Annotated in this window: 47 protein-coding genes, 6 tRNA genes and 2 pseudogenes; 36 read left to right on the top strand and 19 right to left on the bottom strand. The window is 41.1% G+C overall.

What is annotated here, in order from left to right:
* Positions 1-226 precede the first annotated feature (226 nt).
* Positions 227-658: a flagellar assembly lipoprotein FlgP gene (gene flgP, locus L4C37_RS20615; RefSeq protein ID WP_137374817.1), complete on the bottom strand. Its 432-nt coding sequence runs from the start codon at positions 656-658 to the stop codon at positions 227-229.
* A gap of 9 nt (positions 659-667) precedes the next feature.
* Positions 668-1303: a FlgO family outer membrane protein gene (locus tag L4C37_RS20610; RefSeq protein WP_137374818.1), complete on the bottom strand. Its 636-nt coding sequence runs from the start codon at positions 1301-1303 to the stop codon at positions 668-670.
* A 193-nt stretch (positions 1304-1496) separates the two neighbouring features.
* On the opposite strand from L4C37_RS20610, the gene L4C37_RS20605 reads away from it, so the two are divergent.
* Positions 1497-2630, top strand: coding sequence for a flagellar assembly protein FlgT (locus L4C37_RS20605; RefSeq protein WP_429769779.1), 1134 nt, complete (start codon positions 1497-1499; stop codon positions 2628-2630).
* A gap of 162 nt (positions 2631-2792) precedes the next feature.
* Positions 2793-3299, top strand: a complete 507-nt coding sequence (locus tag L4C37_RS20600) for a Fe3+-citrate ABC transporter substrate-binding protein (protein ID WP_137374820.1) — start codon at positions 2793-2795, stop codon at positions 3297-3299.
* A gap of 180 nt (positions 3300-3479) precedes the next feature.
* Here L4C37_RS20600 and L4C37_RS20595 read toward each other — a convergent pair whose 3' ends face one another.
* From L4C37_RS20595 to L4C37_RS20585, 3 genes are all read right to left on the bottom strand, one after another.
* Positions 3480-4730 (bottom strand): NAD(P)/FAD-dependent oxidoreductase, encoded by a 1251-nt coding sequence (locus L4C37_RS20595; protein WP_273297110.1) that lies wholly within the window; start codon positions 4728-4730, stop codon positions 3480-3482.
* Positions 4731-4791: 61 nt separating this feature from the next.
* On the bottom strand, positions 4792-5856 hold the full coding sequence (locus L4C37_RS20590; protein ID WP_218941093.1) for a methyltransferase: 1065 nt from the start codon (positions 5854-5856) through the stop codon (positions 4792-4794).
* Between the two features lie 35 nt (positions 5857-5891).
* Positions 5892-6281, bottom strand: coding sequence for a hypothetical protein (locus L4C37_RS20585; protein ID WP_137374823.1), 390 nt, complete (start codon positions 6279-6281; stop codon positions 5892-5894).
* 70 nt (positions 6282-6351) lie between these two features.
* Here L4C37_RS20585 and L4C37_RS20580 point away from each other — a divergent pair, with 70 nt between their 5' ends.
* From L4C37_RS20580 to L4C37_RS20495, 18 genes and pseudogenes are all read left to right on the top strand, one after another.
* Positions 6352-7182 (top strand): beta-ketoacyl synthase chain length factor, encoded by an 831-nt coding sequence (locus L4C37_RS20580; protein WP_429769776.1) that lies wholly within the window; start codon positions 6352-6354, stop codon positions 7180-7182.
* Positions 7182-8000, top strand: coding sequence for a lysophospholipid acyltransferase family protein (locus tag L4C37_RS20575; RefSeq protein WP_429769774.1), 819 nt, complete (start codon positions 7182-7184; stop codon positions 7998-8000). The genes L4C37_RS20580 and L4C37_RS20575 overlap by 1 nt, the downstream gene beginning before the upstream one ends.
* A gap of 65 nt (positions 8001-8065) precedes the next feature.
* On the top strand, positions 8066-8326 hold the full coding sequence (locus L4C37_RS20570; RefSeq protein WP_137374826.1) for a phosphopantetheine-binding protein: 261 nt from the start codon (positions 8066-8068) through the stop codon (positions 8324-8326).
* A gap of 12 nt (positions 8327-8338) precedes the next feature.
* Positions 8339-8596, top strand: a complete 258-nt coding sequence (locus tag L4C37_RS20565; RefSeq protein ID WP_137374827.1) for an acyl carrier protein — start codon at positions 8339-8341, stop codon at positions 8594-8596.
* The gene (locus L4C37_RS20560; protein WP_429769771.1) at positions 8597-9154 is read left to right on the top strand and encodes a COG4648 family protein; all 558 of its coding nucleotides are present in this window, start codon (positions 8597-8599) and stop codon (positions 9152-9154) included. It begins immediately after the preceding gene.
* Between the two features lie 6 nt (positions 9155-9160).
* Positions 9161-10558, top strand: a complete 1398-nt coding sequence (locus tag L4C37_RS20555; protein ID WP_429769769.1) for an AMP-binding protein — start codon at positions 9161-9163, stop codon at positions 10556-10558.
* 65 nt (positions 10559-10623) lie between these two features.
* A complete protein-coding gene (locus L4C37_RS20550) occupies positions 10624-10986 on the top strand; it encodes an ApeI family dehydratase (protein ID WP_273297529.1) in 363 nt (120 codons plus the stop codon).
* Positions 10987-11032: 46 nt separating this feature from the next.
* Positions 11033-11789: pseudogene (locus tag L4C37_RS20545) on the top strand (glycosyltransferase family 2 protein); the annotation flags it as partial.
* A 77-nt stretch (positions 11790-11866) separates the two neighbouring features.
* Positions 11867-12829, top strand: a pseudogene (locus L4C37_RS20540) (lysophospholipid acyltransferase family protein); the annotation flags it as partial.
* Positions 12807-14351, top strand: a complete 1545-nt coding sequence (locus L4C37_RS20535) for an HAL/PAL/TAL family ammonia-lyase (protein WP_429769766.1) — start codon at positions 12807-12809, stop codon at positions 14349-14351. The pseudogene L4C37_RS20540 and the gene L4C37_RS20535, both read left to right, overlap by 23 nt.
* An 89-nt stretch (positions 14352-14440) precedes the next feature.
* Complete coding sequence (locus L4C37_RS20530; protein WP_429769764.1) at positions 14441-14890, top strand: acyl-CoA thioesterase; 450 nt, start codon at positions 14441-14443, stop codon at positions 14888-14890.
* 16 nt (positions 14891-14906) lie between these two features.
* On the top strand, positions 14907-15569 hold the full coding sequence (locus L4C37_RS20525; RefSeq protein WP_429769762.1) for a LolA family protein: 663 nt from the start codon (positions 14907-14909) through the stop codon (positions 15567-15569).
* Entirely contained in the window at positions 15541-17898 is a 2358-nt protein-coding gene (locus tag L4C37_RS20520; protein ID WP_429769760.1) for an MMPL family transporter, read from the top strand. Before L4C37_RS20525 ends, L4C37_RS20520 begins: the two co-directional genes overlap by 29 nt.
* 110 nt (positions 17899-18008) lie before the next feature.
* Positions 18009-18593, top strand: a complete 585-nt coding sequence (locus L4C37_RS20515) for a DUF3261 domain-containing protein (RefSeq protein WP_429769784.1) — start codon at positions 18009-18011, stop codon at positions 18591-18593.
* Positions 18594-18595: 2 nt separating this feature from the next.
* Positions 18596-19783, top strand: a complete 1188-nt coding sequence (locus tag L4C37_RS20510) for a beta-ketoacyl-[acyl-carrier-protein] synthase family protein (protein WP_429769758.1) — start codon at positions 18596-18598, stop codon at positions 19781-19783.
* On the top strand, positions 19776-20240 hold the full coding sequence (locus L4C37_RS20505; RefSeq protein ID WP_137374837.1) for a hotdog family protein: 465 nt from the start codon (positions 19776-19778) through the stop codon (positions 20238-20240). The genes L4C37_RS20510 and L4C37_RS20505 overlap by 8 nt, the downstream gene beginning before the upstream one ends.
* Positions 20237-20962 (top strand): 3-ketoacyl-ACP reductase FabG2, encoded by a 726-nt coding sequence (locus L4C37_RS20500; protein ID WP_137374838.1) that lies wholly within the window; start codon positions 20237-20239, stop codon positions 20960-20962. Before L4C37_RS20505 ends, L4C37_RS20500 begins: the two co-directional genes overlap by 4 nt.
* Positions 20959-22182: a beta-ketoacyl-ACP synthase gene (locus L4C37_RS20495; protein WP_429769755.1), complete on the top strand. Its 1224-nt coding sequence runs from the start codon at positions 20959-20961 to the stop codon at positions 22180-22182. The genes L4C37_RS20500 and L4C37_RS20495 overlap by 4 nt, the downstream gene beginning before the upstream one ends.
* Positions 22183-22285: 103 nt before the next feature.
* On the opposite strand, the gene gltX is transcribed toward L4C37_RS20495, so the two are convergent.
* From gltX to chiP, 3 genes are all read right to left on the bottom strand, one after another.
* Positions 22286-23713: a glutamate--tRNA ligase gene (gene gltX, locus L4C37_RS20490; protein ID WP_429769753.1), complete on the bottom strand. Its 1428-nt coding sequence runs from the start codon at positions 23711-23713 to the stop codon at positions 22286-22288.
* A gap of 110 nt (positions 23714-23823) precedes the next feature.
* Complete coding sequence (locus L4C37_RS20485; RefSeq protein WP_137374841.1) at positions 23824-24438, bottom strand: YccT family protein; 615 nt, start codon at positions 24436-24438, stop codon at positions 23824-23826.
* A 100-nt stretch (positions 24439-24538) separates the two neighbouring features.
* Complete coding sequence (gene chiP / locus L4C37_RS20480; protein WP_137374842.1) at positions 24539-25654, bottom strand: chitoporin; 1116 nt, start codon at positions 25652-25654, stop codon at positions 24539-24541.
* 496 nt (positions 25655-26150) lie between these two features.
* Here chiP and L4C37_RS20475 point away from each other — a divergent pair, with 496 nt between their 5' ends.
* The gene (locus L4C37_RS20475) at positions 26151-28889 is read left to right on the top strand and encodes a heavy metal translocating P-type ATPase (RefSeq protein WP_429769782.1); all 2739 of its coding nucleotides are present in this window, start codon (positions 26151-26153) and stop codon (positions 28887-28889) included.
* A 44-nt stretch (positions 28890-28933) separates the two neighbouring features.
* Positions 28934-29386: a DUF411 domain-containing protein gene (locus L4C37_RS20470; protein ID WP_180033746.1), complete on the top strand. Its 453-nt coding sequence runs from the start codon at positions 28934-28936 to the stop codon at positions 29384-29386.
* Between the two features lie 156 nt (positions 29387-29542).
* Here L4C37_RS20470 and L4C37_RS20465 read toward each other — a convergent pair whose 3' ends face one another.
* Together L4C37_RS20465 and L4C37_RS20460 are read right to left on the bottom strand one after the other, a co-directional pair.
* The gene (locus L4C37_RS20465) at positions 29543-30199 is read right to left on the bottom strand and encodes an oligogalacturonate-specific porin KdgM family protein (protein WP_137374845.1); all 657 of its coding nucleotides are present in this window, start codon (positions 30197-30199) and stop codon (positions 29543-29545) included.
* Positions 30200-30653: 454 nt separating this feature from the next.
* Positions 30654-33308, bottom strand: coding sequence for a beta-N-acetylhexosaminidase (locus L4C37_RS20460; RefSeq protein ID WP_429769750.1), 2655 nt, complete (start codon positions 33306-33308; stop codon positions 30654-30656).
* A gap of 408 nt (positions 33309-33716) precedes the next feature.
* On the opposite strand from L4C37_RS20460, the gene L4C37_RS20455 reads away from it, so the two are divergent.
* Positions 33717-34595: a TraB/GumN family protein gene (locus L4C37_RS20455; RefSeq protein WP_372265268.1), complete on the top strand. Its 879-nt coding sequence runs from the start codon at positions 33717-33719 to the stop codon at positions 34593-34595.
* 308 nt (positions 34596-34903) lie between these two features.
* On the opposite strand, the gene L4C37_RS20450 is transcribed toward L4C37_RS20455, so the two are convergent.
* A tRNA-Pro gene (locus L4C37_RS20450) sits at positions 34904-34980 on the bottom strand.
* 255 nt (positions 34981-35235) lie between these two features.
* On the opposite strand from L4C37_RS20450, the gene L4C37_RS20445 reads away from it, so the two are divergent.
* The 3 genes from L4C37_RS20445 to rluF all read left to right on the top strand — a co-directional run bounded on the left by L4C37_RS20445 (position 35236) and on the right by rluF (position 37403).
* A complete protein-coding gene (locus L4C37_RS20445) occupies positions 35236-35373 on the top strand; it encodes a DUF3149 domain-containing protein (protein WP_137374848.1) in 138 nt (45 codons plus the stop codon).
* Between the two features lie 210 nt (positions 35374-35583).
* Positions 35584-36168 (top strand): DNA endonuclease SmrA, encoded by a 585-nt coding sequence (gene smrA / locus L4C37_RS20440; RefSeq protein WP_137374849.1) that lies wholly within the window; start codon positions 35584-35586, stop codon positions 36166-36168.
* A 182-nt stretch (positions 36169-36350) separates the two neighbouring features.
* A complete protein-coding gene (rluF, locus tag L4C37_RS20435) occupies positions 36351-37403 on the top strand; it encodes a 23S rRNA pseudouridine(2604) synthase RluF (protein ID WP_273295983.1) in 1053 nt (350 codons plus the stop codon).
* Positions 37404-37543: 140 nt separating this feature from the next.
* On the opposite strand, the gene ybaK is transcribed toward rluF, so the two are convergent.
* From ybaK to hemA, 8 genes are all read right to left on the bottom strand, one after another.
* Positions 37544-38017 carry a Cys-tRNA(Pro) deacylase gene (ybaK, locus tag L4C37_RS20430; protein WP_273295982.1) on the bottom strand — a complete coding sequence of 158 codons (474 nt, stop codon included), beginning with the start codon at positions 38015-38017 and terminating at the stop codon, positions 37544-37546.
* Between the two features lie 179 nt (positions 38018-38196).
* A complete protein-coding gene (gene ushA / locus L4C37_RS20425) occupies positions 38197-39858 on the bottom strand; it encodes a bifunctional UDP-sugar hydrolase/5'-nucleotidase UshA (protein ID WP_137374852.1) in 1662 nt (553 codons plus the stop codon).
* A gap of 353 nt (positions 39859-40211) precedes the next feature.
* A complete protein-coding gene (gene kdsA / locus L4C37_RS20420; RefSeq protein WP_137374853.1) occupies positions 40212-41063 on the bottom strand; it encodes a 3-deoxy-8-phosphooctulonate synthase in 852 nt (283 codons plus the stop codon).
* A gap of 25 nt (positions 41064-41088) precedes the next feature.
* Positions 41089-41898, bottom strand: a complete 810-nt coding sequence (locus L4C37_RS20415) for a SirB1 family protein (protein ID WP_372265277.1) — start codon at positions 41896-41898, stop codon at positions 41089-41091.
* Between the two features lie 6 nt (positions 41899-41904).
* Positions 41905-42288 (bottom strand): SirB2 family protein, encoded by a 384-nt coding sequence (locus tag L4C37_RS20410; protein ID WP_137374855.1) that lies wholly within the window; start codon positions 42286-42288, stop codon positions 41905-41907.
* Positions 42289-42356: 68 nt separating this feature from the next.
* On the bottom strand, positions 42357-43229 hold the full coding sequence (prmC, locus tag L4C37_RS20405) for a peptide chain release factor N(5)-glutamine methyltransferase (protein WP_429769745.1): 873 nt from the start codon (positions 43227-43229) through the stop codon (positions 42357-42359).
* 4 nt (positions 43230-43233) lie between these two features.
* Entirely contained in the window at positions 43234-44322 is a 1089-nt protein-coding gene (prfA, locus tag L4C37_RS20400) for a peptide chain release factor 1 (RefSeq protein ID WP_137374857.1), read from the bottom strand.
* A gap of 30 nt (positions 44323-44352) precedes the next feature.
* A complete protein-coding gene (gene hemA, locus L4C37_RS20395; protein WP_137374858.1) occupies positions 44353-45612 on the bottom strand; it encodes a glutamyl-tRNA reductase in 1260 nt (419 codons plus the stop codon).
* Positions 45613-45772: 160 nt separating this feature from the next.
* On the opposite strand from hemA, the gene lolB reads away from it, so the two are divergent.
* The 10 genes from lolB (at position 45773) to L4C37_RS20345 (ending at position 51119) form a co-directional block, all read left to right on the top strand.
* Positions 45773-46429, top strand: coding sequence for a lipoprotein insertase outer membrane protein LolB (gene lolB, locus L4C37_RS20390; protein WP_429769742.1), 657 nt, complete (start codon positions 45773-45775; stop codon positions 46427-46429).
* Complete coding sequence (gene ispE / locus L4C37_RS20385) at positions 46426-47328, top strand: 4-(cytidine 5'-diphospho)-2-C-methyl-D-erythritol kinase (RefSeq protein ID WP_429769740.1); 903 nt, start codon at positions 46426-46428, stop codon at positions 47326-47328. Before lolB ends, ispE begins: the two co-directional genes overlap by 4 nt.
* Positions 47329-47355: 27 nt before the next feature.
* Positions 47356-48300 (top strand): ribose-phosphate pyrophosphokinase, encoded by a 945-nt coding sequence (locus L4C37_RS20380; protein WP_012603389.1) that lies wholly within the window; start codon positions 47356-47358, stop codon positions 48298-48300.
* A 204-nt stretch (positions 48301-48504) separates the two neighbouring features.
* Entirely contained in the window at positions 48505-49095 is a 591-nt protein-coding gene (gene pth, locus L4C37_RS20375; protein WP_273297510.1) for an aminoacyl-tRNA hydrolase, read from the top strand.
* 10 nt (positions 49096-49105) lie between these two features.
* Positions 49106-50197, top strand: coding sequence for a redox-regulated ATPase YchF (gene ychF, locus L4C37_RS20370; RefSeq protein ID WP_273297509.1), 1092 nt, complete (start codon positions 49106-49108; stop codon positions 50195-50197).
* Positions 50198-50479: 282 nt separating this feature from the next.
* A tRNA-Met gene (locus L4C37_RS20365) sits at positions 50480-50556 on the top strand.
* 68 nt (positions 50557-50624) lie between these two features.
* Positions 50625-50709 (top strand) — tRNA-Leu (locus L4C37_RS20360).
* A 29-nt stretch (positions 50710-50738) separates the two neighbouring features.
* A tRNA-Gln gene (locus L4C37_RS20355) sits at positions 50739-50813 on the top strand.
* Between the two features lie 77 nt (positions 50814-50890).
* Positions 50891-50967, top strand: a tRNA-Met gene (locus L4C37_RS20350).
* Positions 50968-51034: 67 nt separating this feature from the next.
* Positions 51035-51119 (top strand) — tRNA-Leu (locus tag L4C37_RS20345).
* Positions 51120-51127: the final 8 nt, after the last annotated feature.

Below are 51127 nucleotides of genomic sequence, written 5' to 3'. Positions count from 1 at the left end.
CTTATCTTCTTATCTTCTTATCTTCTTATCTTCTTATCTTCTTATCTTCTTAAAACAATGTAGCCCTATCTTTACAACCTTCAATGTATCACACATAAAAAAGCGGCAAGTATGTGAAATACTTGCCGGTTAATGTTTATTCTATATCTAGATGATTAGTTACCCATATTGGATACTACCTACGAGGTTCAATACCTGGAAATCAAACCTTATTGGCTTTTAACAATTAGAATAGAGTTTGTTGTCTTTTCTCTGGTACAGGTTGAACTTCACCGTAATCACGTAGCTTTTCCATTTTACGGATATCGAGCTGTAACTCAGTCACATAGCTATCACCAACAGGGTAACTACGGACCACTTCTGCACCACGAATCACGCCATCAACTGCACCTGAAGTTCGCTCAGTGCCAAGACGCTGATCTTCTAATTGAGCTCGTCCACTGACACGCATACCATAGACTTGTTCAGCCAATTCTCGGTAAGCATCTATCTTAGATGCACGCATAGCTCTAATTCGTTTCTCTTCATCATTACGTCCAGCTTGCTCACTAATACTTGCATAGCCCACTGCAACCAAGAAATCGTCTGATCTCATGCTTTGTAATGGCTGGCAGCCTACTAATAATAATGCCGCTAAAGCAAATATAACCGTCTTCATTGTGAGCTCCTAAGGACGAAGAATTACAGTATAAGGTTGAGTCATCGTTGGATCAGAACGAATAATAACGCCATCTTGAGTTCGAATACTATTCAATGTATCCAAATCGCGACCTATGCGGTCTGCGGGTAAGAAACCTTGAGCAGAAGCGACAACAACACGAGTTTGCATGCCAACCACGCGAGCATTAACTAGCACACCGCCTTCTTGGCGAAGCATCGTTCCTGTTAATACATATTGAACATCTTGCTCTTGAGCAAGGTCTTTCCAATCACGACTGATTGCAAAGTCACCTTGCTGGGTCACTTGAATTGAGCCCGTCGTTTTAAAATCGATAACCTTAAAGCCACGACGTTGGAATTGATGAATGAAACCTTCCGATACTGAATTACCAAGCCAGTTTGTCGCATCCATATTCTGTAGATCAACAAATGATGTCACTGCAATCGGTGTTCTTGCTGACACACTGGTATTAGAGATCATCAGATCTTCAGTCATACTCTCAACAAAAAAGTCCATAGTATGGCGCGGGCTGTCCATCAGCATAAACTGGCTACCAGAATACTCTGATTTGCCGTTATAGATGGGTGAATAGGCGCATGATGTTAGTAGCATCACACTCATTGCTACAAGCCATTTTTTCATTGTCTTAATCTCCAGATATATTTAGTGCTTACTACGCCAACTTGTTCTCTACATTACTTTCGTTGATGGATTACAATGTTGGAACGGTCCTTGCTTTTCGTTAATTGTTTAGATTTGAAAAACAGCGCCTAAATTAGCTTTATGCTTATGGATTATTTATAAGCAATATTTATACCCAACTGGTAACAATCAAATGAAAAAAATAATTTCTATTTTATTTTCAATAAGTTTATTGATAACGGCATCTTTCAATGCTCATGCTTCTTGGTATGAGGTTACCGGTGTTGCCACCATAGTTTCATCAGAAGATACCGCGAGAATACATGCTCTAGAAGATGCTGTTTATAAGGCTGTTCAATTCTCTGGCGCCGATATAGGAAGCATCAGTAACCTAAGACCTTACTTGGAAGCTTCAAAAAAAGAGTACCAATTCACCAACCATGAAGTGCGCTATATCTTGATAGAAAAAGAGCGAACCCGTGGAAATAATATGATGATCACAGCTCGAATCGACATCTACCCTTCGGCAAATGCTTGCCATGAAAGCCAATATAAAAAGACATTTTTGGTCGGCAACATCGATGTTGCCTCCCCTCAGCAAGCTGTTATGGGAAAAATCTACAAAATTGGTGACGATTTCAGTCATGTAGTGAACAGACAGCTATCACAAGAATCTCGTAGCTTTGTTTCCGTTGGAACTACTGATTATGAGATCGATAAACGTCGACCTGAAATGCTAAAGATGATTGCTCAAGATACGGGAGCTCAATACATTATCGGCGGTGTCATTACTGATTTATCGGCCACAATAGAATCGAAACTGCTCAGAGATGACATCATCAACCGACAATTCGCTCTAGAGATGCAAGTCTTTGACGGTAAAACAGGGCACGAAGTTTACAACCGCAGTTACCGAGAAGTAGCTAAATGGCCATTCCCTAAAACCAGTGAAGTGGATACGCGCAGTGCCCGCTTCTGGGCTTCTACGTACGGCAGTATGATGCTCCGTGTAAGTAGAAATATCATGCTCGACTTGGAGTCGGAAGTGTCATGCAAAATTACGTTACCTGAAGTAGCGGCTGTTTTTGGAAATACGGTCACGATGGATCTTGGACGTTTGCATGGCGTGCAAGAAGGCGATAAACTTCAGTTATGGCATACCGGCTCGTTTATTGATCAGAACGGTTTACCTCGTAATAAAGTCTCTCAAAGTGAAATGACACTAACAGTTTCTCGCGTTTATGAAAATGAAGCAGAGCTAACAGTCGATCAACCCAACCTTGCCAACAGTATTCAAATTGGCGATGTAATGAATAAAATTTTATAGCCAAAATAGTCTACTCTAAGTAATAGAGCCTTGGCATTTGGCTAAGGCTTTACTACTTCTATCAACAAACACACTTCTTTGTCATTTTTTCGTACTGTGTGTTTTAGTTTTTTGATAATTGTCGTAATCTTACTATTAACATAACTATCATTTATCAAACTTATGAGTCAGAACAATTTAATTGGTGCAACTGGCCACCGTTTTATCTCCAAAGGTAAAACTGCTTTCAAAATCCATATACATACACCTGACGATACGGTCATACACCGCTCTGTTGGTTTTGTTCGTATGGGTGAAGAAAAGGCTCTCAAAAAAACGCTGAAGTTACGCAATGAATTAGGCAAACAGCTGTGGGGGAAGTTTTGGGGGAAAATCCTTAAAGACCCGTATTTAATGACACGCTTGCCACACAGTTTAGAGCCAAAGATTGTTTTCAAACCTAACCCAACTCTTGCAGATCCTGAGCATAGAGATGAATGTTATATAGCTAAATGGCGAGTATTCTCAGAAACAGGAGAATATAAATACAAGACGAAAGTATGTTCAATCAAAAGACATGGTCGGCTGTCAGCATACACACAAACTAAGCGAGTGCTTTTAGATGCACATAAAGATGTAATAGACATACTTATCTTTATGGGGAGATTGAACAGCATTGACCTGAAGTAATGCTGTTTTCATTTATGTAATTCTATTTTTACTTAAGTCATTCTACTTTTGGCTTAAGCATTTCAAGTCTTGGCTTCATGACTTCCAATTAAAAAGCTCTGTAAACGACTAGTTGTTTGCAGAGCTTTTTATTTACATAGCGTTTTATTTACATAGCGTTTAACACTATTTAGAGCACAACTAATCCACATTTATCCGGCAAATCTCAGCCAATGTAGAAAGCCTTCTCTGCGGCTCTTTCACATAGGGGTTAGTCGTGTCCCATGCGTATCCAGCTAAAATTGAACACACCATCTGTTTTATTTTCGGATTTGGGGACTGATGAAAAATCACGTCTTGAAGCTCACCGGAATACCAAGACTCAACATACGTTCTAAATGTATCGACCCCCACCATGAGTGGCTTTTCATACTCTTCCAGCCAATTGACAGGGTTGTTACTCAATTTCTTTTCAAGACATTCCACCGCGAATTGTGCAGATTTCATAGCAATAGTGACACCAGAGGAAAATACTGGATCTAAAAATTCGCCAGCATTACCTAATAAAGCATAGCGATCGGTTGCCAAGTGCTTCACGTTTGCTGAATACCCACCGATTTCTCCCGCAGGCTTTGAGTAGAGTGCATGGCTCAAAATTTCAGCTAACCCTGGCTCTTCATTAGATAGCTGTTTAAGTAACTCAATTTTATCTTCGGGGTAATTTTCAAAAAAATCAGGCTCTCCAACCACACCAAAAGAAGACGTACCGTTGCTAAAAGGGATCAACCAATACCAAACATCGGGATTCGTCGGGTGAACTGAAATCAAAATTTTATTTCGATCATATTCACAGCCATGTTCTAAAGTTGATATGTTATCTTCGATGTGAGTAAAAATAGCTTTTCTCGATGGTAAGCAAGACGGTTCTTCAAGGTTGAGCATCTTAGGTAGAACACGTCCAAACCCACTGCCATCAAGCACAAAATCAGCCTCAATCTGATACTTATCCCCACCCTCTACTTGCACATCCAAAATCGATGAATGTTCTGTAAACTGAATCGCGGTTAATTCATGTTTATAAGAAATTTTGACGCCTTGCTGCTCAGCACAATCCGCGAGAACTTTATCAAAACTACCTCTCTGAACCTGATAAGTGGTGCCAGGGCCGGTAGAAAATTTATCCTCAAAATCGAATGCTGTATACACACCTTTCTTACGAAAAGCCGCACCATTTTTATACTGAAAATGACTCTGTTTTACAGCATCAAGCATACCGGCTTGGTCGATGACTTCCATACAAGCAGGGAGTAAGCTTTCACCAATAGAAAATCGGGGAAATTCGCTTTTCTCAATGACTTGTACATCAATTCCTTTACTGTGAAGTAAGGAAGCAGCCATTGAGCCCGAAGGACCAGCGCCAATAACAACAACTTGAGTTGATAGTTTTTTCATTTATTTAAGCCACACTGCTCTTATTTTTACGATTCAACAAAGAAACGATTAGGTCTTTTAACTATCCAGCTTTAAGTTCAAGTAACGTATGACCGAGCCCAATGTCATCGGTTCGCGTTACTACCTCGAACCCAGCTTCTTCGACAATTTCTAAGAAATCTTCACTTCGGTAAAAGCGACTATTACCGTTCGCTAAGCACGTAAAATACAAAGAGGTTGCATTCAAGCTATACGACGCCGCGTCATACTTTTGAGAATCCCAAAATAGCTCTAGAATATAAACCGTCGCATCTTCAGACATATGAGAGCGAACACGCTTCAAAATACTTAGAATTTCCATTGGTGAAAAGCAATCAAGGAATTGGCTCATCCACCATACATCAGCGCCTTTAGGCAATGGTTGGTTCTTATCCAGCATATTCGCTGGGTAAGGCGTTACACGATGTTCAAAACCATGATCTTGAGCATTCTTCATCGCCATCTCAAGTTGCTGCGGTAAATCTACAATAGTGACTTGAACATCGTCATCATAACCACAGCATTGCATTGCCCATTTACCGGTATTGCCACCAATATCGACTAATGTTTTAGGTTTCTTTTGAAATACTGTTTCCAAAAGAACTGGAAACGAACGGTCTGAATAGAAGTGATCGAAGTTAAACCAGCTTTGCTTTGCTTGCTCAGGTAATTGAGATAACCCTTGGTAAATAGTTTCCCAATTTCCAAGCTCTTTCAAGCCAGCAGGAGTGCCTTCTTTAATCGCTTCCGTTAAGTGCATCATCGCTGCATAACAAACATCCGCTGTAAAATCTAAATTGGCCTTAGTCATACCATCATGCTGTAGGAAAAAACCCAAATTCGCCAAGCGATAGTTAGGTTTATCCCATAAAACAATATTGGCGCTTAACGCCATATCAAGAAGCACTTTTACTCCGTACTCTGAAACACCTGTTGTTTCAGATATTTCTACCGAAGATAAACCTGCACTTCCAGCATCATCTAATGCTTTTAAAATGTCGAGATCACGTAATGTTCTTGCTGTATGGAAAACGATTGGAGCAAAGGAAAGCTTTTGAGCTTCTGTCTTTGCCTCTAAAGCATTAAACGGGTCAATATTATATTGCAAAACTAAAAACCTAATTTATTGAATGTAAAAATAACTTACTGTGCAGCCATAACCGCCAACTTACGCTTGATATCTACATTGAGATTATTGATCCAGCGGTTATAGTTTCGATGAATGTTTCCATCTGCATACTTAAGGTTTTCTGACTCGACATACAATATTGAATAAAATTTATCACTGTATGGAATCTCAATCACCGCATGATGAGAACGCACGTACAACTCAGCACGGAGAAGACCTGGTTTGATTTCAGACACTAGCCAGCCACGATCAATTGCCGAGTCGTAAATCGCTGATTTCACCTGTTTACTTTGAAGATTTAAAGCAACTGGAGTATCCTCGACATTCATCACTGGCTGAACTCGTCCACATCCTGCAAGAATTAAGATAAAGAATAGTGATATGACTATTTTTAGTGATTTCATGGAAATTTCCTTATTCATGTTTGAAAAATGCCCTTAGTATTTAGTGAGACACAACGCAAATCAATACTCTATGTCAAATCCATCTAAAATAATCTCGTTTAATATTGAGAAATGGGCAGCACACGCGCCTGGGCTCAACACAAAAGAAGAGTGGCAATGCTGGGCTACCGATATAAATAGCTCATGCAATGGCGAAAATAGCCAAAGCAAAAGCGTGACAGAATTTAAAGCCATCCCAGCGATGATGCGCCGGAGAATGAGCGTTCAAAGTAAACTTGCCGTTCAAACTGCCCTCTCCCTTTTACAAACGCCACCGTCAATGCATGACGATGATAATTATTCCGATACTGCCGGTATTGATTATCTTATCTTTGCTAGTCGTCATGGAGAACTTCACCGAACGGTCGGTCTCATTCAGAGTATTTTAGAAGGTGAAGACGCCTCACCAATGGCTTTTTCGCAGTCGGTTCATAATACAGCTGCAGGCTTAACGACCATTGCCGCCAAAGCGCCTATCCCCCTAACATCAATATCGTCAGGGCAAGATACTTTTCATAATGCACTTATTGAAGCCGCTATTTACTTACAAGAACAGCCAAACCATAAGGTTTTGGTTATAGACTTTGATCAACCATTACCAACCATCTATTCCGAGTTCGAAGATCAGAGTTTTTCTGATTATGCATTCGGGTTAGTAATATCTTCTGGCGAGCAGTATCACTTATCTCGCTCTGTAAATCGCCCAATTAGTCACTCAGAACTCGAATCTAAGACCCAAAGTTCACCCGATGATACGTTTCGTAAACCTCAAGGCATTCTGGTACTGCAGAAAATTCTATCTGATTGTGACGCTTGGAGTATTTCAGGTCAAAATCTAGCTTGGCATTGGGCAAAAAATTAATGAGTATCCCCCCTCCAAACACTAAAAAAACTAACCATGCCTCATTACTTTCACGGGTACTAAAGCGTGCAAATCAGTATTGGCGAGTATTGGCTACAGGCTTGTGCTTTAGTATCTTTGGAATTGGAGGCCTTCTACTAAGCTTTTTAGTTGTTCCAATAATTGCCGCTTTATCTTCAAGTATTACTGAAAGAGAACTAAGAGTTCAGCGACTCATTCGTTTTTCTTTTAATAGTTTTTGCAGAATAATGAAGTTCACGGGTGCGATTGATTACGAGTTCATCGGCACAGAGTTATTGCAACAAGACAGAAATTGTTTGATCGTTGCCAACCACCCAAGTCTAATCGATTATGTTCTGATAGCTTCTCAACTTCCACAATGTGATTGCCTTGTCAAAGCTGCGGTTTGGGCTAACCCATTCATGAAAAGAATCGTTCGAGCGGCGGGTTATATACCAAACCATTCACCAGAAGATCTACTGGAACGATGTGAAGAACGTTTTCAACGTGGTAATGTGCTGCTGGTTTTCCCGGAAGGAACACGCACCCCCCCCGGTATAGAACCATCACTTCAACGTGGCGCGGCTCAAATTGCAACAAGAACTCAGACAGATTTACGGGTAATACACATTACCGTTTCACCAAGCTTCTTAACGAAAGAAAAAAAATGGTATCACGTACCGGACACGAAACCCTTTTTTCATGTCGAAGTGAAAGGTAAAATAGAAATTACTCCTTTTATTGAGGATGCAAATAATCTGACTTCTTCGGCTAGGCAACTTAACCGACACTTGTCAGAAACAATATTCCCTCAATAAAACATTTTTAGAAGTTCAGTATTGAATTAAATATTATAACGATTAAATAAAAGAAGTAGGCAAAAGTGGAAACATTACACAACGAACTCAAACAGTTGATTATTGATGCGCTAAACCTTGAAGATATGAGCATTGATGAAATTGAAACACAAGCGCCATTGTTTGGTGACGGTCTAGGGTTAGATTCCATTGATGCATTAGAGCTAGGTCTAGCGATCAAGAAAAAATATAACATCATGATCGATGCTGATGATACGAATACTCGCCAGCACTTTGCTTCAGTAGAAAACTTAGCAAACTACATTTCATCTCAAGCAAACAACTAGACAGAATTTGTTATGACAGAAATAAACAAACAAGAAGTCTTTACCCAAGTAAAAGACGCACTCATTGAGTTATTCGAATTAGAAGCCGATGACATTACAGGTGAAGCGCACCTGTACCAAGATTTAGACTTAGACAGCATTGATGCCGTTGATCTTGTTGTGCACTTACAAAAAGTGACAGGCAAAAAGATTAAGCCCGAAGAGTTCAAAGCCGTTCGTACTGTAAACGATGTGGTTGAATCTGTAGCTAATCTATTAAAGGACGCATAAATGCGTTCTGTGCTGACTGTGCTGTCGGCAATTATCCTATTTACCTATCCAATAGCGGTGTATTTCGGACTAAATAAGTTTGGTTTACAAGCTGTTGGATTGGTTTTAGTCGTTATGTTTGTATTGCGAATAGCAACAGGAAGCCAAGCAAAAATCAAAGAGCTAAAACATTTAGCTTGGATAAGTGGTTGTGCGGGAATTGCCCTACTTTCTTTAGGTATTCTTTTCAAGCAACATGGCTGGCTGACGTTCTACCCAGTTATCGTAAATGCCTGTATGTTAGTCGTATTTGCTCTTAGTCTTTGGCAGCCGCAGACCATTATTGAGCGCCTAGCAAGACTGCAAGAGCCCGACTTACCTCAAAGTGGTATTGATTACACTCGTAACGTAACCAAAATCTGGTGCTTGTTCTTTGTAGTCAATGGATCTATCGCGCTTTACACCTGCTTCCAACCTCTCGAGGTATGGACTCTGTATAACGGTTTAATCAGTTACCTACTTGCTGGGTCTTTATTCGCCATAGAGTTTTTTATTCGACAACGTCTTCGCAAGAGTTAACTCGCTATGCCAACAACTTCTCATTACTGCTCTTTGAGTGAACTCACTCGAACTTCCAGATCCCCTGATTTTGCTGTCTGTTTTGATGATAACCACATCAAAACTTGGCAAGAGTTAACTCACGACACTCAATTTTTGATTGGCTTCCTTGAGCAAAATCACTATCAAAAAATTGCCCTTTGCACACAAGACAGTTACCTATTCACGTGCATGTTTTTAGCGAGTGTCATCACTCAAAAGCACATTGTGTTACCGGGAAATGTTCAGCCAGCAGCTCTAGATGAACTGTCAGAGCAGTTCGACTGCCTTATGGTAGATGACAGCGTTGCCACGATACCTAATGAGAAGATAAGCATATTCAATATTTCAGCATTGCTGGAAACGAAAGAATTCGCCAATCCAATAGAATCTTTTCCTCTCAATCAAGAATTATCTCTCAATTTAGTTAAGCTAACTTTGTTTACTTCTGGCTCTAGTGGAGCACCAAAAGCGATCCAAAAAACGTTGGTACACATTGAAAACGAGATAAATGAACTAGAGGCAACTTGGGGAAAGCTTCTCGATAACTCCCAAGTCCAAAGTACGGTTTCTCATCAGCATATTTATGGCTTATTGTTTCGCGTACTTTGGCCCTTATGTGCAGGAAGAGCGTTTGCCCGTCATAATTTGGACTACCCAGAACAAATCATGACTCACGCAACCAAAGAAACCACTTTAATTAGTAGCCCTGCACTTTTAAAGCGCATGACAACTGAGTATTCTCCAAAACATATTCGTTGCGTATTTTCTTCAGGTGGTCCATTAAGCTTTGATTCTGCTCAGCAATCTAATCAGCTTTTAGGCTCGTTGCCTATTGAAGTATATGGCAGCACTGAAACTGGCGGCATAGCCTTTCGTCAACAATGGGACATTTCCACACCATGGCAGCTATTTGATTGTATCGAAGCAGCTTTAAACAGTGAAAAATGCCTTAAATTAATCTCGCCTTACATCGATAAGTTTAATTGGTACCAAACCGCCGATGAGTGTGAAATGGTGAGCGATAGCCAATTCATTTTGAAAGGTCGAACCGATCGAATCATCAAGATTGAAGAAAAGAGAGTTTCTTTAGTTGAAGTCGAAAAACGGTTAGAGCAATTACCTTGGATCGATGAATGTGTTGTGATCCCTTTAGAAGAACCAGAACGTTTAATTTTAGCTTCAGTTATCGTGCTTTCTAATGAAGGGAGATCAAAGTTTGATACAATGAGCAAAGGCAAGTTCTGGTTGTTGTTACGCTCTGAGCTAAGAAATTGGTTAGAACCCATTGCCATTCCTAGGCGTTATAGAATCCTCGATGAGATTCCACTTAATAGCCAAGGAAAGCGTTTAATATCAGAAATAGAACAACACATAAAACAGTAAACTGACTCAGCTTTACCGAACTCGCTCAGTATCAACATCAGCTTCAAAGGCATAACAGCAAAATTATGGATAAAAGAAAGCCGGCAATCATTGCCACTAACACTGCAGACCAACAATCAGTTTTAACTCTGCATGTTGCCCATGATCTTCAAGACTTTGAAGGTCACTTCAAGCACTTCCCTATTTTGCCTGGCGTTACCCAAATCGACTGGGCGCTTTTTTATGCCATTCAAGAATTAGACGTTCCACCTAAATTCAAAGGTATGGAAGTCATTAAATTTCAAGAGCCTATTCTACCTGATTCAACCATCACTTTGTCTTTGTCTTGGGATACCAGTAAGCAGAAGTTGGCTTTTCGCTACACTTCCAATAATGGTGAACAAACTCATTCATCTGGAAAAATGAAGCTGGGTGAGAAAAGTGAATAACTCTACTCCCAATGACGAAGCTACCGTACCCAATGACCAAGCTACTATAATAGATATTTTAGAGTCTTACCGAGCCTGCTTTCTGATTCCTTGCTATAACCATGGCTCAACCGTTTCTAGTGTATTGGAGTCCTTAGGTGGCTTTAATCTACCCGTTGTTCTTGTTGACGATGGCAGTGATATTCATACCAAAAATATACTGCAAGAAGCTTCCCGACCCGCTCATATTTCTCTTGTTACTTTAAATGAGAACCAAGGGAAAGGCGGAGCAGTAAAAGCTGGGATAAAAAAAGCACATGAATTAGGGTTTACTCATGCCATCCAAATCGATGCTGATGGTCAGCATGATCTGGATACTTTGCCCAAACTACTGCAATCATCTCAAGCTCGACCTGAACACTTGATTTCAGGTAAACCGATTTACGATGATACTGTTCCTAAAGCTCGATTGTATGGTCGCTACATGACCCACATATGGGTATGGATAGAAACCCTATCTCTATCAATCAAAGACAGTATGTGTGGCTTTCGAGCCTACCCAATAGAAAAAACCCAGCACGTTCTAAGTAAGTACGATATCGGTTCAAGAATGGATTTCGATATCGAGATCTTAGTGCGCTTGTATTGGGAAGACTGCGAAATAGACTTCATCGATACCAAAGTCATTTATCCTGAAGGCGGAGTTTCTCATTTTGATGCCTTGTGGGATAACGTCAAAATTAGCTGGATGCACACTCGCCTATTCTTTGGCATGCTCCCACGAGCACCAAAGCTTATTGCTCGCCATTTTAAGAAGCCATCGACATCTAGCGTTAATGCAATTACACATAAGACGAGCAATACTAACACTGCAATATCTTCAGAAGACTCGAAAGGCAACGAGCCTCATTGGTCGAGAACACAAGAACGTGGAACTGTGCTTGGTATTAAGCTATTGCTTGCCATTTACACCCTACTGGGGCGTAAAGTATTTAACGTGATTTTGCGTTTAGTCATGCGTTATTACCACCTGACTGGCACTCGTGCACGTACAGCTTCCGAGCAATATTTATTTCAGTTAAAAGCTTACGCTGAACAACAAAATATAGAGCTTCCAAAAGATCTGACTAGCTACAACCATCTGCTGTCCTTCGGCCATACCATGCTTGATAAATTAGCTGCATGGAAAGGTGATTTTTCTGTCGATAACTTATCTATCCATGGACAAGATCAGTTTGAATCTATGGTTGAAAATAAGCAGGGAGTTCTGATTTTAGGATCACACCTAGGCAATATTGAATTGTGCCGAGCACTGGGTCGAAGACATTCACATATAAAGATCAATGCACTTGTTTTTACAGAACATGCTGAGCGCTTCAACTCTGTCATGAAAGCGGTCAACCCTAGCTCCGATCTTAATCTTATCCAAGTCAGCTCTATGGGACCCGATACCGCAATTCTTTTGCAACAAAAGCTAGAGCAAGGGGAATGGATTGTGATCGTCGGTGACAGAACATCCACCAGCAAAGAAAGTCGTTCTGTTTGGGCAAACTTCTTAGGTAAAGAAGCCCCTTTCCCACAAGGTCCTTTCATGCTGGCTTCCGTACTCAAAGCGCCTGTTTTTCTGCTCTTTGGGTTACGTGATGACAACAAAACAAAACCTCACTTCAACGTCTATTTTGAGCATTTTAGCGATAAGATCGTATTGCCGAGAAAGACTCGAGAACAATCATTGCAAGAAGTGGTTCAGCAATATGCAAACCGACTTCAACACTACACTTTAAAAGCCCCATTGCAGTGGTATAACTTTTTTAACTTTTGGACATTAAGCAGCCAGCACCATGACAACAAAGACACCAAATAACATCACTTTCGGTGCAGAGCGCCTGACTATTGAAGACGTTGTAGCGATCTCTCAAGGTGCTACCGCGAGCATGAACAACAGCCAAGAATTCACTTCAAAGATCGACCGCGGTGTGGCTTTCCTTGAACGTCTACTCAAAGAAGAAGGCGTGATTTATGGCGTAACAACGGGCTATGGTGACTCTTGTACTGTTGCTATTCCACCTAACTTAGTTGATGAACTGCCACTGCACCTGACTCGCTTTCACGGCTGTGGTTTAGGTGAAGTACTCAGCCATGAACAAGCTCGTGCAGTACTGGCAACCCGCTTATGCTCACTATCCCAAGGTGTATCAGGAGTGACTCACGACCTGCTTAACCAGATTGTCACTTTGATTAATAAAGACATTTCACCACGTATCCCTCAAGAAGGTTCCGTTGGTGCAAGTGGTGATTTAACGCCTCTTTCTTATTTAGCTGCCGCTTTAATTGGCGAGCGCGACGTAATTTACAAAGGGGAAGTTCGCCCAACAAATGACGTTTACCTAGAACTGGGGATTTCACCGATTAAGCTCAAGCCAAAAGAAGGCTTAGCGCTAATGAACGGTACTTCAGTGATGACAGCTCTAGCTTGTATCGCTTATAAACGTGCTGAATACCTTGCCCAGCTGTCTACCAAGATCACGGCAATGGTTTCCGTTGGCATGCAAGGTAACGATTTCCACTTTGATGAATCTTTATTCGCGGTAAAGCCACATCCAGGGCAACAACAAGTGGCAGCTTGGTTGCGTGATGATTTACAAGCTGAGCGCCCACCAAGAAACAGTGACCGCTTACAAGATCGTTATTCACTGCGTTGTGCTCCTCATGTTATTGGTGTAGTACAAGATTCTCTGCCGTGGTTACGTCAGATGATTGAAAACGAATTAAACAGTGCGAATGACAACCCAATCATTGATGGCGATAACGAGCGTGTTTTACACGGTGGTCACTTCTATGGCGGTCACATTGCAATGGCAATGGACACCCTAAAAACAGCGGTTGCTAACCTTGCCGATTTACTTGACCGTCAAATGGCGCAGTTGATGGATTACAAATTCAACAATGGGCTACCTTTCAACCTAACAGGTGCAGAAGGCGAAAGAAAACCGATTAACCATGGCTTTAAAGCGGTACAAATCGGCATTTCAGCATGGACAGCTGAAGCTTTAAAACACACCATGCCCGCTAGTGTTTTCTCTCGCTCTACTGAGTGTCATAACCAAGATAAAGTCAGCATGGGAACCATTGCAGCTCGTGATTGTTTACGTGTTTTAGAGTTAACAGAGCAAGTTGCTGCCGCCTCTTTATTAGCGGGTACTCAAGCGCTTGAACTGCGTAAGCGTCATAATGAATTAGATGAGCATCATATGAGTGAAAATCTAAAGCACATTCGAGATGAAGTGCTAAAAGAGTTTTCATTTGTTGTGGAAGACAGGCCGCTTGAAGGAGATCTTCGCCACTTCATTGGACGAATCCAAAGCCAACATTGGTCACTGTATTAAGCTAACGTGCTATTTATGAATAATATTACATTAGCCAATATTTCATTAACGAACATTCCATTAACGAGCCTTAGGAATTGAGAGTTCATATGTCTGAGATCCTTCATCCACTTGAAGCAGAAGTGACCATAGTGACATCTTTTCAAGATGCTGATCCTATGGGCGTTATCTACCATGGTAATTACTTTCGATTTTTTGAAGAAGTAAGACGCATCATGATGGATCAACTTCAGTATAACTATCTAGAGATGAAGGACTCTGGCTACATGTGGCCAATCATTGATACTCGAGTTAAATATGTAAAGGCGATCCCTTTTCACCATAAGATAAAAGTCTCAGGTCGATTAACAGAGTGGGAAAACCGTCTACGTATTGATTATGAGATTCACGATGCCGAAACCGGAGATCGTATGACTCGCGCTCATACTATGCAAGTTGCGGTTGATATCGAAAGTGAAGAGATGTGTTTTGCTTCTCCTTCAATTTTCATCGATAAAGTAACTTGTTGGCATCAAAATGGTTATGTGGAAAGCAAATAAAATGGTGACGCGCAGAATGATATTTAGACAAAACATAACCACTCTCTTTCTACCACTATGTTTAATTTTCTGTGCTTCTTTTAGCACATTAGCGACAGCTCAAGAGACAGAGATAAAGTCTTTAGAGCAATTACAAACGACTTTAAACCATCAGAATATTGTTCGTGGCAACTTTGAGCAAGTCCGTGAAGTCGCGATGTTCGATCAGCCACTTTCCTCACAGGGTTCGTTCGTTTTGGATAAAGATAACGGGTTGGTATGGGATCAAACCATTCCTTTTCCTGTAAAGCTGATCCTTACGGACAACAAGCTCAGCCAGAGATTTGCGGATCAACCCGCTCAAATCATCACAAATCAAGATAACCCAATGGCATTCTATTTTAGCCATATTTTTCTTGCCGTATTCCATGGTGATACAGAGCAACTGAAAGATCAGTTTGACCTATCCTTCACGCCTATGAATAACTCAGAGAGTGGTAACCAATGGAAGCTAGAACTTACGCCTAAAAGCGCGCCATTAAACGCTGTCTTTCGACGTATTGCATTGTCAGGCTCACAAGATATTCATTCTATCTCTCTTGAAGAAATTAGAGGAGATAGCACCACAATTCACTTTAGTCAGCTGACTCATCAACCACCAAGGCTAACCGATGCAGAAGCGCAACAATTTAAGTTCTAAGCTCGCCTTACTCTGGCTGATCATCGTTGTATTCTTTAGCGGATTGTTGATAAAGCAATTCGCTTTTTCACCTTCTATCCCTATTGAAACCAACATCCTTAGATTACTTCCTCAAAACCAGCAAGACCCAATTGCTGAGCAAGCTTTCCAACAAATTTCAGCTTCAATGAGTAATCAAGTAGTATTTATGGTCAGTGGGTCTTCTAAAGAAACGGCTATTTCAGCAGTGAAGCAGTTTGAACGAGATCTCCACCAGCTAAATCAGCGCATTAAACAGCCTTTATTTGAAGACATACAAGGGAAGATCAGCCAGCAGACACAAGCAAAATGGGCCGATTTTTATTTTCAGCACCGATCTCAGTTGCTCACCCCATCTCAACAAAAAATACTGGAGCAATCTCCAAGGCAGCAGACACAATATGTAATTCAATCTCTCTACAACCCTTTTTCAGGAGTAACGGCAACAGAACTTGCTAGTGACCCATTCTTGTTGTTTCGAGATTACCTAAGTGAAGTTGGCTCTCAATCTAGTAATTTTACTTTCAAGAATGGGTATTTAACCGTTACAAAGAACGAACAGTTTTACATATTGGTGACAGCTACTCTTAAAGAGTCACCTTATAGTTTACAAACTCAAAGTCACCTTTCTGAAATCATAGAGCTAAAGAAACAAGTCGAAGGTAAATTTGAAGTCGATATTTTTCATACCGGAGTCGTGTTCTATGCGGACTATGGAACGCAAAGCGCGAAGTCAGAAATCAGCACCATTGGTATTGGCTCATTAATCGGGGTTATTTTACTGATTTGGTTTACTTTCCGTAGTGCGCTTCCACTCGCATTAGCATTACTTTCCATTAGTACCGGATTGCTGGTTGCCTTAGCCAGTACTGTCGCCATATTTGGACAAGTACATCTTTTTAGCCTTGTTTTTGGGGCTAGCTTGATTGGTGTATCAATTGATTACGCTTTCCATTACCTCACCGATAGATTAGCGGCTGGGCAATCATGGAATAGCCAGAAAGGCTTAAAACACATATTCGTCGCTATTTCTCTAGGTTTAGCAACGAGCCTTGTTGGTTATCTTGGCTTGTTAGCTGCACCTTTTCCCGGCTTACAACAACTTGCCTTATTTTCATCAATTGGTCTAATCGCTGCTTACGTGAGCGTTGTATGTTGGTATCCAGTACTGGCTGAAAAACCAAGTGCCGATGCTCCTTTGCCATTAACCAAGATCTGGGCAATGTGGTTTTCGCTGTGGGATAAGCCCCAATTTAAGGTCATATTACCTTTTGCTTTATTCGTATTAAGTTTGGTTACTCTTACCCAAGTAAGCTACAACGACGACATTCGTCAGCTGCAAGCTATGCCGGACTCCCTTAAGCATCAAGAAGAATTGATTGCTTCTTTATCAGGCGTCAGTCAATCGCAAGATATGCTGTTAATCACAGAAGAAGATCCTCAATTACTACTGTCTAAAATTTCTCATGTCTCAAAAGATTTAGATAGATTGATTGAACAAGGAGTGATCACGGGTTATCAAAGCATTAATCAATATTTACCGACTATTGCAGAGCAAGAACAAAACCATCAACTTGTTCAGCAATTGTATCTATCACAGCAAGCCTCACTTCAATCCACGTTGGGCTGGAAGAAGTTTCCAGAGATAACACCATTTACCCCATTTAATGTACAAGATTTTTTAGCTTCACCTGTTTCAAAACCAGTGAAACCGCTTTGGCTTAACCCTATTGATGGTCTCTCAGCCTCTCTTGTGTTAATTAAAAGCATCCAAGATCCTGAAGTATTTCAAAACTGGTTAGCATCAAAAACAGCACATCAAGATTCAGAAAATAACCCAATCAGATATTTGAACAAAGCGAATGAAATATCTGATTTGTTTACTCAATATCGTACAAAAGTCACCGAGCTACTAGTCATCGCTCTGGCTGTGATTTTAGCTGTACTTTCCGTTCGTTATGGTTTCAAACATAGTGTACTCATGGTCACTCCATCGTTAATCGCAGGAGTCTCAGGATTAGCCATTACTGCGCTATTAGGTTCATCGTTAAACTTGTTTAATTTACTCGGGCTTATCTTAATTTTAGGGATAGGGATTGATTACACCTTATTTTTTGCTGAGCAGAAAAAGAGCCAAAGCACTTTATTAGCAGTCACCTTATCTTGCTTTACGACACTGCTGTCATTTGGGCTACTTTCTCTAAGTAACACCCATGCTATTCATAGTTTTGGCATTACTGTACTAACCGGGATTTTTGTTGCTTGGCTATTATCCCCTATGGCGTTACAGCGCCCTCAACAATCAGTATGAAAGCATAGGAACGAAGACTCGTGAGTGTGAAGATAAAAGACATAAAAACCTGGCGTATTATTCATTTCAGTTTAATAACTTGTATTGCGCTACTTCTAAACGCTTGCTCGATGAATGCTTTGCAGCCTAAAGGGTCGTCTGTCACGATAGAACCGGGCATTGATCTGACTTTACCTCAGCCTTATGAGTTAGGTTATTCAGTCACAGCTAGCCAACTGATCAGTGCGACATGGGAAGACAAAACTCATCAGTTACCCGTTCAGCTTCAAGTCGATGCAGATAAAGTCATTCTTGCAGGATTTTCTTCATGGGGAACACGAATTCTATCTTTGACATATCAAGACAATCAAATAGACACCGACATTCTCACCGGGTTAGATCAAACCTTGCCTCAACCAGAGCAGATCTTATTCAACTTAATGATTACACTTTGGCCAATAGATGCATGGCAGCAACCATTGCAAGCGATTGGGTGGTATATGGTAGAAACGAATGAGACTCGAAAGATATTTGATGAGAGCGACCACGCCATTATCGAAATCACTTACCAATACCCGGCAGATGCAAAACCAAGTGATACCCAACCTGACAAGTTAGCGAAAAAAGTGACCTTCAAGCACCTCACTCAAGGCTATAAAATTAAGATTCAAACCCTAAATTCAACCATCGTTAATCCGCCAATAAAGAACGAGTAACTATGCCTATTTATATTCATGACTGTGGTTTCCATTCCGCCCTTGGGTCACAAATCACAGATATACACCATCGTTTAGAAAGTGGTTACAACCCTAATATGGTTGAAGACTTACAGATTTTAAATGACGGAAAAGCGACGATTGTTGGTAGGGTTTCGGAATCATTACCGAGCCTTCCTGAGTATTTGCAAAAATTTAATACTCGCAATAACCGCCTTGCACTTTCAGCTTTGAAACAAATTGAGCCGACTATTGAGTTGATGAAAAAGCAATATGGGACAGATCGTATTGCTATCGTCGTGGGCACCAGTACCTCAGGCATTGCTGATGGTGAAACTGCCTTTAAGCACAAATTAGACAATGGACAGTTCCCTGGTGACTTTAGCTATTCACAGCAAGAGTTAGGCAATATCACAGACTTTTTAAGCCAGTATTACGATATTAATGGTCCTCACTACGCGATTTCGACCGCTTGTTCTTCAAGTGGGCGAGTTTTCTTAACTGCTCAACGCTTATTAAATTCGGGAATGGTCGATGCGGTATTAGTCGGCGGAGCCGATACATTATGTAAGCTTACATTGAATGGATTCCATGGGCTTGAAGCTCTGTCATCCACTTTATGCCAACCATTTAGTTCAAAAAGAAATGGCATCAATATCGGTGAAGCGGCAGCCTTTATGTTGCTGAGCAAAAATAAGCCAGCAAGTGATAGCAGACCGACTATTGCATTACTAGGCGCGGGTGACAGTTCCGATGCTCATCATATTTCAGCGCCCCACCCTGAAGGTAATGGAGCTGAACAAGCAATGAAAAAAGCATTGCATGCAGCTCAGTTATCTCCTCAAGATATTGGTTATATCAATGCTCATGGTACTGCGACCCCATTAAATGATTCGATGGAAAGCAAAGCAATACACAGAGTATTTGGGGCTAAAGTGCCAGTTAGTTCCACTAAACCTATTACTGGGCATACTTTGGGGGCAGCAAGTGCAGTCGAAGCCGCTATTGCGTGGCATATACTGAAGCACAACTTACCGCTTCCCTTACAAAAATGTCAGGATAAAGCTGCTGACATCGACATTGATTTGATAAACTGCCCACAACAAATAAAAAAAACAAATATCTTAAGCAACTCGTTTGCTTTTGGTGGTAACAACATTAGCCTTATTTTTGGTGTCGTAAATGACTGATATCCCTTCCATTGATGTTTTACTTCCTCACGATGCTCCAATGATTTTTATCGATCGAGCCATCAAGGTTGAAGATGAATCCATCCATTGCCAAGTCACGATTAGTGAACAGAATCTATTTTTTGATAAAGAAACCCAATCCATACCTGCTTACGTAGGCATTGAATTTATGGCGCAGTCTATCGCGGCTTGGTCGGGCTACCACGCACACCAAAAAGGAAAAGAAGCACCTATCGGATTTTTATTAGGTTCTCGGCGATATCAAGCACAGTGTGATGAATTTTCGGTTGGACAAACCCTAGATATTTTTGCAGAGCAATTAATGGAAGATAATGGCATGGCGGTTTTTACAGCAAACATTAAATGTGCTGGTGAACCATTGGCTCAATGTCAGTTAAATGTGTACGTCCCAACTCAAGAAAAATTACAAGAAATGAAAACTAGGAGCCAGTCATGACTCGTCAAGTACTCGTCACGGGTGCCAGCAAAGGCATCGGCAAAGCAATCGCCATTCAACTGGCAAAAGATGGATTTGAAATCGCCGTTCATTACATGGGCGACAAAGCAGGTGCGCAGGCAACACTTGAATCGATTAAAGCACAGGGCGCTTCAGGGCGCTTAATCCAATTTGATATCAGCAACCGAGCGCAATGCCGTGAAACCTTAGAAGCCGATATTGAACAACATGGTGCTTACTACGGTGTTGTAAATAATGCCGGAATTACCAGAGATACCGCTTTCCCAGCCATGACTGAAGAAGAATGGGATGGGGTGATTCACACCAATCTAGATAGCTTCTACAACGTTTTACACCCTTGTGTGATGCCTATGGTTCAAAAACGTAAAGGCGGGCGCATTGTTACTTTGGCTTCTGTTTCTGGGATCATGGGTAACCGCGGTCAAACCAACTATTCAGCGGCAAAAGCAGGTGTGATTGGTGCAACCAAATCGCTCGCACTTGAACTAGCTAAACGAAAAATCACAGTAAACTGTGTGGCTCCTGGTCTAATTGATACCGGAATGGTTGATGAGCATGTGAAAGAACACGCTTTACCGCAAGTTCCGCTCCGCCGTATGGGCGAGCCAGAAGAGGTCGCAGGGCTTGTCAGCTATTTGATGTCTGATATTGCTGGCTATGTGACACGCCAAGTAATTTCAGTGAATGGAGGCTTAGTATGACCCGCCGAGTTGTCGTCACTGGAATGTCAGGTGTCACCGCTTTTGGTAATGATTGGCAGCAAATCGAACCTAAACTCAAAGCTTGTGAAAATGCCACTCAGTACATGCCAAGTTTTGAGCAATATGATGGTCTAAACACCAAGCTTGCCGCTCCAATTGATGGTTTTGAGCTGCCAAAACACTACAAGCGTAAACAAGTTAGAGGTATGGGACGTGTGTCCCGCCTTGCTACTGTTGCGACTGAAAATGCTTTAGAGCAAGCCGGTTTAATCGGTCATGATATTCTCACTAACGGTGAAACGGGTATTGCCTACGGATCTTCAACGGGTAGTACAGACGCAGTTGGTGCATTTGGTGTGATGCTAAATGAAAAATCAACACGCGCAATTACAGCGACTACCTATGTTCAAATGATGCCGCATACCGCAGCAGTCAATGTCGGTCTGTTTTTTGGTTTAAAAGGTCGAGTAATCCCAACCAGCAGCGCATGTACATCTGGTAGCCAAGCCATTGGTTATGCCTATGAAGCGATAAAGCACGGTTACCAAACCGTAATGGTTGCCGGTGGTGGCGAAGAGCTTTGCCCGACAGAATCAGCCGTATTCGACACATTATTTGCCACCAGCCTTAAAAATGACACCCCGAAGACATCCCCTAGTCCGTACGACAAAGATCGAGATGGGCTAGTTATCGGTGAAGGTGCTGGCACGTTAGTTCTTGAAGAATACGATCATGCAGTAGCTCGTGGCGCCAAGATCTATGCTGAAATCATTGGCTTTGCGAGTAATTGTGATGCTGCTCATGTCACGCAACCTCAAATGGAAACCATGCAAATTTGTATGGAAAAAGCTCTAAAAGACGCCAAACTTCCAGCTGAGAAAATTGGGTTTGTTTCTGCTCATGGTACCGCAACAGACAAAGGTGACATTGCCGAAAGTAATGCAACGGCTAATATCTTTGGTGAAGTACCCATTAGCTCTTTAAAAAGCTACTTCGGGCATACTTTAGGGGCATGTGGTGCCATTGAAGCATGGCTAAGTTTAGAAATGATGCACTCCGGTTGGTTTAGCCCAACTCTGAACTTAGAAAATATAGATGAAAACTGCGGAAAGCTGGATTACATCACAGGTACTGGTCGAGAACTGGAAGTCGAGTACTTAATGAGTAACAACTTTGCTTTCGGCGGAATTAATACCTCAATTATTTTCAAAAAAATCTAATTCGAAAACTCTTTATTAATAAATAAAGAATGTTATTAGCAGACAAGAACAAAAAGGGGCAGTAACCGAAGTTACTGCCCCTTTTCTTTTATGTCATTGCAGATTAAGCGTTAGCTTCACGCTCAGCAATGAATTCTAGAGCCATCTTGATACGAGCAACAACGCGCTCTTTACCAATAAGTTCCATTACTGCGTCAACAGAAGGAGACTGACCACCACCGGTTACTGCTACGCGAAGTGGCATACCGATTTTACCCATGCCGATCTCTAGCTCTTCACATACAGCGGCAATAACACCCTCTTTGATGTTTGCAGTTGTGAAGTCTTCAAGTGCTTCAGCTTTCGCCAATGCTAGCTCTAGTGGACCTTTTGCTACGCCACGTAAGTGCTTCTTAGCTGCGCCAGCTTCAAACTCAGAGAAATCTTCGTAGAAATAGCGAGATTGCTCAGCAAGTTCGATAAGCGTATTACAACGCTCGCCAACTAGCTTAATCACTTCAGTGATTGCAGGACCATTAGCTGTATCAATCTTCTGCTCATCTAGGTGCCATTGTAGGTATTTTGCAACGTACTCAGGTTCAGAAGTTTTAATGTAGTGGTTGTTCAACCAAAGTAACTTATCAGTGTTGAACGCAGATGCAGACTTGCTGATCGCATTTAAGCTGAATAAGTTAATCATCTCTTCTTGAGAGAAGATTTCTTGGTCACCGTTAGACCAGCCCAAACGAACTAGATAGTTGTTTAGAGCATTTGGCAGGTAACCTTCATCGCGGTATTGCATTACAGAAACAGCACCGTGACGCTTAGAAAGTTTCGCACCGTCATCACCAAGAATCATTGCACAGTGAGCGAAAGTTGGAACTGGCGCGCCTAGTGCTTCATAGATGTTGATTTGACGAGGTGTGTTGTTGATGTGGTCTTCACCACGAACAACATGTGTGATACCCATGTCCCAGTCATCAACCACAACAACGAAGTTATAGGTTGGTGCACCGTCTGTACGACGGATGATCAGGTCATCAAGTTGGCTGTTTGAGATTTCGATACGACCACGAATTTGGTCATCAAAAACTACACTGCCTTCTTTCGGGTTGCGGAAACGGATAACGCATGCATCACCTTCGTTTGCAGCTTCGTTTGCTGCAACAATTTTAGGGTGGTTTGCATCGTAACGAGCCATTTCTTTGTTTGCTTCTTGCTCTTCACGAATTTCGTCAAGCAGTTCTTTAGATGCATAACATTTGAATGCTTTGTCTTCTGCAAGAAGTTTATCAACCATTTCATTGTAACGGTCAAAACGCTTAGATTGGTAGTAAGGACCTTCATCCCACTCCATACCCATCCATTGCATGCCTTCTAAGATCGCATCTACTGCTTCTTGAGAGTTACGCTCTAAGTCAGTGTCTTCAATACGAAGAACAAATTCACCGCCTTGGTTTTTAGCAAACAGCCAAGAGTAAAGTGCAGTACGTGCACCACCAACGTGAAGATAGCCAGTAGGGCTTGGAGCAAAACGAGTTTTAACCGTCATTTAAATACCTTAGAGATGGATGTGCAGCGATAAAATCAATACCAACTGCGGATACAAGGGTAAAAGTGGCGACATTTTACCACCCTAAGGCAAATCTACAATGCTAGAAATTACTTTAAATTACGCATCGCCCATTGCATGAATTCTTGCTGTTGCTCAGCATCCAATTTGGAAAAATCACTTTGCAACATTGCGACATTTTTTATCTCAGACATTGGTACTGTTTTCTTCACTTTTCCTGATACTTCATTTCCAGATTTTTGATTGTACTCAGCAACTTCTCTTTCAAAGTCTCTAAAACCTTGTAAACCACCTTTGTTCAACTGACCAAGTTCATACTGAACCGCTTCACCATTCTCAGCCGACAATGTGATAACCGGTGAACGTTCAAATTTTTTCGCATCTTCTATCGTACGAAATGTTGGGTAGTTAATGGATAACACTTGATCTGGCTGAGCTTCAAAACTCAATAGAATCGGTTGAGAATCGTATTTTCTGCGTTTTCCGTCTTCAAAAACAATTTGTCCAACGGTTAATGCCAATTGGTTTTTTCCATCTTCTAATTGGATAGTGTTTTGAGCGGTAAAGTGAGAAGCCGCAATAGCTTCACCGTTGAGAACTTGAGGAACCATCTCTTTTTGAAGTATTAATGTTCCGCTAGCCATAGCAAAGGAAGAAAATAGAAAAGGAATAGCACCAAGCAATAAAGATTTTTTTACAGTCATAATAATTACCAATTTAACGAGGAAAGGGCATGACATGCATACCCTTATTTAGCTTCACATCAATCTACAATGCTTTTCAAAAACATGTGTTAATTGAAGGTTAGAAGTAGTATTCAACACCTACAGAAAGCTCATCGTAATCTGCTGATTTCCAACGTTCACCTGTGTTGTCAATCGTTTCAGCACCGTCACCAAAGTCTAAAGTACGTGCACGAACATAAATAACCGCAGAAGGATCTACAAAGTACATCACTTGTGCAGAAATCACGTTGTCGTCTGTGTTATCAATTGTTTTGCCGTTACGCTCAAGTTCGAAGTTTGCTGCGTAGCCCAACTTGTATTGCCAATCACCAGTGGTGTACATCAAGCCAGCAGACATTGCGTCTTGCTTCTCATCTGTACTGCCAGCTGATGCTTCCATCATTTTATATTGTGCAAAGAATGAAATGCCGTTATCAAACCAACCTTGCATACCAACTAAGTAAGTATCGTTCGACCAATTAGCTCCTTCAGACACAATATTACGGTTTGCTTCATACGCAGCATCAAATTGGATCGGACCTAATTTGTAGTGTGCCGCTAAACCACTCCAGTAATCATCCCCTTCACCTAAACCAGCTTTATCACCAGCACCTACAGCAACATCAAATGACAGCGCCTCGTTGTACATTGGGCTATCCCAACGAATGGTATTTGATTGACGATCTTGATACTTAGCTCCACCGATCGCACCACCCCAGTCATATACATCACCCAAACCTGGGTTAGACGCAGGCCAATCGACTAATTCGTACATAGGTGTTAACACACGACCTAAACGAACTTGACCTAGTGATTCACTTTCGAAACCAACAAACGTATCACGCTCACCAAGACCAGCACCTTCACCACCGAAGCTTGGATCTACATAACCACCTTCAATTTGCCAAATAAACGTTGGACCAAAGTTTGCGAAATCTTTCTTACCGCGGAAACCAATTCGTGATTCGTTATTTAGTTGTGTCCCGCCTAGATTGTCATCTGTTGCGCTAACGCCAGAATCGTAATCACGATAAGCCGCTTGCATTGCAATGATGCCGTACACTTCATAAGAAAATGAGTCTTTCGTTAAATAGTTTTTTGCTGCATCGCTGTTTGCGCCTTCGGCAAATGCTGCGCCACTGAACATCAGCGTTGAAACTGCTGCACCTAGTAATGTCTTTTTAAAAGTAGACATAAGATTAACCCCTATACATTTTTTTAATTTTTATCGTTTATCACTAGCCTTGAAGGAAACCATCCTTGAAAATCAGTGTCTTAAACGAACGTTCTATTTATGGACGAGGCAAATATGGCAAACTTTTTTTTTGTAGAAAAACATTCAAATACCAAATCAGATCTGCATCAAAATACGATTTTCTAAAAAAACAAAAAACCTTTGAATACTTTGTTTTGAAGGTTTTATATAAAAAAAAATGACGTTAATTAAATTTTGACGAGTGATTTAGATCACTAAAAACCTTAAATAATTAGAAATTTATAGGTTGATATCACGTAAAAAAAATTGTTATTCAGGGAACTTTATATTCATTGATAAGGAATTTTGAAGTCACTCGCAATGCTAAAACCAGCAAGAATGGGCTTTGGGGCGATTTTGACGTTTGTTTTCAGTCACTCATTTTGTAATTAACTGTGTAGATTAGTTTGACCTTCACCTAAGGGTAAGGTTTAAGCTGTGTGTAAATGAGGTCTGGAGAATCAAGATGAATCACTATGTAACAGTATTAAGTGGGCTTAACTGCATGGGTTGCGTGGGAAAACTACGAACGCATTTAGAACAGCTGCCAGCTGTATCTATCAACTCAATTACGGTTGATTCTATCGATATTTCAACCACATTAAGCTTTGTCGAAGTATCTAATGAAGTGAAGTCGCTGGGTTATCAACTTGGTCACTCATGGCATTTAACACTATCTGGTTTGAATTGCGGTAAGTGTGTCAATAAACTCAAAAGTGCCTTTGATTCAGAAAGCTTAATTTATGATTTGAACATCACGACCACTGAGTTAATGGTTAAATCCTCCCTATCCGAATCTCACATCATTTCCACAGTTGAAAATGCTGGTTTCAGTGCTGTCACTTATTACGAGCAAGAAGATAAGTTGGTATCTAAAGAACTAGATGATAGTAAGCCGGAAGAAAAGCTCACTCTCCCTCAAGCCGATAATCAAAGTTTTCATTTATTATTACAGGGAATGACTTGTGCTAGCTGCGTATCTTCCGTTGAAAAATCAATATCAGCAGTACCTGATGTTGATAAAGTTCAAGTGAACCTAGCTGAGCAAACCGCCCTTTTATTCACATCAAAAAGTAGAACTGAAATAGAAAACCTCGTAGTGAATGCCGTTTCAGCTGCGGGGTATCAAGCTCAGTTTGTTGATGATGCACAAACACAACAGCAGAAACAAAAAGAACAGCAAGCTTTAGTTCAAGCTGCATTTTACAAGAATGCTTTCTACGCCTTGATGCTTGGTGCTCCCCTCATGCTTTGGGGAGTATTTGGCGGCAATATGATGATTAGAAATCCAACCGACCAAATCATTTGGGGGATTATCGGAATACTTTGCTTCATTCTTCTCGCAACTTCCGGAAGAAGTTTCTTTAAAAATGCACTTCAATCACTACGCCACCAGCGCGCTACAATGGATACTTTAGTTGCGCTTGGTACTGGGGCAGCTTGGTTTTATTCTATGTTGGTTGTGGTTTTTCCTTTTTGGTTTCCTGAAGCCTCGCGTCATGTCTATTTTGAAGCCAGCGCGATGATCATTGGTTTAATTTCACTTGGTCACTACATTGAAGCTAAAGCGAAAGCGCAAACGACCCAATCGCTGCAAGCACTCATCAATCTTCAACCACAAAAAGCGACGGTAATCATTGATGATAAGGAGCAAGTCGTTCCTTTAGAAGCCATTCAGGTTGGAATGACACTTAGAATCAAGCCAGGTGAGAAAATTCCGGTTGATGGAAAGGTCCTCACTGGTGAATCTTATGTTGATGAATCCATGCTGACAGGTGAACCTTTACCAAGTGTGAAAAAGGTTGGAGATTCTATTTCAGCAGGAACCATCAATAACGATGGCAGCTTGATTATTGAGGCTGTCGGGGTAGGTTCAAGCACTATGTTAGCTCGAATAATCCAAATGGTGCGCCAAGCGCAAAGCAGTAAGCCTGCCATTGCCAAATTAGCGGATTCGATTTCTGCCATTTTTGTACCTGTTGTTGTCGCTATAGCACTTTTTTCTGCTTTCATTTGGTTTATTTTTGGTCCACAGCCAAGTGCGAGCTATATGTTAGTGGTGTCTACCACTGTTTTAATCATCGCTTGCCCGTGCGCTTTGGGTTTGGCTACTCCCCTTTCAATTACAGTCGGTGTTGGTAAAGCGGCCGAATTAGGGATCTTGATAAAAGATGCCGATGTCTTGCAGTCGGCAAGTAAAGTGGAAGCGGTTGTCTTTGATAAAACTGGCACGTTAACTCAAGGTAAGCCAACCATTCAGAAAGTATTCCCTTTTGGTGTTTCCGAATCAGAATTAATGACCATGGCTTATTCAGCGGAAGTGGCTTCCGAACATCCTTTAGCAAAAGCGATCTGTCAATATGCTCATAATTTGAACCTAGCATTATTGCCTGCTCAAAATTTTTCAAATGAACGAGGGAAAGGGTTGCATGTCATTATTGATGGTCAATCAGTCAATGTCGGATCTTTCAATTATTTAACTCAGTTAAACATTGAAATGGACCATGCAAAACCAGCAATCAATGAATGTGACCAGTCAGCTTGGAGCCCAATATTTATTGCCGTAGATAACCAACTGATAGGCGTTGTAGGTATCTCAGACGCTTTAAAAGATGAGAGTAAAATTGCGATTAAGCAGTTGAAAACGTTAGGCATCCATTCTGTTTTATTAACTGGTGATAATTCAATCGTCGCTAAGGTAATAGGTAAAGAATTAGGCATAGATGAAATTATTGCTGATGTTTTACCAGAACAAAAAGCAGAACATATTATTCGCTTACAAAATCAGTACCAACATGTCGCAATGGTCGGTGACGGTATCAATGATGCTCCAGCTCTTGCTCAAGCTAATATTGGTATCGCGATGGGAAGTGGTAGCGATGTGGCTATCGAAAGTGCCCAGATGACGCTTCTTAATTCTTCTCCCCTTGCGGTTATCAATGCGATTGAACTTTCGCAAGCAACGGTTAAAAATATGAAGCAAAACTTGTTTGGGGCTTTTGTCTACAACTCTTTAGGGATCCCTATTGCTGCTGGTGTACTTTATCCATTTTTCGGATTTTTACTCAGCCCCGTTTTTGCCGGTGCGGCTATGGCACTATCTTCTATTACTGTAGTCACCAACGCAAACCGGTTGCGGTTATTTAAACCGACAAACAATCATTCAAAATCATAAGCTTAACCATATAAAATCAATTCAGACAACATGATTTACCTTTAATGAGGCTCACTATGAAAATTAAAGCTCTTTCAATTGCAGCGCTTGCCGTCGTTTCTCAACAGGCATTTGCGACCGATGTTCTTAATCATAAATCACCTTATTGTGGCTGCTGTACTGAGTGGACAGAACATATGAAAGAAGCAGGGTTTCACGTAAAAGAACGTTTACATGAAAATATGAATCCAATTAAGGAAAAGTTGGGTGTAACTCCTCAGCTTGCTTCTTGTCATACTGCCGAAATCAATGGGTATGTATTTGAGGGACATATTCCCGCAAAAGATATTAAAGCCTTTTTAGAGAACCCGCCACGTAATGCTAAAGGCTTAGCAGTACCAGGCATGCCAATGGGATCTCCAGGAATGGAGTATGGTGATCAGAAAGATGAGTACTCAGTGTATGCATTTAATGAACGTGGACAAACGTTTGAATACCGACTTTACCAACCAAAATAATTAAGTCTGACTCGTAGAATGTAAAAAAGTCGATAGGTCGAATTTACAAAGAAAAAAAGAGCCTAGTCAAATCTGTAATCAGGCAGATGACTAGGCTCTTTGCTTTGGACAGTAAAGCAAACTGGGTGCTTTAATTTACAGCGTTAAAACTACCGCTTAGAAGCCGTAAGATGCACCGAATACGAATGCATTGTTTTCGTTATCAGCTTGGTTACGGAATTCAAAGTAAGGTTGAACACCTTGACGAGTCCATGTTGCACGAAGCTCGTGATCCATCGTGTTATTGGCATCACTCATAACGTAAACGTTGTTGTAGCTAACCGCTAAATCTTCATTTACAGAGTAGCCAATACGGTTGTCGAAACGAGTTTGGTCGTCAGCTTTGCTGTCTTCCATTGAATGGTAACGAGTACGGTTGCTGATAGAAATACCATTATCGAAGTTGTAGCCAATCTTAACAAGTGGACGGTACTGTACTGTCTCGCCATTGTTTAGTAGATGGTGGTAACCAGCAGCAACCCATAGGTTGTCGTTGATATTGTACATCTGCTCTACACCTAGAGTGATGTATGGCGAGTTACCCATGCCGCTGTCTTGAACAGCATCATCATCGTATTTACCTAGAGAGATGCCATCGAACTCAGTCAATAACGTTGTACCAGAGTCAAACGTATGACCAGCTTCTAGAGTCGAAGATACTGATGGATCGAAATCAGAATGAAGTTGAACGTTACCTGTTACGTAAGAAGAACCAGCAAAAGCACTAGAAGCAAAAGCAAGAGAAAGTGCACTTAGAGCGATAATTTTTTTCATAATAACTGCCTTAATTTTTATTTGTAGCGGTATGTCTTCGGTAATTCATTCACCTTCACCACTTCGTTAATTAGTGCCTCCTTGGCATGCGACGCATCTTGCATTAATTAATTTGACTCACAAAATAAAACAGTAACTTTAGTGATCTTAATCACAACCAAACAAGTCTAAGATTTTTTACTCGTTAAAAATCAAATGCTTAATAGTTTTATTAAATTTACTGACAAAAACGAAACTTAATTCGCAGTGATAAAGATCACGATTAATCATAACAATTACAACTATTTCCTCTTCGACATCACATTAGATTTAGAGGTTTTTATTTTGGTCTTATTTTTTGACACGAATAATGTGATCAGCGTCACCAAGTGTGCCAGAGCAATGGGGGATATTTCTGTCTTTAAAACTAAAAAAGCCCCCCTAACTAGGGAGGCTTCGATTACAAAAAATCAGATTAACGTAACGTGGTCACTCGACTTACTCTTTCTCCACTTGCCGAAATTGAGCGAATAGAAACTTCACCACTTACTGTTGGGCGTTGCTCATCTTCATAAATTAGCCAGTTTTCACCATCAACAGAATATTGAAGTTCAACACCTGGGAACTGAACGTTCATAGCCAGTTTTCCGTCTTCAATTTTCGCTCCTGGTACAGGTAAGCGATAATCAATGCCCGCATTTTCCAATTTAGCTAATTCACGTTGACCAAGAATGCTAGCAAAGCGGTTATAGTCTGAATCAAGTCCATCTTGGTCAACTAAGTTGGTCTCTTGAGAGTACTCAACTCCAACTTTGTAGTCATTTTCCCAATCAGCTCTGTGCCATGCTCTTTCTGCAGCTGCTAATACTCGTGGGAATACCATGTATTCATATTGTTCATCGGTACGAACCGTTTCTGACCATAGCTGTGCTGATAGTCCGTAGAATGGTTTTGCCTCTATTTCACCTTTACCGGTGAAGCCATTTCCGTCACGGTCTAATGATGTTTCAGCATTTTGAGGCATGTTTTCTGGTGCGAAGCCAAACATTTTACGAGTGTCCGTTGCGCGAGTTGCCCAGTAATAGCCTCGTTCTTTCGCATCTACTTCATATGGCATATCCATGTACACATAGTCTGGGTTTGAAACGATAACGTCGTATCCCTTCTTAGACCAATCATAAACTGATGATGTGCCACCCCAGTAAAGAACATCCCAGAAGTTAACGCGGGTTGTTTCTGTTGCGAAGACTTCAGCACCCTCTTCTACGTATTTCAATCCATCTTGCCAAGCTTGGAAGTGAGGGATACCTTTATCTGCGACAATTTTCGATACTTCTTGAGCGAAGTAACCAGGTAGGTGACCAAAATCGCTCACTTCACCACTTGCCACTAGGCTTTGACACTGAGGTGATTGTGCAAAAGGTTTATCTTGTTTAGATAGGTCAATGTCCCCTTTCCACGCCACTTTTTCTTTTGAATCTAGATCTTGGAAACCAGCACCAAGTTTAATGTTTTTCGCTTCATCTCCACCGAAATGCCAAGTCGTTAATGGCATGCCAGCTTCATTATGCATAGCCGCTACTTCAGACACGACTTTGTCTACAAAGCGAGTCGACGATTCTAAACAAGGGTTAATGAAGCTCTTTTTGTCGTAAAATTGAATCGTTGTAACGTTCGAAGTATCTTGTGGATCCATCAAGCGATATTCGCTCGCCTCTGTTTCTTTCCCTTCTTCCATCAAGCGAGAGTAACGTGCTTCCATCGATACAACAGCAGATCTTGCGTGAGCTGGCATATCAATTTCTGGAATAACTTCAATTTCACGCGCTTTTGCGAATTTTAGAATCTCAACATAGTCTGCTTTGCTAAAGAATCCAGAACCGAAGTTATCAGTTGTTGGCCCTGAACCAAGCTGAGGCAGTAAGCAGCTTCTCTCATCTAAATCGAAACAACGATTTGAACCAACGTCTGTTAACTCTGGTAAATCAGGGATTTCTAAACGCCAGCCTTCATCATCTGTTAAGTGAAGGTGCAATTTGTTCATCTTATACGCCGCCATTTGATCCAACGTTGCAAGAATGGCTTCTTTTGAGTGGAAGTTACGAGCAACGTCCACCATCACACCACGGTAATCAAAGCGAGGGGCATCATTAATAGAAAGAAGTGGTAGGGACTCAACATTATCGCTATCTATCAGACCAAAGATAGATTGCACCGCATAAAACGCACCGGCTTTATCGAAGGCTTTAATCGCAATGCCATTAGCTTCAATGTTTAGTTGATAAGCGCCTGTTCTAGCAAGCTCACCAGTGAAGTCTGTAGGAACAACAGTGATTTCAACAGGTAAATCACCACTAACATTCACACCTACCACATCAGAACGGCTTTCAAGGGCTGAAAACTGCTCTTCGCTAAAGATAGCTTCTGGCAGGGCAATACCATCAGCAATACTTACAGACCCTTTACCTACCTCAACAGACATAGGGGTTGGAAGTAAAGTCGTTGTCACATCTAGTGATTTTAGATCTTCATTCTTTTCAAAGCGGGTTACTGCTGTTGCCATGACATTATTATCATCAGGAGTACGCTTTAAGTTATTGCCTTCTAGACCACGAACAAACGATGCTGTGTCTTCAGTGTTTAACGAAGCTATCATCTTGGGTTCAGTGTTAGGTGATGCAACAAAAGCCCCTGGCATAAAGTCAGTTTCAAATAACTGCCAGTACTCACTTGTAAGAGGAAGAGACACTTCTTCACCTGCGGCAAAACCATCAAACTTCTCAGTAGGTTCTAGCTTATGCAAGTCACCTGTCAGACGAGTAATTTTGAACTGCTCATTATCAACATCTAATATGAGACGGATACTGTGGAAGTAAATCGCCCAGTCTTTCGAATCAACTGCTTCACCTTGGTTAACTAACGTCATGTTTACTTTATTACAAGATGCCCATTCAGCCCCTAAGTCCTGACATTTCAGACCTTCAGTTGCGCCATGGTTAGTAATAACTTCATATTGAATATCTAGGTTATCGGCGAGTGAGTTAACAACTTGCTGCTCTGAAGTTTGTGTTGCCGCACATCCCGTCAAACCTGCAAGTACTGAAACTGCAATTAAATGTCTCTTTAACATATTTACTTACCCATAAAAGTTTAAATCTAGCGTGAAACGTAAAAGGTTCGTTTCAAAGTTGAATAAACTATAGGGTGTTATTTTTCAGCGTGAATTAAATCAACATTGAAAAGTGATCAAGTTCAAACCGTAAAAAATATAAAAACTAATTAACATTAAAAATCATTGAGTTACGATTAACGATCATTCCGTTATTTTTATTTTGACGGAATTTTTGAGATTTAAGTCACAAGAAATAAGAAGGAAGTAGTCTTTTTTTATTCAACAAGTCACTGTTGATTTTACAGAGTCGAATTCATATTGAAAATTTGCTGAATAGAATGTGAAATCACTCCCAAAAAAAACGTCAAAACTATCTCGGTAAAATAGATTTTGACGAGATCTAACTCGATTAACTAGGATGACCCCGTGCGACTACTTGCTTTATTTTCAAACCTTCTTTGTGTCATTGCTTACCTATCTGCCACCGTTTCTGCAGAACCTCTCTACTGGTCTGCGAAAAAAGACAATAAAGAATTCCTCATTTTTGGTTCTGTGCATGTGGGTAGCTCTGAAATGTACCCATTACCTAAAGCTGTCACTGAATATTTAAGTTCAAGTGATGGCTTAATACTAGAAACGGATGTCAGAAAAGAATCAGAGATTCGTTACCCTAAAAACCAAATAACAACAAAAAGCATTCTGACAGCTGAACAAAAAAGACAGCTTACGCATATTAGCCAATCGTTGAACCTCAATAGTCAACAAATGCTCAATGCTGCGCCTTGGATAACCGCATTAACCGTGCAAATAAAACGTTTTCAGCAACTTGGCTATGAGAACCAATACGGGATAGATAACTACTTAGGCATACAGGCAACACTGAATAATAAGCCGGTTCTGTCACTTGAACCTATGCAATTTCAAATTGATCTCATTAGCGGGCTTAAAAATGATGGGCAAGAGCTATTGGTCAGTGGTTTAAATGAATGGGAACATTCTGAGAGTAATACTCACTGTTTATTTGAAAGTTGGGAGTCTGGCGATAAACAGAATCTACAAGAGATGGGTGGAAGCTCTGATATGAGTGATGAAATGATCGAGCGATTTGTTTTTAAACGCAATCACGACTGGGCTAAACAATTAGACGGGAATGACTTAGTTGGTAGCAACAGCAGGCATTTAATTGTTGTAGGCACTCTTCACTTGGTTGGAGAACAAAACCTTATACTTTTGTTAAAAGATAAAGGTTTTACCGTTAGGCAATTATCGACAAGTAAAAAAGCACCTTGTGCCTTTGTCCATTAATCGCTTTTATTCATAAATGGCTTGTACCTATTAATGGCTTACATCAATTAATAGCTAGGTTACACAGCCGTAGTGAATTCGTTACGGCTAACAATCTTTTTTACACCAACAAACCCCATCAAAGCTATTTCAAATCACCCTGAGTCATCTGAATGGATATAAGTTTAAAGCCATAAAAATCAAAACCACTCAGTTTAATGCTGTTACTGCTTTGTTTTATACAAGTGAAGCTTTGTTTAGTTTAAGCAAAAAATTATTTAGCTCATACGAAAAAGGCTCTGCATAAATGCAGAGCCTTTTTCTTAATATGGTCGGTGAAGAGGGATTCGAACCCCCGACCCTCTGGTCCCAAACCAGATGCGCTACCAAGCTGCGCTATTCACCGAGATATCTAACTGGCTTATTGCCTGTCGATGGAGCGTATAATACGGATTCTGAATTTATGCGCAAGCGGTTTTCATCGTTTTTTTTAAATAAAAAATCATTCGAACAAAACTCATACAATTAAATAAAAATGTGATTAAAAACACAGCTAAGGAAACATATCTTTAACTTATGAAACAAGATTGATCCAGATCAGGGAGGTTATTGCTCCAATGAATAAACTCACATTTGTCATCTTAAACTTTGAGGTAAACACATGGACTTTTGGCTTGATCTCCTATTTGGTAACGCGGTAGGGCTATCATCAATGATAGTCATCTTTGGAGCACTTGGTCTTATGATGTTTTATGGAGGCTTCTTCATCTACAAAGTTATGACTGACACTCCTCACTAAAATCGCCAAGCCTTTATCATCCATAGTAAGAGTGGATGATAATTATTAGCTTAGCACCGGAGTTGATATTTATTGTCGCCTCCGGTTTTTTACTTTCCTCTGAATTCATAATTATTTGTCTTATTCCACTTCTTAGATTCACTTTCCTCTTTTAGCCCTATTTCATACAATAGCTTCAACATGCAACATAGCTGACTTGAGGTGAACAATATGTCTCATGATAACGATCTAGATTTATTCCAACAAATGATGGGAGATGTAAAGCGTATTGACCAAGATACCGCTGAGCATCAAAAGGTTCATCGCGTTACAGACGCACAGCTAGCGAAACGTGAAGCGGCGATGTGGCTGTCTGATGATGACCAAGATTATTTGTCTCTCGATTACTGCCCTATGATCAAACCAGACGATATCATCGAATATAAAAAAGATGGTGTACAAGACGGTGTGTACAAAAAGCTACGCTTAGGAAAGTACCCAATTCAAGCCAAATTAGATCTACACAGAAAAACGCTGAAAGATGCCAGAAATGACATTCTTTCATTTTTACGTCAATGCTTGGCAATGGATGTACGAACGGTGTTAATCGTACATGGGAAAGGTGAACGATCTAATCCACCCGCACTGATGAAAAGCTATGTCGCTAACTGGATGACTCAAATTAACGATGTACAATGTGTCCATTCTGCTCAGGCCTTCCATGGCGGTAGCGGCGCTGTGTATGTCATGCTCCGAAAAAGCAATAGCAAGAAACTAGAGAATAGAGAAAAGCACCAAAAACGTATGAGTCAGTAACCTGATAAGCCAGTGAGCTACCTTTAAAACATTTAGTTTCCTTTAAGCTAGCTAGTATCCCGAAAGATAGTTAATGCTGAACACTAGTGTTGGTGCTAAAATCACGTAATCACTAAGCAACTACCTCGTAGTTGCTTTTTATTTTCAAATAAATCCGTTGTGAAACGCTAAAAGAGAAGATCATGTCACAAGATTCCCAAGCTAAACGCCTCAATAAATTCATTAGTGAAACTGGTTTTTGCTCACGCCGTGAGGCTGACAAACTTATCGATGCTGGACGCGTCACTATCAATGGCAAAATCCCTGAAATGGGTACTAAAGTATTGCCCGGTGATGATGTAGAAATCGATAATAAACCGGTACGTTCGAAAGAGAAGCCTGTTTATATCGCTTTAAATAAACCAACAGGAATTACTTGTACAACTGAGCGCGACATCCCTGGAAATATCGTTGATTTTATTGGTCACCATAAACGTATTTTTCCTATTGGACGTTTAGATAAACCTTCTGATGGCTTGATTTTCCTAACGAATGATGGCGACATTGTTAATAAGATCCTTCGTGCTGGTAATAACCACGAAAAGGAATATGTTGTTCGTGTTGATAAGCCTATCACTGGTGAGTTTCTAAAGAAAATGGCAGCCGGTGTACCAATTTTAGATACCATCACGCTTCCTTGCCATGTTGAAAAAGAGACGAAGTTCTCCTTCCGTATCACTTTGACTCAAGGTTTGAATCGCCAAATTCGCCGTATGTGTGAAGCACTTGGCTACGAAGTATTTAAGTTGCGCCGTGTTCGTATTATGAATATTTCTTTAGACGGCATTCCTAATGGTAAGTGGCGTTATTTGAGTGATGATGAAGTCACAGAGATCCTTTCGATGTGTGGCGATTCAAGTAGTACGGAAGAAGCATCAAAACTAGATGCTAAAGGTCGCCATATTAATAAAGCAACTGATGCTAAGCTTTATGACAGCCGTGAAGAAAACCAATCTTCAACCGCGCGTCGTAATCAAAAAGAGAACCGCCCACGTACTTTCCGTGGAAACAATGCGGATGAATTCAGACATGCTCCAAATTCAAAACGCGGTCGCTCACGCACAAGCGATGAAAATAGCTCAGGGCAAAATCGTAAGAAAGAGGGAGGATGGAATTCAAACTCTCGCCCAAATCAATCAAGTTCAAATAAGCCTGCTGCAAAGCGCACTGGTGGAACGTTAAGCTTGAAGAAATAATAAAATCGAGTCGCTACTCAATACTCGTTTCTATAAACGCCGACCATAATGACTTGGTCGGCGTTTTGGTTTTGGTAAGAAGAAATGATAGATAACGCGTATATTCTTAGTTTAACTCCGTCAGTCCCCAAACATGCTAATTAAAGACATAAGCCAGAAAACTTAGCTCTGGTTAACGATGCTAAGTCGTTAGGAGTGAGTTCAATCTCTAGCCCCCTCTTCCCTGCACTCACGCAGATAGTTTCAAGTTCCTTTGCACTTTCATGAATAAATGTCGGTAATGCTTTTTTTTGCCCTAAAGGGCTAATGCCACCGACGACATACCCTGTTGTCTTTTGGGCAATATCAGGGTTAGCCATTTCTGCTTTTTTCCCGCCACCAGCTTTTGCTGCAAGTTTTAAATTCAGTTTCTGATCAACAGGAATAACCGCCACAGCCAAGTTCTTTGGCTCACCATTAAGGCAAAACAATAACGTTTTAAATACTCGCTTTGGATCTTGCCCAAGAGCTTCAACCGCCTCTAAACCATAACTATCATGGCTTGGATCATGATCATATTGATGGACTTTATGAGAAATTTTCTTCTTCTTCGCTAGGTTAATCGCCGGAGTCATTCTGAACCTATGATGAAATGGATAAATATAGAAAGGTATACGCGTCTCTTCAGCTAAATAAGCAAACTGTCTGACCAAACATGGCTAAAGAGAAAGTAACACCAATAAAAAAGCGATGCCGGAGCATCGCTTTAGTTAAATTTATCGAAATGTAATAGTCAAACTATTCTTCAATCAATTTACTTGTAAACCATTTCACCAGAAGGTGCGTACTTATTTACATCAACAGGGCTGTTTGCTTCTAGGTACTCTTTTAGTACTTCAGCATCCACAAAACCAGTATTAACGAAGCCAGGGTGACCTGTTAGTTTTGGATATCCGTCACCACCAGCAGCATTGAAGCTTGGGATAGTGAAACGGTAAGTTTCATCAAGACGTAGTTGCTTTCCGCCAATGAATACATTGGACACTTCACCATTAGCAACGGTCATTGAGATACCAGAAAATTGAGCGTAAGCGCCAGAATCAATTGGTTTAGTCGCGACTACATTGAGGTAGTCCAATACTTCTTTACCAGACATGTCTGTGTAAGTCAGGATATTAGCAAAAGGCTGAACAGTCAGTACATCTTTGTATGTTACTTCGCCACCTTCAATAGAGTCACGTACACCACCAGAGTTCATCACGCCGAAGTCAGCTTTTGCACGCTCTTTATGAGCAGTTGCAATTAAACGACCAAGGTTAGTCTGTTGGAAACGAACAACATTGCGGTCACCTTCAAGTTTACCGTTAGTGTCTGCAATTTTAACTTCTAGCTGTGCTTGACCTTGCTCTTGGAATGGGCGAAGGAATTCAAGAAGCTCTGCATCTTGTGCGATTTCTTCTTCAATAAGAACACGTTTCTTCTTACCGTCAACCTTCACTTTCTTCTTCAGGTTAACAGGGATTAAGTCGTAACTTACCATCTCTAGTTCACCGTTACGGAACTCGTAATCAGCACGACCTACATATTTACCCCATTCATGAGCTTGAACGATGTAAGTACCATTTTGTACATCAGGACGACATTCGTCACCTGGCTTAAATGTTTTGCTGATTACATTTGGAGCTTCCATACATACAGGTTCTTGTGAGTGACCACCAACGATCATATCAAGAGAGCCTTCATCTAGGTAACGGGCAAGGGCTACATCACCAGGAGCATTTACACCACGTTGACCATTTTCATAGTGACCCATGTGCGTTACAGCAAAAATAAGGTCTGGCTTTTCAGTTTCTTTAAGTTCAGCAATCAGCTCTTTTGCTTCTTCTTTCGGGTCACGGAAGTCGATGCTTCCAATAAACTCAGGGTTACCAATTTTTGCTGTATCTTCAGTCGTTAGACCAATAACAGCAATCTTGATACCTTGCTTCTCAAACATCTCGTAAGCTTGGAATTTACGTTCACCAGTGGCTTTATCGTAGATGTTAGCTGAAAGCATTGGGAAGTTAGCCCAATCAATTTGCTTATCAAGCACTTCAAGAGAGTTATCAAACTCGTGGTTACCTAATGCCATTGCATCGTAACCGATCTTGTTCATGCCTTTAAAATCAGGTTCTGCATCTTGCAGATCAGACTCAGGAACACCAGTGTTTACATCACCACCAGATAAAAGCAGTACGCTACCGCCTTCTGCACGAATTTCTGCACGAAGTTCATCAATTAGCGTTTTACGAGCAGCCATGCCGTACTCGCCATATTTATTCTGCCAAAAACGACCATGGTTATCATTCGTGTGTAGAACAGTCAATTTGTAAGTTGTGTCTTCATTCCAATCTTGAGTTGCTTGCGTTGCACAACCAGAAAGAGTGGCAAGAATAGCAGCACTTAGCGCTGTTTTTAGAATAAGGCGTTGCTTCATTGTCATACCTTTGAACTTTGTGGGATCCACTACTGAAAATTTAGGTCCATATCATGTACTTGTGACACGCTTAAAACCTGCAAAACTCGATCTAGTTTAAATTAACAAACCAAATGAGACATTAAGATTTCATGTTTATGTCGAATTGATCACCTTAATTGCCTTCATAAGCTGCAACAAACGCCAACCTTTGCATGACTCAATTCAAATGATCACAGGCAAACGTTTTACTGTGATTTCACATCACTTAGTTTTTATTGAGAAGTGACTCAATAAATAAACAGTTTCAGAGTACATCTCGACATTATAGGCACAAAAAAGCCGGCTGATATGCCGGCTAATCAAGTTCGATACTATTTGATATCGATATGGTCGAAACCTTTAATTAAATCATCCAGCGCTTTCATTTGCGCTAGGAATGGTTCTAATTTATCTAACGGTAATGCCGACGGTCCATCACAACGAGCTTGATCAGGATTAGGGTGCGCCTCGATAAATAGGCCCGCAATTCCTGTCGCTAGACCTGCTTTCGCTAACTCAACAGTTTGCTCACGACGACCACCAGAAGCTGCACCTGATGGGTCACGCATTTGCAGAGCGTGAGTCACATCAAAAATAATTGGGCTGCCATTCGATGATTTTTTCATCACACCAAATCCAAGCATATCAACTACGAGGTTGTCGTAGCCCATGCAAGCACCACGCTCACAAAGAATAATGTTGTCGTTGCCACACTCAGCAAACTTATCAACAATATTGCCGACTTGATTTGGGCTCATGAATTGAGGTTTCTTTACGTTAATCACTGCGCCTGTTTTTGCCATTGCTTCAACCAAATCAGTTTGGCGAGCAAGGAAAGCAGGAAGTTGAATCACATCCACAACATCGGCTACAGGCTGAGCTTGAGCTTCTGTATGAATATCAGTAATGATTTTAACGCCAAAAGTGTCTTTTAATTCTTGGAAAATTTTCAGACCTTCTTCCATACCAGGACCACGGTATGAATGAACAGAGCTACGGTTAGCTTTATCAAAAGATGCTTTGAATACGTAAGGGATACCCAGCTTCTCAGTCACCTTCACGTAATGTTCACAGATTTGCATTGCTAAGTCGCGAGACTCAAGCACATTCATTCCAGCAAATAGCGTAAATGGCTTATCGTTTGCGATTGGCATATCGCCAATATGAACTATTTTCTGTTCCATCTTGTTCTCTCTAAATAATTATAAATTAGTGAACGATGACTGACGTTTCATTCATTGCGTTCACTTGAGATTTCAGTAATTCAGATGCAGGGTCATCAGGGCATTGATCAATAAAGTATTGATAATCCGACGCTGCAACTTGATGGCAATCGAGCTGTTGGTAAATAAAACCACGATCGCGAATTTCATATGGATCGTCTGGTACAAACGTTAGTGCAAGATCTGTACATTTTAAAGCCAGCGTGTAGCGCTCTTCACGCAATAAAGCACTTTTTAACAACGCTAACCATTTACCGATAACCATTGGGTTGTCTGCACTTTCTAAATGCTCACTCTTCAACTTAGCCAGAGGACCATCATGCCCAATTAACCAGGCACTTAACGTTTGCACGCCAACGTATTCACCATTGAACGGGTTAATGTATACAGGAGCTTGCTCAAACCAATTTACTTTTATTAAAAACTGCGTCGGAAATGAAACACCTTCCACGGGAAATCCAAACTTACGCGCTAAGAAAAGAAAAATAGCCCCTAAGCTAACAGGAATGCCTTTACGTCGTTCCAACACTTTATCTATAAAAGCGTTCTCAGATGAGAAATACGCATCTTTGTCGCCGCTAAAACCCCACTCATGGAAAAATAAGCGTAAGAACGATTCAAATTTTTGCTGTTCACCTTGCTCATTAACCAAGGCAAACTCTGCTTCATTGAATAATCTTATTAGCTCTTGTTCAGCCCAATGATCTTGAGTTTCTGGGTTAACCGCTTTATTTAATAGAAGAGCACCTTGAGCAAGCTCTAGTTGATCAAGGTCTTCATCAAAAAATTCATACATGTGACATTAACCAAAAAAGGTAGGAGTTTTTGTGATTGCGATTTTACCCGCCATAGCTAACCAACCTAGAGCACCAAAGAATGAAAAGGTTCTAATTAGCTTGTTTTTACCAAATTTTAAAGCAAAGAATCCAAGACCAATAAATGCCATTACGCAGGTTAGTTTTTCAGTTAACCAAGGCGCCGAAGGAGTAAATGGAATAAACCCAGTAATGTAAATCAGCCCAAAACCAGACAGTAGCAATAATGAATCATTAATATGTGGAAAACGCTGCAGGAAAGGGTGTTTCAGCATAGGAGAATTCGCCATCATCAATGCGTAACGAACAGACAACAGTAAAGCACTCAAACCAACTGTTAATAAATGAAAATGTTTCAAACCTTCGTACATGGATTCCCTCTAAAACTTCCAGTTTTACTCAATGAGTAATTGTGTATGCAATTTATTATAAACTAGCCTTACGGCAAGTAACGACCTAAGGTGACCCTATCATTGCCACCATAGTCTTTTTCTGTAATCACGTCTAAATAGCCTAATGCTTGCATGATCTCTCTCACGGCAAGACCTTGGTCATAACCATGCTCAAATGCCAGCCAGCCATCATTTTCTAGAAAATTAACGGCATGTTTGGCTATATATTTAATATCGGCTAAGCCTTTTTCTTCCGCCACTAATGCAGTTATCGGTTCAAAACGAACATCGCCTTGCTCAAGGTGCGGATCGTTTTTTTCGATATATGGCGGATTTGATACAATTAAAGCAAACTTTGTACCAATAATTGTTGAGCCTTCAGATACAAGCGGTTCGAACCAACTACCTTGATAAAAATCAGCATTCTTAATGCTCAAGTTCGTCGCATTTTCCGTCGCTAGTTGCTGAGCTTCAGGGCGTAAATCAATGCCGATTACCTGTCTATTGGGCATTTCAGATGCAAGCGCAAGTGCTATAGCGCCGGTACCAGTTCCCAAATCAAGAATATTGCCATCTTTACCGTGGGTTTTATCTAACGCCACTTCCACTAAACGCTCAGTATCTGGGCGAGGGATTAATGTCGATGGAGAAACCTTTAAAGGTAAAGACCAAAATTCACGCTCACCCACAATATAAGCAACAGGTTCACCCGTTAAGCGGCGATTTAACAAAGCAAAAAATTGAGATTCTTGATCTAACGTGAGGTGCTTTTCGGGCCAGGTAAGTAGGAATGATCGTGGCTTATCTAATGCATGGCAAAGTAGTACAGCAGCATCAATTGAGGGCGATGTATTATCGCCCTCTTGAAGCTGTACGATTGCTGCCTTTAATGCACTTTCAACCGTAAATGTTGACAACATATGCTTAGTTATTTTCAGCCAGTGCAGCGAGCTGATCCGCTTGGTGCTCTTGAAGAACAGGATCTAACAAGCTTTGTAGGTCGCCTTCTAATACTTCATTCAAACGGTAAAGTGTTAAGTTGATACGGTGATCAGATACTCGACCTTGTGGGTAGTTATAAGTACGAATACGGTCACTACGATCACCAGAACCTAGTAAGTTACGGCGTGTATCCGAAATAGCAGCAGCGCGACGTTCTTCTTCAGCTTGAACGATACGAGCAGCAAGTACTGCCATCGCTTTCGCTTTGTTTTTATGTTGAGAACGCTCATCTTGACACTCTACTACTGTGCCTGTTGGTAAGTGAGTAATACGGATTGCTGAATCCGTCGTGTTAACGTGCTGACCACCCGCACCAGAAGCACGGAATGTATCGATTTTTAGGTCTGCTGATTTAATTTCTGGTAAATCCGCTTCTGGGATTTCCGGCATGATGGCAACAGTACAAGCTGAAGTATGTACTCGACCTTGAGATTCAGTTTCAGGCACACGCTGAACACGGTGACCGCCTGACTCAAACTTCATGGTGCCATATACACTTTCGCCACTAATTTTAGCGATCATTTCTTTGTAACCGCCTTGTTCAGAAGCATTACTGCTCATGACTTCGACACGCCAGCCTTTTTTCTCTGCAAATTTAGAATACATGCGGAAAAGGTTACCTGCGAAAATACCGGCTTCATCACCACCCGCACCCGCACGAATTTCTAAGAAACAGTTACGCTCATCATTCGGGTCTTTTGGCAGCAATAGAATTTGTAGATCGTCAGTCAAACGCTCAATGGCTTCTTTCGCTTCTTTGATCTCTTCTTGAGCCATTTCACGCATTTCTGCGTCATCTTCATTTGCCATATCTTCAGCAGCTTCTAAATCTTCTTGCGCTTGCTGGTAGGCCTGGAAACACATAGTCACTTCTTCTAGCTGTGAATACTCACGAGAAAGAGCACGGAATTTATCTTGATTCCCAATAACATCAGGGTCACCAAGCAGGTGTTGAACTTCTTCATAACGTTCAACAAGTGTTTCAAGCTTTACTAGAATCGAGGCGTTCATAATTTCTTATCTTGTTGGAGGTCTATAATATTATTGAGGGTCTTCAAGGCCCAAACTCTGTCTAATGACCGTTAATTTTGCAGGTTCTCCTTGCTCTGCAGCACTTTGTAGCGCACGCGTAGGAGCATGGATCAATTTATTGGTGAGCTTATTACTAAGCTCAAGTAAAACTTTTTCAGGGTCACCGCCTGCGGCAAGTGCCTGTAAACTTTTACTGAGTAATTCTTCTTTTATTTCATTTGATGATTGGCGATATTCGCGAATACTGTCTACCGCTTGTAACGATCGCATCCAGCTCATGAATGCTGCACTTTCTTCACTGACAATTGCTTCAGCCTGAATCGCTTCAACTTTACGTTGCTCTATATTGCTATCTACAATTGACTGTAGATCATCCACAGTATAGAGATAGGCATCGTTAAGATCACCAACTTGAGACTCTACATCTCGAGGAACAGCGATATCGACTAAAAGTATAGGTTGATGTTTTCTTTGTTTAAGTGCTGTTTCAACCATGCCTTTACCGATAATAGGCAAAGGGCTTGCTGTTGAACTAATAACAATATCGGCTCTAGATAAATGGTCTGGAATTTCATTTAAGCTGATGACTTCCGCTCCAAACTCTTCAGCTAATCCTAATGCACGTTCGCGAGTTCGGTTAGCAACAATCATTTTTGTACAACCATTTGCAGAAAGGTGTTTAGCAACAAGCTCTATCGTTTCTCCAGCTCCAACTAATAAAACAGTCGACTCTTCAATAGATTCAAAGATATGTTTAGCAAGCGTACAAGCTGCATAAGCCACTGAAACCGCACTTCCACCGATTTCAGTTTCAGTTCGAACCCGCTTAGCAACCGAAAACGATTTCTGGAAAAGCTTTTCCATAGCTGCGTCTACAGATTTGTGTTCACGAGAATCTGAATAGGCCTGTTTAACTTGCCCTAATATTTGAGGTTCACCCAAAACCAGTGAATCTAATCCACAAGCAACACGCATAAGATGTTTTATCGCCGCTTGTTCTTCATGGATATATAAACTTGGTTTTAATTCTTCAGGGCTCACTTGATGGAAAACCGACAACCAGTCGATCAGCTTACTTTTCGCAGCGCCTTTAACGTCACAATAAATTTCAGTTCGGTTACAGGTTGAAAGTATGACACTTCCATTTACGTGTGCATTTGCGCCAAGTTGCTCTAGAGCCCCAGATAGTTTATCTGGACCAAAAGCGACTTTTTCTCGCAATTCAACCGACGCTGTATTGTGATTGATACCTACGGCAAGCAAAGACATGTATCAGAAGTTCTCGATCAAGGATTAGAAATTAGGACGCGAATTTTACTTGATGCATGGCTCTATTTAAAGAGCAAGCGGGATTTGTTTTCCAGAGTTCGTGAGTTCAATGCTATAGTAATTGTGATTTTCCCAAAAAATTGAATAAGTTGTGAGCAAAATGGATAAGCTTCATAGAATTACTTCTCTCTTTTTCATCGCCCTATTGATGGTCGGTTGTACGTCAACTCCAGAACAACCCACTAGCGTAGAATGGCAAGCTCATTCATATCAACTATCTCAAATTCAAAGTTACCGGGCTTCAGGCAAGCTTGGTTATATCTCACCAGAGCAAAGACAAAGTTTAAATTTCACTTGGACACACTCTAAATCGAGCAGCCAACTCAGGTTGACCACTTTTCTAGGGCAAACCGCTCTCAATCTAACAGTGGATAAAAACGGTGCAAAAGTTGTTACTTATGACGACCAAGTGTTCACTCACAAAAATGCCACTATTTTAGTGAAGCAATTAACTGGGCTTCAGATTCCGGTTCAACACTTGCCGCAGTGGTTACTGGCACTACCTGAACAAGCCGATACATACCAATTAAATGCCATCACTAACACATTAGACTCTCTAACTAAGCAAGTGAATGGTGATACTTGGACAATAGATTTCAGTAAATATCAAGACATCGCACTACCGAAGAATAATCTTCAAGATGACCTCAATAGTAGTGAGCAACTACCAACAATCCCACTACCATCACGATTATCTTTCAAGCAAGACAGCAACAAGATCAACATTGTTATTTCTAAGTGGACACTCACGAAATGATTTTAAGCACAACGCATTGGCCATCCCCGGCTAAACTTAACTTATTCTTGTACATTACAGGTCGAAGAGCCAATGGCTACCATGAACTACAAACTCTTTTCCAGTTTGTAGAATTTGGTGACAATTTATCGATCACAGCTCATGACCAATCCAATGAAATTACCATCACTCCAGAAATTCCGGGAGTGGCAACTCAAGATAATCTAATTTGGAAAGCGGCAACAGCCCTTCAAGAGTTCCATCAGCAAGAAAATAGTCCAGGGTGCAGGTCTCGGGTATTAGGGGCTGATATTTCCCTTGAGAAAGTTCTTCCTATGGGTGGCGGCATTGGAGGCGGTTCTTCGAATGCTGCAACCGTGTTAGTCGCGCTTAACTATCTATGGCAACTTAAACTATCTGATGATCAACTAGCAGAAATAGGTTTGAAGCTCGGTGCTGACGTTCCTGTATTCGTTCGAGGCAATGCAGCCTTTGCTGAAGGGGTTGGAGAGCAGCTTCAACCCGCTAATCCGGATGAGAAATGGTATCTCGTAGTTAAACCTCAAGTGAGCATAGCAACTGTAGACATATTCACACATTCAGAATTAACTCGAAATACACCAAAGCGAGCGCTATCAACGCTTCTAGAGGAAGAATACGTAAACGATTGCGAAAAAATTGTGCGAATGCTGTACCCAGAGGTTGATAAGCAACTTTCATGGCTGCTACAATACGCGCCGTCGAGATTGACTGGCACTGGTTCATGCGTTTTTGCTGAATTTAATAGCAAGAAAGAAGCAGAATCGGTTCTAGGAAAACTACCTGACACTGTTTCTGCATTTATTGCCAAAGGTCGTAACACTTCACCTTTAAAAGAAACTTTGGCTGAATACCAATCAGCCCACCCACAATCTATTTAAAACTGGACGCAACCCGAGGTTTCCACCGTGCCTGATATGAAGCTATTTGCTGGTAACGCAACACCTGAACTAGCCCAACGTATTGCTGATCGTCTATACATCTCTCTTGGCGATGCTACTGTAGACCGTTTTTCTGATGGCGAAGTCGCTGTACAAATCAATGAAAACGTTCGTGGTAGTGATGTATTCCTGATTCAATCAACTTGTGCACCAACCAATGACAACCTTATGGAATTGGTGGTAATGATTGACGCAATGCGCCGTGCTTCTGCTGGCCGTATTACTGCTGTAATCCCTTACTTCGGTTATGCCCGTCAAGATCGTCGTGTACGTTCTGCTCGTGTGCCAATCACTGCAAAAGTTGTTGCAGATTTCCTTTCTAACGTTGGTGTTGACCGCGTTCTTACTATCGACTTACACGCAGAACAAATCCAAGGTTTCTTCGATGTACCTGTTGATAACATTTTCGGCACTCCAGTTCTTCTAGAAGACATGGCTAACCGTGGTCTTGAAAACCCAGTTGTGGTTTCTCCGGATCTTGGTGGTGTTGTACGTGCTCGTGCTACAGCTAAAGCGCTAGGTGATGTTGACATCGCTATCGTTGATAAGCGTCGTCCGCGTGCAAACGTTTCTGAAGTTATGAACCTAATCGGTGATGTTGAAGGTCGTGACTGCGTTATCGTTGATGACATGATCGATACTGGTGGCACACTGTGTAAAGCAGCTGAAGCGCTTAAAGAGCGCGGTGCTAAGCGTGTATTCGCTTACGCAACTCACGCTGTTTTCTCTGGAACTGCTGCAGAAAACATCCGAAACTCAGTTCTAGACCAAGTTATTGTTACTGATTCAATCAAGCTTTCTCCAGAAATGGCAGCGACAGGTAAAGTTACTGAGCTAAGCCTTTCTCGTATGCTTGCTGAAGCGATTCGCCGAATCAGCAACGAAGAATCAATCTCTGCAATGTTTAACTAATCAAAGCCTCACCACTTTGTTTTAAACATTTACAGTGAGAAAAATATTAAGCACTTCATTTATTGAAGTGCTTTTTTTATGCCTAGTGACCATTAAAATTGTTTATCCAGTAAAGAATTGTTGAGTTATTAAGCTAGCTCGCACCTTTTTAATAAACTGTGATATCATACGGCGCTTTTTGAAATACCAAGAGAGATCCTTACCTTGAGCCAACAAATAAAACTTCTCGTTGGACTGGCTAATCCAGGTCCCGAATACGCCAAAACTCGACATAATGCCGGGGCTTGGGTCGTTGAAGAATTAGCACGAGTACATAATGTTACCTTGAAAAATGAGGCTAAGTTTTTCGGTTTAACAGGTCGTATTATGGTTCATGGAGAAGATCTTCGTTTACTGATCCCAACTACATTCATGAACTTGTCAGGAAAAGCAGTTGCTGCTCTTGCTAAGTTTTATCAGATAAAACCTGAAGAAATTATGGTTGCCCACGATGAACTAGACCTCCCCCCTGGTGTTGGTAAGTTCAAAAAAGGCGGAGGTCATGGCGGACACAATGGCTTGAAAGATATCATCAGTAAACAGGGTAATAATAAAGAATTTTATCGTCTCAGGTTAGGCATTGGTCACCCTGGGCATAAAGATAAAGTTGCAGGTTATGTATTAGGAAAAGCTCCTACTAAAGAACAAGAGTGTATTGAAGCCGTCGTTGACGAATCAGTACGCAGCCTAGACATCTTATTAAAAGATGGTCTACCAAAAGCACAAAATCGCTTACATACGTTCAAAGCAGAATAAGGTTTATATCATGGGTTTTAAATGTGGCATCGTTGGTCTACCAAACGTAGGCAAGTCAACTCTGTTTAACGCACTGACTAAAGCGGGCATCGAAGCAGCAAACTTTCCGTTTTGTACTATCGAACCAAATACAGGTATCGTTCCAGTTCCGGATCTTCGTTTAGATGCATTAGCAAAAATTGTTAATCCACAAAAGATCCTTCCTACAACAATGGAATTTGTGGATATCGCTGGTCTTGTTGCTGGCGCTTCAAAAGGTGAAGGTCTAGGTAATAAATTCCTAGCAAACATCCGCGAAACTGACGCTATCGGTCACGTTGTTCGCTGCTTTGAAAATGAAAACATTGTTCACGTTTCTGGCAAAGTATCTCCAATAGAAGATATTGAAGTAATTAACCTTGAGCTGGCTCTTGCTGATTTAGACAGTTGTGAACGTGCTATTCAGCGTAATGCTAAAAAAGCAAAAGGCGGCGACAAAGACGCTAAGTTTGAAATTACCGTTCTTGAAAAGCTGTTACCTGTTTTTACAGAGGGTGGGATGGCTCGTACTGTTGAACTGGCTAAAGAAGAATTAGTAGCAATTGACTACCTAAACTTCCTAACCCTGAAACCAACAATGTACATTGCGAATGTTAGTGAAGAAGGTTTTGAAAACAACCCTTACTTAGATGCTGTTCGTGAATACGCAGAGAAAGAAAACAACGTTGTTGTTGCTGTCTGTGCTGCAATCGAATCTGAACTTTCAGAGCTCGATGATGAAGATCGCGAAGAATTCCTTGCAGATATGGGAATTGAAGAGCCAGGTCTTAACCGAGTCATCCGCTCAGGCTACGAATTACTGACGCTTCAAACTTACTTCACTGCTGGTGTAAAAGAAGTACGAGCTTGGACTATCCCAGTAGGTGCAACTGCACCTCAAGCTGCAGGTAAGATTCACACAGACTTCGAAAAAGGCTTCATCCGTGCAGAAGTTGTTGGTTTTGATCATTTCATCGAATTTAACGGTGAGAGCGGAGCAAAAGATGCAGGTAAATGGCGCTTAGAAGGTAAAGAGTACATCGTAAAAGACGGTGATGTGGTGCATTTCCGTTTCAACGTATAGTCCTTCATATAAATACCTAAAAAGGTCAACGATTACGTTGACCTTTTTTTGTTTTAATCCCCCTTTACTCTCCCTAATTGGTAAAATTAACTCTTCCAATACTCAGCTTTTTAACATAGGTTTCTGATGACAAATGCGCCTCTTTGACTAAAAAGGAATCGAACAGATGTTTATTCGTGATTTATTCAAAAAAAAAGTTGACGGGTTTCACTCAACTACGCATAATGCGCCCCGTTCACAGTAAAGCGGCAACGTTTAAAAGTGAGCAAGAAAATTAAAAATGGCTACTTAGCTCAGTTGGTTAGAGCACATCACTCATAATGATGGGGTCGCAGGTTCGAATCCCGCAGTAGCCACCATTTCCTAAGCACTTTATTTGTTATTAAACATATGTATATTAACAACAAAGAGTTTTTAGGAAAGTAAAGCGGTCGTGGCGGAATTGGTAGACGCACCAGATTTAGGTTCTGGCGCCGAGAGGTGTGAGAGTTCAAGTCTCTCCGACCGCACCATATTKAGATRTCTTARWTGATATCRYTGTTGGGCTATCGCCAAGCGGTAAGGCACTGGCTTTTGATGCCAGCATTCCCTGGTTCGAATCCAGGTAGCCCAGCCATATTATTAAGTGTAATTATCTGTCAAAAGATAATGGCATTGAAAGCAAGATTATATTATATTGTCTCGCTCTCAGATGGCTACTTAGCTCAGTTGGTTAGAGCACATCACTCATAATGATGGGGTCGCAGGTTCGAATCCCGCAGTAGCCACCATACAACGTTAYTTAGACAAACCATAAGTCTTCTTAACTATACTCTTCGCTAGAGTAAAAGCTTTGCTGCGGTCGTGGCGGAATTGGTAGACGCACCAGATTTAGGTTCTGGCGCCGAGAGGTGTGAGAGTTCAAGTCTCTCCGACCGCACCATTATTCTC

It is taken from the genome of Vibrio kagoshimensis (assembly GCF_050337535.1).
Taxonomy (GTDB): Bacteria; Pseudomonadota; Gammaproteobacteria; order Enterobacterales; family Vibrionaceae; genus Vibrio; species Vibrio gallaecicus.
The sequence above is the reverse complement of the archived record's forward strand: the minus strand, read 5'-3'. Positions and strand labels throughout refer to the sequence as shown.

Bases quoted from the DNA above. Each gene is read 5' to 3' on its own strand.
- L4C37_RS20560 (WP_429769771.1), top strand. From the start codon at position 8,597: ATGCGTTCTGTGCTGACTGTGCTGTCGGCAATTATCCTATTTACCTAT.
- L4C37_RS20555 (WP_429769769.1), top strand. From the start codon at position 9,161: ATGCCAACAACTTCTCATTACTGCTCTTTGAGTGAACTCACTCGAACT.
- L4C37_RS20445 (WP_137374848.1), top strand. From the start codon at position 35,236: ATGGACTTTTGGCTTGATCTCCTATTTGGTAACGCGGTAGGGCTATCA.
- prmC (WP_429769745.1), bottom strand. From the start codon at position 43,229: ATGTTGTCAACATTTACGGTTGAAAGTGCATTAAAGGCAGCAATCGTA.
- L4C37_RS20595 (WP_273297110.1), bottom strand. From the start codon at position 4,730: ATGAAAAAACTATCAACTCAAGTTGTTGTTATTGGCGCTGGTCCTTCG.
- L4C37_RS20510 (WP_429769758.1), top strand. From the start codon at position 18,596: ATGCCTATTTATATTCATGACTGTGGTTTCCATTCCGCCCTTGGGTCA.
- flgP (WP_137374817.1), bottom strand. From the start codon at position 658: ATGAAGACGGTTATATTTGCTTTAGCGGCATTATTATTAGTAGGCTGC.
- L4C37_RS20550 (WP_273297529.1), top strand. From the start codon at position 10,624: ATGGATAAAAGAAAGCCGGCAATCATTGCCACTAACACTGCAGACCAA.
- L4C37_RS20505 (WP_137374837.1), top strand. From the start codon at position 19,776: ATGACTGATATCCCTTCCATTGATGTTTTACTTCCTCACGATGCTCCA.
- smrA (WP_137374849.1), top strand. From the start codon at position 35,584: ATGTCTCATGATAACGATCTAGATTTATTCCAACAAATGATGGGAGAT.
- L4C37_RS20575 (WP_429769774.1), top strand. From the start codon at position 7,182: ATGAGTATCCCCCCTCCAAACACTAAAAAAACTAACCATGCCTCATTA.
- ychF (WP_273297509.1), top strand. From the start codon at position 49,106: ATGGGTTTTAAATGTGGCATCGTTGGTCTACCAAACGTAGGCAAGTCA.
- lolB (WP_429769742.1), top strand. From the start codon at position 45,773: ATGGATAAGCTTCATAGAATTACTTCTCTCTTTTTCATCGCCCTATTG.
- L4C37_RS20485 (WP_137374841.1), bottom strand. From the start codon at position 24,438: ATGACTGTAAAAAAATCTTTATTGCTTGGTGCTATTCCTTTTCTATTT.
- L4C37_RS20500 (WP_137374838.1), top strand. From the start codon at position 20,237: ATGACTCGTCAAGTACTCGTCACGGGTGCCAGCAAAGGCATCGGCAAA.
- L4C37_RS20580 (WP_429769776.1), top strand. From the start codon at position 6,352: ATGTCAAATCCATCTAAAATAATCTCGTTTAATATTGAGAAATGGGCA.
- L4C37_RS20460 (WP_429769750.1), bottom strand. From the start codon at position 33,308: ATGTTAAAGAGACATTTAATTGCAGTTTCAGTACTTGCAGGTTTGACG.
- L4C37_RS20530 (WP_429769764.1), top strand. From the start codon at position 14,441: ATGTCTGAGATCCTTCATCCACTTGAAGCAGAAGTGACCATAGTGACA.
- gltX (WP_429769753.1), bottom strand. From the start codon at position 23,713: ATGACGGTTAAAACTCGTTTTGCTCCAAGCCCTACTGGCTATCTTCAC.
- chiP (WP_137374842.1), bottom strand. From the start codon at position 25,654: ATGTCTACTTTTAAAAAGACATTACTAGGTGCAGCAGTTTCAACGCTG.
- L4C37_RS20525 (WP_429769762.1), top strand. From the start codon at position 14,907: ATGATATTTAGACAAAACATAACCACTCTCTTTCTACCACTATGTTTA.
- ushA (WP_137374852.1), bottom strand. From the start codon at position 39,858: ATGAAGCAACGCCTTATTCTAAAAACAGCGCTAAGTGCTGCTATTCTT.
- L4C37_RS20565 (WP_137374827.1), top strand. From the start codon at position 8,339: ATGACAGAAATAAACAAACAAGAAGTCTTTACCCAAGTAAAAGACGCA.
- L4C37_RS20600 (WP_137374820.1), top strand. From the start codon at position 2,793: ATGAGTCAGAACAATTTAATTGGTGCAACTGGCCACCGTTTTATCTCC.
- L4C37_RS20495 (WP_429769755.1), top strand. From the start codon at position 20,959: ATGACCCGCCGAGTTGTCGTCACTGGAATGTCAGGTGTCACCGCTTTT.
- prfA (WP_137374857.1), bottom strand. From the start codon at position 44,322: ATGAACGCCTCGATTCTAGTAAAGCTTGAAACACTTGTTGAACGTTAT.
- ispE (WP_429769740.1), top strand. From the start codon at position 46,426: ATGATTTTAAGCACAACGCATTGGCCATCCCCGGCTAAACTTAACTTA.
- L4C37_RS20410 (WP_137374855.1), bottom strand. From the start codon at position 42,288: ATGTACGAAGGTTTGAAACATTTTCATTTATTAACAGTTGGTTTGAGT.
- L4C37_RS20515 (WP_429769784.1), top strand. From the start codon at position 18,009: ATGAATGCTTTGCAGCCTAAAGGGTCGTCTGTCACGATAGAACCGGGC.
- hemA (WP_137374858.1), bottom strand. From the start codon at position 45,612: ATGTCTTTGCTTGCCGTAGGTATCAATCACAATACAGCGTCGGTTGAA.
- L4C37_RS20470 (WP_180033746.1), top strand. From the start codon at position 28,934: ATGAGGCTCACTATGAAAATTAAAGCTCTTTCAATTGCAGCGCTTGCC.
- L4C37_RS20585 (WP_137374823.1), bottom strand. From the start codon at position 6,281: ATGAAATCACTAAAAATAGTCATATCACTATTCTTTATCTTAATTCTT.
- L4C37_RS20520 (WP_429769760.1), top strand. From the start codon at position 15,541: ATGCAGAAGCGCAACAATTTAAGTTCTAAGCTCGCCTTACTCTGGCTG.
- L4C37_RS20465 (WP_137374845.1), bottom strand. From the start codon at position 30,199: ATGAAAAAAATTATCGCTCTAAGTGCACTTTCTCTTGCTTTTGCTTCT.
- L4C37_RS20415 (WP_372265277.1), bottom strand. From the start codon at position 41,898: ATGTATGAATTTTTTGATGAAGACCTTGATCAACTAGAGCTTGCTCAA.
- ybaK (WP_273295982.1), bottom strand. From the start codon at position 38,017: ATGACTCCGGCGATTAACCTAGCGAAGAAGAAGAAAATTTCTCATAAA.
- L4C37_RS20610 (WP_137374818.1), bottom strand. From the start codon at position 1,303: ATGAAAAAATGGCTTGTAGCAATGAGTGTGATGCTACTAACATCATGC.
- kdsA (WP_137374853.1), bottom strand. From the start codon at position 41,063: ATGGAACAGAAAATAGTTCATATTGGCGATATGCCAATCGCAAACGAT.
- L4C37_RS20605 (WP_429769779.1), top strand. From the start codon at position 1,497: ATGAAAAAAATAATTTCTATTTTATTTTCAATAAGTTTATTGATAACG.
- L4C37_RS20535 (WP_429769766.1), top strand. From the start codon at position 12,807: ATGACAACAAAGACACCAAATAACATCACTTTCGGTGCAGAGCGCCTG.
- rluF (WP_273295983.1), top strand. From the start codon at position 36,351: ATGTCACAAGATTCCCAAGCTAAACGCCTCAATAAATTCATTAGTGAA.